We start from the raw sequence: 56,743 nt of genomic DNA, 5'->3' as shown, positions 1-56,743 counted from the left end.
CGAGATCAAAAGCTATCAGCTGACCGCCGCCGATTTTGGCCTGACGCCTTATCATCAGGAGCAGCTTGCGGGCGGGACGCCGGAAGAAAACCGTGACATTCTGACGCGCTTATTACAAGGTAAAGGTGACGCCGCGCATGAAGCCGCCGTGGCCGCCAACGTCGCCATGCTGATGCGCCTGCACGGCGAAGAAGATCTGCAGGCCAACGCCCGCAAAGTACTGGATGTGCTGCACAGCGGCGCGGCCTATGACAAAGTCACCGCACTTGCGGCAAGAGGGTAAAAGATGCAAACCGTTTTAGCGAAAATCGTCGCGGATAAGGCGATTTGGGTAGCCGCCCGCAAGGAGCAGCAACCGCTGTCCACGTTTCAAAACGCGATTGTGCCGAGCGAGCGCCGTTTTTATGACGCGCTGCGGGGCACGCGTACCGCCTTTATTCTGGAGTGTAAAAAAGCCTCCCCGTCTAAAGGTGTCATTCGCGATGACTTTGACCCGGCGCGTATCGCAGGGATCTACAAACATCATGCGTCGGCCATTTCCGTGCTGACCGACGAGAAATATTTTCAGGGCAGCTTCGACTTTCTGCCTGTGGTCAGCGCCATCGCGCCCCAGCCCATCCTGTGTAAGGACTTTATTATCGATCCTTATCAGATTTACCTGGCGCGCCATTATCAGGCGGACGCCTGCCTGCTGATGCTCTCAGTGCTTGACGATGAACAGTACCGTCAGCTCGCGGCCGTCGCCCACAGTCTGAACATGGGCGTGCTGACGGAAGTCAGTAATGAAGCGGAGCTGGAGCGGGCCATAGCCCTTGAGGCAAAAGTGGTGGGTATCAACAACCGCGACCTGCGCGATCTCTCTATTGACCTTAACCGCACCCGCCAGCTTGCCCCGCGCCTGGGCGCTGGCGTGACGGTGATCAGCGAATCCGGTATCAACACCTATGCCGATGTGCGCGAACTCAGTCATTTTGCTAACGGCTTTCTGATTGGCTCGGCCCTGATGTCCCATAGCGACCTCGACGCCGCCGTTAAGCGCGTCCTGCTGGGGGAGAACAAAGTCTGCGGGCTGACCCGCCCTGTCGACGCCAGAGCGGCGTTTGAGGCCGGGGCCATTTATGGCGGGCTGATTTTTGTCGCCTCCTCGCCACGCGCGGTCGATGTGGCGCAGGCGCAGACGGTTATGGCAGCAGCGCCGCTACGCTATGTCGGCGTCTTCCGCGACGCCCGGAAGGACGACATCGTCGCCATCACCCGCGAACTGGGTCTGGCAGCCGTTCAGCTACACGGTCGGGAAGACCAGCACTATATCGACGCTCTGCGTCAGCAGTTGCCCGCTCACGTTGAAATCTGGAAGGCGCTAAGCGTAGGCGACACCCTGCCCGCACGGGATCTGGCAAACGTCGATAAATACGTGCTGGATAACGGACAGGGCGGCACCGGCCAGCGTTTTGACTGGTCGCTGCTGGCGGGCGAGAAGCTCGACAACGTAATACTGGCAGGCGGTCTGGGCGCGGATAACTGCGTGGCGGCGGCGAAAGCTGGCTGTGCCGGACTCGATTTTAATTCAGGCGTAGAGTCTGAACCCGGAATAAAAGACGCCGAAAAAATAGCCTCGGTGTTCCGTACTTTACGCGCTTATTAAGGAAGAAGACGATGACGACTTTACTGAACCCCTATTTCGGCGAATTTGGCGGCATGTACGTTCCGCAAATCCTGATGCCCGCCCTGCGCCAGCTGGAAGAAGCGTTTGTCAGCGCGCAGAAAGATCCTGCGTTTCAGGCTCAGTTCAGCGACCTGCTGAAAAACTACGCCGGTCGCCCGACGGCCCTGACTAAGTGCCAGAACCTGACCACAGGCACCCGCACCACGCTCTATCTTAAACGTGAAGATCTGCTGCACGGCGGCGCGCATAAAACCAACCAGGTGCTTGGCCAGGCGCTGCTCGCCAAACGGATGGGCAAAACCGAAATTATCGCGGAAACCGGCGCTGGTCAGCACGGCGTAGCCTCGGCACTGGCAAGCGCCCTGCTCGGCCTGAAATGCCGCATCTATATGGGGGCGAAAGACGTTGAGCGTCAGTCCCCCAACGTCTTCCGTATGCGCTTAATGGGCGCGGAAGTGATCCCGGTTTACAGCGGCTCCGCCACCCTGAAAGATGCCTGTAACGAAGCGCTGCGCGACTGGTCCGGCAGCTACGATACCGCCCACTATATGCTCGGGACCGCCGCGGGCCCCCACCCATTCCCGACCATCGTGCGCGAGTTTCAACGCATGATTGGCGAAGAGACCAAAGCGCAAATCCTTGAGAAAGAAGGTCGTCTGCCGGATGCGGTTATTGCCTGCGTGGGCGGCGGTTCTAACGCGATTGGCATGTTCGCCGATTTTATCGAGGAGAGCGGCGTGGGGTTGATTGGCGTGGAGCCCGCCGGTCACGGTATCGAAACCGGTGAACATGGCGCGCCCCTCAAGCATGGCCGTGTCGGCATCTATTTCGGTATGAAATCGCCGATGATGCAGACCGACGACGGCCAGATTGAAGAGTCCTACTCTATCTCGGCAGGTCTCGACTTCCCCTCCGTCGGCCCGCAGCACGCGCACCTTAACAGCATCGGTCGCGCGGATTACGTGTCGATTACCGATGACGAGGCGCTGGATGCCTTTAAGGCGCTCTGTCGCAGCGAGGGCATTATTCCGGCGCTCGAATCTTCCCACGCGCTGGCCCATGCGTTAAAAATGATGCGGGAGAATCCGGAAAAAGAGCAGTTACTGGTGGTTAACTTATCGGGTCGTGGGGATAAAGACATCTTCACCGTTCACGATATTCTGAAAGCGCGAGGGGAAATCTGATGGAACGCTACGAGACACTTTTCAAACAGTTGCAGGCACGCAAGGAAGGCGCATTTGTTCCCTTTGTTACCCTGGGCGACCCGTCGCCGGAACAGTCGCTGAACATCATCGATACGCTGATCGAAGCAGGGGCGGACGCGCTGGAGTTAGGTATTCCCTTCTCCGATCCGCTGGCGGACGGCCCCACCATCCAGAACGCGACGCTGCGCGCCTTTGCCAGCGGCGTTAACCCTGAGCAGTGCTTTGAAATGCTGACGGCGATTCGCCAGAAGCACCCGACCATCCCTGTCGGCCTGCTGATGTATGCAAACCTGGTCTTTAGCGGCGGGGTAGACGCGTTCTACGCGCGCTGCGAGAAAGCCGGGGTTGACTCGGTGCTGGTCGCTGATGTGCCGGTGGAGGAGTCCGCCCCCTTCCGCCAGGCGGCAATGCGGCACAATATCGCGCCGATTTTCATCTGCCCGCCAAATGCCGACGATGACCTGCTGCGCCAGATTGCGTCTTACGGGCGTGGTTACACCTATCTGCTCTCCCGCGCGGGCGTGACCGGGGCGGAAAATCGCGCGGCCCTGCCGCTACATCATCTGGTGGAAAAGTTAACCGCTTACCATGCCGCGCCGCCGCTACAGGGGTTTGGCATCTCTGCCCCGGAACAGGTCACCGCGGCTATCGCCGCCGGGGTGGCCGGGGCGATTTCCGGTTCGGCCATCGTTAAGATCATCGAGAACAATCTTGATAAGCCCGCGGTGATGCTTGAAGAGCTGGCCGCATTCGTGCGGGCGATGAAAGCAGGCACCCGCCAGCAGTAAACTCACCCGGCACTAAAAACAGAGCCCGGTTAAGGCGTAGACGCATTAACCGGGCTGAGAACCGCGCGGTTATTCGCGATTAAAAACGATAGCCTGCCGAGAACATAAAGACCCACGGATCGAGGCGCGTGCTCACGCTCTGCTGCACTCCCCCTGCCTTAAAGCGCACATCGGTATCAATATCCATGTACCAGACCGAGGCGTTAATCAGCCAGTTACGGTTAATCAGATAGTCCACCCCAACCTGGCCTGCCGCGCCCCACGAATCTTTCAGGCTTAAATCGCTGAGCCCTGCCGCTTTGCCGGTGTCGTTGAATTTTTCATCGAAAAAGGTGGTGTAGTTGATCCCGGCGCCAATATAAGGACGGAACTTGCTGCTGGCATCATTGAAATACCACTGCGCCATTAACGTTGGCGGCAGATGGTGCACCGTGGCGATATCGCCGGTAGGACCAGTGCCTACCTTGTGGCGAAACGGCGTTGCCGCCAGCAGTTCAATACCCACATTCTCTGTCGCCATCCAGGTCATGGTCAGCCCCATCTGGGTGTTGTTATTTACGTTAAAGCCACCCAGGCTGCCCAGGACATTATCCGAGCCTTCCGTTGGTCTGACCGTTGCAGACCCGGCGCGAATGAAAAACTCACCCGCGTCATGGGCATATGTCATCCCGCTGAACGCACTCAGAATTGCTACCGCCACGGCTACTCTTTTCATATCCACTCCATGTTTGTGGTTTTATAAGCGCCGTGAATATAACTACAAATAAGTACAAAGTGATCTCACAGAGATCACATTCTGTTTCGTAATTTAACCTTTATTGATCTGGATTAATTTTACCCCTACCAATCGTCATGGGTATTTTGTTTTTTAATCAAATTTTACCGTTCTGGTGAGAGAAAAATATTCCTTTTCCCCCCTCTTGCCTGCCTTCAACGGCAGCGCTAATTTAATCCATTCACAATATGAATTGATGCGTGTGCAGGTGTGCTATGAGTGATGTTAATCCGTGCATGTCGTGCGGAGCCTGTTGTGCTTATTTTCGTGTCTCCTTTTACTGGGCCGAAGCGGATGACGCTGGCGGCCTTGTCCCGGCTGAGCTTACCGAAGCCGTCACGCCCTTTTTACGCTGTATGTCCGGTACCCGGCAGAAACCCTGCCGCTGTAGCGCGCTGGAAGGCACGCCGGGCGAAGCAACCCGCTGCACCATTTACCATCAACGCCCCTCGCCCTGCCGCGAATTTATGGCCTCCGGGGAAAACGGCGAGGCCAATGAGGCGTGCGATCGGGCAAGAGCCCACTATGGATTACCGCCGCTTTACAAAGATATGCCTTTCCATACACCCGCTGATGCTGCCACCGAGGGGTTATCCAGGGTACAATTGCGCTGATTTTTAACATTGCAGAACGCAAGGAGAGTGCATGTCTATCACGGCGAAGTCGGTTTACCGTGACGCGGGGAATTTTTTTCGTAATCAGTTCGTTACTATTTTGCTGATGGCACTTTTGTGCGCGTTTATTACCGTGTTGTTAGGCCGCGTATTTTCACCGGGCGAAGCCCAGCTCGCCATTCTGAGCGAAGGCGATAACCTGGCGGGCAGCACAGGGTTGCTGGACCTGGTTCGCAACATGACGCCGGAACAGCAGCAGGTTTTATTGCGCGCCTCCGCCGCATCGACATTTTCCGCGCTGATTGGTAGCGCTATCCTCACTGGCGGAACGCTGATGATGATTCGTCTCGTTTCAGCCGGTCAGCGCGTCAGCGCACTGCGGGCAATCGGCGCCAGCGCGCCGGTACTGCCAGCGCTGCTTATTTTGCTGCTGCTGACGATGATTATTGTGCAGTTCGGTATTATGTTTGTGGTGGTGCCTGGCGTTATCATGGCCACTCTGCTGGCCTTTGCGCCTGTGATGGTGGTTCAGGATCGGATGGGCGTCTTCACTGCCATGCGTAATAGCTTCCGTCTGAGCTGGGCCAATATGCGTTTTGTCGCGCCAGCGGTCATTGGCTGGTTTCTCGGCTGGCTGCTGGTCAAAATGGTTGTGCTGGCGTTCGCTCAGAGCATCTTTGCGTTTGCGCCGGAAATCGGCGCGGTTATCGCCAACACGGTGAGCAACATGATATCTGTAGCCTTGCTCATTTATCTGTTCCGCCTGTATATGCTGATTCGTCAGTGATATTTCTTCGTTAACGGAAATGTAGAATGAAGCAGTTTCTTGATTTTCTCCCGCTGGTCATTTTCTTTGCCTTTTATAAGCTGTATGACATCTATGCAGCGACTACCGCGCTGATTATCGCCACGGCGGTTGTGCTGATTTATAGCTGGGTACGCTACCGTAAAGTCGAAAAAATGGCGCTGATTACCTTTGTGCTGGTGGCGGTGTTCGGCGGGTTGACCATCTTCTTCCACAATGATGAGTTTATTAAGTGGAAAGTGACCGTTATTTACGCCCTCTTCGCCGGCGCGCTGCTGTTCAGCCAGTGGGTCATGAAAAAGCCGCTTATTCAGCGAATGCTCGGTAAAGAGCTGGAGCTGCCGGAGACGGTGTGGTCGCGCCTGAATCTGGCGTGGGCGGTGTTCTTTATTGTGTGCGGCCTGGCGAATATTTATATCGCCTTCTGGCTGCCGCAAAATATCTGGGTCAACTTTAAAGTCTTTGGCTTAACGGCGCTGACGCTGGCCTTTACGGTACTGAGCGGCGTCTATATCTATCGCCATATGCCCGCGCAAGATAAATCCTGATGGACTTAAAGCCAGGCACTGCCTGGCTTTACATTTAGCTCAGGCGTATTTGCCTGTTTATAAGGGACAATTATGACCACGACTCAAGACGCGCCGCAGGGCGATCTGGTGCTGCGTACGCTCGCTATGCCCGCGGATACCAACGCAAACGGTGATATTTTCGGCGGCTGGCTGATGTCACAGATGGATATGGGCGGCGCGATTCTGGCAAAAGAGATTGGCCACGGAAGGGTGGTCACGGTACGGGTGGACGGCATGACGTTTTTGCGGCCCGTGGCGGTAGGCGATGTGGTCTGCTGCTACGCCCGCTGCGTTAAGCGCGGTAACACCTCAATCACTATCAATGTCGAAGTGTGGATTAAAAAAGTGGCCTCGGAGCCGATTGGTCAACGCTATAAAGCCACCGAAGCCCTGTTTATTTATGTGGCGGTAGACGACCACGGTAAACCGCGTCCTCTTCCCGTCCAGGCATAAAAAAAGCCTCCGTTAGCGGAGGCTCTTCGCTTATTCCACCGCGGCCCCGCCATTAATGCGAAAGACGATGTTAACCACGATACCGTTACCCGGTTTACCCGGCTCGTAGCGCCATTTGCGCATCGCGGCTTTGACTTCGCGCTCAAACATATTGGCGGGCTGCGCGGAGAGGATCTGCACGTTGTCCAGACGCCCGTCCGGCATGACGTCAAATTTCACCCGTACCCGCCCTTCGATACGCAGCGCCTGCGCGCGCGCCGGGTACTGCGGCTGATTACGGCTTACCGCGCGCGGGCCGCTGGAGACGGATGGCGCAGGCTTGCTCGCCGTGGTCGGCGCGTTATTCATTAGCGGACGAGACGGCGCGGTATTGGTCAGCGGCGCGCTGGTGCGCGGCTCCACAGGTTTTACTTCACGCTTCGGCTGCTCGACTTTTTTAACCGGTTTCGGCTTTGGCTTCGGTTTCGGCTTGGGTTTCGGCTCTGGCTTATGAATCACCACCGGCGCCTCTTTCGGCGGCTCCGGTACTGGCTCCGGCTCCTGCTCCGGTTCCGGCTCTACCACAGGCTCCGGCGGCGGCTGCACGGCCGCAGGCGGTTCCAGATCGGCAGGCGAAACCATCGTAATGGCAATCGGCTGTGCCGGCGCGGGCAACTCAACAACCTTCTGTACCGACGAGTACAACACAACAGCCGCGACAACAGCGCCATGGAGGCCAATGGCCAGCAGCGTAGGCCAGGGGAAGCGGCGAGGTAAATCAAAGGTCATTGCAGTCATAATCATGCCAGTCGAAAAAACAGAACTCGATTTTAAATGCAAATAGCAATCATATTCAATAAGCCATCACTGCTAATGCTCTTTTTCCCGCTTGAACGGCGAAATTAACCGCACTCCCTCAGGGGAATTAGCGGCTGCGTTATCTTAGCGTTGCAGCTATTAAAGGATTCACTTAACGTAGTGCTTTTCTGACGAGATAGGAGCCTTACCCGTGCTTTATGTTATTTTCGCCCAGGATGTTGCCGATTCGCTTGAGAAACGCCTTTCCGTGCGCCCTGCGCACCTGGCGCGCTTGCAACTTCTTCATGATGAAGGTCGTCTGTTGACGGCAGGCCCGATGCCTGCGGTAGACAGCAACGATCCCGGCGCGGCGGGCTTTACCGGTTCCACGGTGATTGCGGAGTTTGAATCGCTGGAAGCGGCGCAGTCGTGGGCAAATGACGACCCGTATGTGGCGGCTGGCGTCTACCAGCAGGTGACGGTAAAACCCTATAAGAAGGTTTTCTGAGAGGGTGCGACAAAGGGCATAACCTGATGCCCTTTGTTCGCTCAGTGAGCGACGCTTTTCGAAAACAGGTTAATGATCACCACGCCCGCAATAATACACCCCATCCCCAGTATCGCTGGCATATCCAGCTTTTGCCCATGAACCAGCCAGCCCACCAGCCCAATCAACACGATGCCCGCGCCAGACCAGATAGCGTAAATAATGCCGGTTGGAATGGAACGCATAGGAATGGTCAGACACCAGAATGCGATACAGTAACCAATGATGCTGATTGCGGAGGGGAGCAGCCGGGTAAAACTGTCAGAGGATTTCAGCGCGGTAGTGGCAATCACTTCCATGACAATTGCGATAGCGAGAAAAATAAGGGCTTCTTTATTCATTTTACGTCCGTCTATAAAAACAGCGGGCACCTGTTACGGTGCCCTGTGGCGTGTTCAGAAATGATAAATATCGAACAGCAGCGCATTGCGGTGCCGACTCGATCCACATTTTCTGATGGCGAGAATGCGCATGTTGCGCCGGGACTGGGCCTCCAGCCAACGCGACTTGCGGCGGCTGAACTGCCGCACCATGCGCCAACGCGCCACTTCCGTTCTGCTACGTTTCATTTTTACGACTCTTACCAGACAGACAGGACATTATAGACGCAAGCCGCCCTCAGGCCAGGCTTTTCCACGCTGTTTTTATTTGCCAGATGAATCCTTATGCGTAAACTCTTGCTATCAGATTTCCAAAAGGATTTTTTATGACAACCTTCTACACGGTAGTGAGTTGGCTGGTCATTCTAGGGTACTGGCTGCTTATCGCAGGCGTGACATTGCGCATCCTGATGAAGCGCCGTGCTGTACCTTCTGCCATGGCATGGCTGTTGATCATCTATATCCTGCCGCTTGTGGGCATTATCGCCTATCTGTCGGTCGGCGAGCTGCATCTTGGCAAACGGCGGGCGGAACGAGCGCGGGCCATGTGGCCTTCGACCGCGAAATGGTTAAACGACCTTAAAGCGTACCGCCATATCTTCGCCAACGAAAACAGCAGCGTCGCCTCCGCACTGTTTAAACTGTGCGAGCGCCGCCAGGGGATCGCTGGCGTGAAAGGTAATCAGCTACAGCTCCTGACCTCGTCGGAAGATGTTATGCAGGCGCTGATCCGCGACATTCAGCTGGCACGGCACAATATCGAGATGGTGTTCTATATCTGGCAGCCGGGCGGCATGGCCGATCAGGTGGCGGAGTCGCTCATGGCGGCGGCCCGGCGCGGGGTGCACTGCCGGTTGATGCTGGACTCGGCAGGTAGCGTCACCTTTTTCCGCAGCCCGTGGGCGGCGATGATGCGCAACTCCGGCATCGAGGTGGTGGAAGCGTTAAAAGTCAACTTAATGCGTGTGTTTCTTCGCCGCATGGACCTGCGCCAGCATCGTAAAATTGTCCTGATTGATAACTATATTGCCTACACCGGCAGTATGAACATGGTCGACCCGCGCTTCTTCAAGCAGGATGCCGGTGTTGGCCAGTGGGTAGACCTGATGGCCCGAATGGAAGGCCCGGTGGCGACCGCGATGGGCATTGTCTACTCCTGCGACTGGGAAATTGAAACCGGCAAGCGCATTTTGCCGCCGCCGCCGGACGGCAACATCATGCCCTTTGAACAGGCCAGTGGCCACACGATTCATACCATTGCCTCCGGCCCCGGCTTCCCTGAGGACTTAATCCACCAGGCGCTGCTGACCGCGGTATACGCATCGCGCGAATACCTGATCATGACCACCCCCTACTTCGTACCAAGCGACGATCTGCTGCACGCCATCTGTACCGCCGCCCAGCGCGGCGTGGATGTCAGTATTATCCTGCCGCGCCATAACGATTCCGTGCTGGTGCGCTGGGCCAGCCGGGCCTTCTTTACCGAATTGCTGGCCGCCGGTGTGAAAATTTACCAGTTTGAAGGCGGCCTGTTGCACACCAAGAGCGTGCTGGTCGACGGCGAATTGAGTCTGGTTGGGACGGTAAATCTGGATATGCGCAGCCTGTGGCTTAATTTTGAAATCACGCTGGTGATTGATGACACAGGATTTGGCAGCGATCTCGCTGCCGTTCAGGATGATTATATCTCCCGTTCTCGCCTGCTGGATGCGCGTCTGTGGGTGAAACGTCCGTTCTGGCACCGAATAGCAGAACGACTGTTTTACTTCTTTAGCCCATTGCTGTAAAACGTGCCCAATTGCTATTAAACAGGTAGTCATTATGGAAATGGATCTGAACAACCGCCTGAGCGAAGACGAGACGCTTGAGCAGGCTTACGATATTTTTCTCGAACTTGCGGCGGACAATCTCGACCCGGCAGATATCATTCTTTTTAATCTGCAGTTCGAAGAGCGCGGCGGCGCAGAGCTGTTCGATCCGAGCGAAGACTGGCAGGAACATGTCGATTACGATCTTAACCCGGACTTTTTCGCCGAAGTGGTGATTGGGCTGGCGGATACGGACGGCGGCGAAATCAACGACGTTTTTGCCCGCGTGCTGCTCTGCCGCGAAAAAGACCACAAGCTGTGCCATATTCTCTGGCGCGAGTAAGAAACGCTTTTTGTTATTGCCGGGCCGTATTCGGCCCGGACAACTGAGCGTTATAGCGGGTCAACCTTCAGGCAGGAGACCGCGTGACGGAAACTGCCTTCCAGTACCGGGCGGGTTTTTGCGCACTCAGGGCCCGCTATCGGGCAGCGGGTACGGAACACGCAGCCTGACGGTGGGTTAATGGGCGACGGCAGCTCCCCTTCCAGCAGTTGGATAGTTTTATTCTTTTCCAGGTCCGGGTCAGGAATCGGTACCGCAGACATCAGCGCTCTGGTGTAAGGGTGCTGCGGGTTATGATAGACCTCATCATACGTACCCAGCTCTACCGCATGGCCCAGATACATCACCAGTACGCGATCGGAGATATGTTTAACCACCGCCAGATCGTGGGCGATAAAGATCAGCGACAGCCCCATTTCCCGCTGCAGCTTTTGCAGCAGGTTCACCACCTGCGCCTGGATTGAAACGTCCAGCGCCGATACCGGCTCATCACAAATAATCAGCTTGGGTTCGAGGATCAGCGCGCGGGCGATGCCGATACGCTGGCACTGCCCACCGGAAAACTCGTGGGGATAGCGGTTCACCAGGTTCGGCAGCAGCCCTACCTTCATCATCATCGCCTTCACCCGATCGCGCACTTCCTGGCGCGACATTTTAGGGTGATAGGTCCGCAGCGGCTCGGCGATAATCTCGCCGATGGTCATGCGGGGATTCAGTGAGGCCAGCGGGTCCTGAAAGATCATCTGGATATCGCTGCGTACTTCGCGCCACTCCTCGGGCTTCATGCCCAGCAGATCTTTACCCAGCCAGGCAACCTTCCCGTCCGTGGCTTTAACCAGACCGATAATGGCGCGGGCAAAGGTTGATTTACCGCAGCCGGATTCGCCCACCACGCCCAGGGTTTCACCCTCATAGAGACGCAGCGTGACGCCATCCACCGCTTTTAAGGTTTTCGACGGCTGCCAGAACCACTGCTTGCCGTCTTTAATATCGAAGTGCACTTTCAAATCGGCGATTTCGAGCAGTACTTTTCTCTCTTCGGCAATGGCGTTCATACCAGCTCCTCCACCGGTTTAAAGCAGGCGCGCAGCCGGCCTGGAGCAAACTCCTCCAGCGGCGGCGCGTTATTACAAATTTCCATGGCGTGAGGGCAACGCGGCTGGAACGGGCAGCCTTTCGGCAGGCGCAGCAGGTTTGGCGGGTTGCCGGGGATAGTTAACAGCGCTTCCCCTTCCGCATCCAGCCGGGGCACCGCGTTCAGCAGGCCAATCGAGTAAGGGTGCGCGGGCTGATAGAAAACATCGCGCGCCTGACCATACTCCATGGTTCGCCCGGCATACATCACCAGCACTTTGTCGCAAATGCCCGCCACCACGCCCAGGTCGTGGGTAATCATGATGATGGCCGTGTTAAACTCGCGCTTAAGATCGTTGAGTAACGTCATAATCTGCGCCTGCACCGTCACATCCAGCGCAGTAGTGGGTTCATCGGCGATCAACAGTTTTGGCCGACACAGCAGCGCCATGGCGATCATCACGCGCTGACGCATCCCGCCGGAAAACTCGTGGGGATACATGCGCATACGCTTACGGGCTTCCGGCATTTTCACTGCATCAAGCATTTTTACCGACTCTTCAAACGCTTCGGCTTTGCTCATGCTTTTATGCAGCATCAGCACTTCCATCAGCTGTTCGCCGACCCGCATATAGGGGTTAAGCGAGGTCATCGGGTCCTGAAAAATCATCGAAATTTGCTCGGCGCGCAGCTTGTTAAGCGCGCTTTCCGGCAGGTTGAGGATCTCTTTGCCGTTAAACTTCGCCGAGCCGCCAATCTGACCGTTCGCCGCCAGCAGGCCCATCAGGGCAAACGCCGTTTGCGACTTGCCGGAACCGGATTCGCCGACAATTCCCAGCGTCTCGCCGGCACGCAGGCTGAAATTGAGATCGTTGACCGCCGTGACGTCGCCGTCAGGGGTTTTAAACGTTACGCGTAGATCGTTCACATCCAGAAGCAGATTTGACTGCTGCTGCGTCTGCGACGCCAATGAGATTTCATGCATGCTCATAACAGCACTCCTTAACGATCTTTCGGGTCGAGGGCATCACGCAGACCATCGCCGATAAAGTTGAAGCAAAACAGGGTTACCACCAGAAACGCCGCCGGAAACATCAGCAGCCAGGGGGAAACTTCCATCGAGTTGGCGCCGTCGCTTAATAACGCGCCCCAACTGCTCAGTGGCTCTTGCGTCCCCAGCCCCAGGAAGCTCAGGAAGGACTCAAACAGGATCATGCTCGGCACCAGCAGCGACGCATAGACCACCACCACCCCCAGAACATTGGGCACGATGTGGCGAACCACGATATTGCCTGTCGAGACGCCGCCGACCTGCGCCGCTTCGATAAACTCCTTACGTTTCAGGCTCAGCGTCTGGCCACGCACGATACGCGCCATATCCAGCCAGGAAACCATGCCGATCGCCACGAAAATGAGCAGGATGTTTTGCCCAAAAAAGGTCACCAGCAGAATAACGAAGAACATGAACGGGAAGGAGTTGAGAATTTCCAACAGGCGCATCATCACCGAGTCGACTTTGCCGCCAAGATAGCCGGAGAGCGCCCCATAGAGCGTACCGAGGATCACCGCCACCAGCGCGGCGGCAATGCCCACCATCAGGGAGATACGACCGCCAATCGCCACGCGCACCAGCAGGTCGCGGCCTGAAGAGTCGGTGCCAAACCAGTGTCCGGACTCGGTATCCGGCGGGCTGGACATCATCGCCCAGTCGGTATCGAAATAGGCGAACTGCGACAGCATCGGCGCCAGGGTAACGAACAGCGCGATTAGCACCAGTACGATTAAACTGGCTACCGCCGCACGGTTATGCATAAAGCGACGGCGAGCGTCCTGCCATAAACTGCGCCCTTCTACTTCCAGTTGCTCACTGAAGTTTTCCAGCGCCTCGCTGTTTTTCTTACTTAACATCATGGCGTACTCCAGCGTTAATAACGGATTTTCGGATCGATAACGGCATAAAGCACATCAACGATCGCGTTAAAAAGAATGGTGAGCGCACCGACCAGAATGGTCAGGCTTAATACCAGCGAGTAGTCACGGTTAAGCGCGCCATTGACGAACAGCTGACCAATGCCCGGCAGACCGTAAATCGTCTCGATCACCATTGAACCCGTAATAATGCCGACAAACGCAGGCCCCATATAGGAGAGCACCGGCAGCAGCGCAGGCTTAAGGGCGTGACGGAAAATAATCCGTTTCATCGGTAGCCCTTTCGCACGGGCGGTGCGAATAAAGTTGGAGTGCAGCACTTCTATCATCGAACCGCGGGTAATACGCGCGATACTGGCGATATAGGCGAGAGAAAGCGCTACCATCGGCAAAATCATATATTTCGGCGCGCCGCCGTTCCAGCCTCCGGCAGGCAGCCACTGCAGCGTTATCGCGAATATCATCACCAGCAATGGCGCGACAACGAAGCTTGGAATAACCACCCCGGTCATCGCAAACCCCATCACCGTAAAATCCCATTTGGTATTCTGCTTGAGCGCGGCGATAACCCCTGCGCTAACGCCGAATATTATCGCCAGCAAAAATGCCGCGGCCCCCAATTTGGCGGAAACGGGAAAGCTGGCCGCGACCAGGTCATTCACCGAATAATCTTTATATTTAAACGACGGGCCAAAATCACCGTGCGCCAGCTGCTTAAGGTAGCTGCCATATTGTGTCAGGAGCGGATCGTTTAAATGGTATTTAGCTTCAATATTCGCCATAACCTCTGGCGGCAGCGTTCTCTCACCGGTGAAAGGGCTTCCCGGCGCAAGGCGCATCATAAAGAAGGAGATCGTAATAAGAATAAAAAGCGTTGGAATCGCTTCAAGACAGCGACGTAGGATAAATTTCAACATTGCCCGTACCTTCTGGCGTGTGCCTTTGTAGTGCGATGAAATAAGACACTGTGGGGCAGAATAACCCTGCCCCACTCATTGCCATTAATGCTTGATAATATACAGATTCTTAACGTAAATATTATCCAACGGGTCTTTACCGGTATAACCACCCACCCACGGTTTCACCAGGCGAGCGTTCACATAGTAATAAACCGGCACAATGGCAGAGTCTTTATCGAGCTGCTGTTCAGCTTTGGTATAAAGCTCGGCGCGTTGCGCGTCATCCGTCACTTTCAGGGTATCGCCAATCAGCTTATCGAACGCCTCGCTCTTATAGTGCGCGGTGTTGTTGGAGCTGTCGGAGAGCATGGTATTCAGGAACGAGGTTGGCTCGTTATAGTCCGCACACCAGCCAGCACGCGCCACATCAAAGGTGCCCTGATGACGGCTGTCGAGGAAGGTTTTCCACTCCTGGTTTTCCAGCTTCACGTTCACGCCGAGGTTTTTCTTCCAGATGGAGGAGACGGCGATCGCCAGTTTTTTATGCAGATCGGAGGTGTTATAGAGCAGGTTAAAGGTCAGCGGCTTGTCAGCGGTGTACCCAGCCTCGGCCAGCAGTTTTTTGGCCTCTTCGTTGCGTTTTTCCTGCGACCAGTGGAACCACTCCGGCTCAACCAGTTTTGCGCCGTCAGTATATGGCGGGGTGTAGCTGTAAGCAGGCAGGTCGCCCTGGTTCTTCACTTTATTAACGATGATGTCACGGTCGAGCGCCAGCTTCAGGGCGGTACGCACGCGCACATCGGTGAAAGGCGCTTTCTGGTTGTTGATTTCGTAGTAGTAGGTGCACAGGTACGGATCGACACGAACTTCTTTCGGGATCTCTTTTTTCAGTTTCTGGAACAGTTCAATCGGCATGTTGTTATAGGTCATGTCGATTTCGCCGCTGCGGTAGCGGTTTACATCAGTCACCTCAGAGGAGATCGGCAGATAGGTCACCTGATTGATAACCGTTTTCGCGTTGTCCCAGTAATTGGTATTACGCTCAAGTACGATGCGCTCGTTAACCACCCAATCTTTCAGTTTATAAGCGCCGTTGGTGACGATATTGGCAGGCTGGGTCCATTTGTCGCCGAATTTCTCAACCGCAGCTTTAGGAACCGGGGAAACAGAGGGGTGAACCAGCAGCTTATAGAAATAGGGAACGGGTTCGCTCAGGGTCACTTCGAAAGTATTGTCATCGATCGCTTTTACGCCCAGCTCTGAGGTCGGTTTTTACCTTCGATGATTTCATCAATATTGGCGATATGACCATATTGCAGATAGCTTGCATAAGGAGAGGCGGTTTTCGGATCTGCCAGACGCTGCCAGCTATAGACAAAGTCGTGGGCCGTTACCGGGGAGCCATCTGACCATTTCGCATCTTTACGCAGATGGAATGTCCAGACTTTGAAATCTTTATTTTCCCACTTCTCCGCGACGCCCGCCGTTGGGTGGCCTTCAACGTCAGAAATTAGCAGGCCTTCAAACAGGTCGCGGTTTACGTTTGATTCCGGCACGCCTTCAATTTTGTGTGGGTCGAGGGATTGCACCTCAGAACCGTTATTGCGCACCAGCGTTTGCTTCTCTGCCAGTTGCACACCCGCAGGCACATCTGCCGCCATGGCTACGTTACCTGCGATTAGCGCAGAGAGAACCCCTGCGGCTACCAGACTTTTTTTTGTGATGATGGACATTGTGTTGATACTCCACTCATTATAATTACCGACATAACTGTCAGCCTGTTTCTTCCCCTGCCGGGGGCCTGAACAGCGCAGGAGCTTTTGACGGCTGCCAGGCATCTTTTCACTGCTTGCTATCACCGACTTATTTATTACGAGGCGCTCGAACGGCGCTCTTACGTCGATTTTGACGCGTCTCCCCTGTCGAGACGCGATGATTCTTGCAGTGAGAGTTATAAGTGCAAATAATTCTCATCTGCATTAATTTTTTCACAAATAGAGGGCCGGAAAGTACCAAATGCCTATATTTCCCGCCAATACAATTTGCAAATTTGTTAACTAATTCTCTTTTATTCGCTATGTTAGCGGCGCTTAAAAATCGCCATTGCTTGCCTTGCAGCGTAATTCTCCCTAAGAATCAACGTGTAAGGCTCACAGTCCGTTTGCCGACATTTTGTCGCTCGCCTTTTTCGACGTTTGCACAAAAAATCAACATTTCCCGTTAATGCAGCACATTTGTCTGCTTGTAACAAGAATTAACTAATATCATTTCAATTATCTCACAGCAAGCCTCAGAGTATCGTGTGAGTAAAATAACAGAACCGACGGCGAAAATTGCCGCCGATTTTTTAATCAACTTTTCGTAACATAATGAAAAATAGAGTTTTATTTTAAGCAGTGCGATTTATTATATTTAGGATTCTTTCCACCTTTATATATACGATTTGCTGATAACACCGACCGCCTGATTTTGCCGTTTGTCATTTTTTTAACAATATGTGCGTTAATGTAACAGACCCGGAAAAATGGCTTTCACCCCCGCGACGATGAATTCAATACCGAGAGCCATAAGTAGAAGCCCCATGATACGAGTAATAACGTTAATGCCTGTCTGGCCGAGCAGGCGAACCAGCCACGGCGCGATACGAAACAATCCCCATGAGCAGAGCGCAAATAGCGCGATAGCGACAGAAAAGCCAATGAGATACTGCGCGCTATGAAACCGGGTGCCCCAGACAATGGTTGAACTAATAGCCCCCGGCCCCGCCATCAACGGCAGCGCCAGGGGCACAACGCCAATGCTTTCGCGTACCGCGGTCTCCGACTTTTCCTGCTTGTTCTGCTTATCCTCCCCAAGCTTGCCGCTGATCATCGACATCGCGATGGTGACCACCAGAATGCCGCCGGCGATGCGGAAAGAGTCTATTGAGATACCGAAGAGTTGCAGTATGGCGTCGCCAAGAAAGAGAGAGGTCCAGAGAATAATGGCTACGGTGAGGTTGGCGGTCAGGTTCGTTTTATTGCGTGCCGCCGCCGTCTGGTAGCTGGTCATGCTGATGAAAACAGGAATGATGCCGATGGGGTTTACCAGCGCAAAAAGCCCGATAAAAAACTTAAACCAGGTAGGAAAATCAAACAGTGTTTGAATCACGAGCCACTCCGCGTATAGCAAGGCAAAAAAGAGAGTATAGAAGCCAAATAAACCCTGCTAAATATACGACTATTTCTCCTTTATCACAGCAAAATTCCCATACTGAACCTTACATTCAGATATGTTATATATTTGTTCTAATTATGATAATGTGGACCCGCATCGTACTTTTATCATTAACAATTGATACGAATGCCCAAAAAGGGCCTGCTGAAAGGTGTCAGCTTTGCCGAAACTTGATTTAGATCACGTAATCGGTACTCAGAAGTGAGTACTCTTGAAGACGTTATCAATGAGTAAGACATATCAGTTTAAATGATGTTTCGTTTAGGCTCTTTCAGTAAATCAGTACGGTGAAAACGGCGTTAACCCATTGTTTTTCTGTGATTTACACAACCTGAAGCTCGCCTGTCTATACTGTCGTATCGGAGAGCTGGTTTACTAAAAGAGTTTAACATTATCAGGAGAGCATTATGGCTGTTACTAATGTCGCTGAACTTAACGCACTCGTAGAACGCGTGAAAAAAGCCCAGCGTGAATATGCCAACTTTACTCAAGAGCAAGTTGACAAAATCTTCCGCGCCGCCGCTCTGGCCGCTGCCGATGCCCGTATCCCTCTCGCTAAAATGGCCGTTGCCGAATCCGGCATGGGTATTATCGAAGATAAAGTGATTAAAAACCATTTTGCTTCTGAATATATCTATAACGCCTATAAAGATGAGAAGACCTGTGGCGTCCTCGAAGAAGACGACACCTTCGGTACTATCACTATCGCCGAACCTATCGGTATCATTTGCGGTATCGTCCCGACCACCAACCCCACTTCTACCGCAATCTTTAAATCGCTGATCAGCCTGAAAACCCGTAACGCCATTATCTTCTCTCCGCATCCGCGTGCGAAAGAAGCCACCAACAAAGCGGCTGATATCGTGCTGCAGGCAGCTATCGCCGCTGGCGCGCCGAAAGATCTGATCGGCTGGATCGACCAACCTTCCGTTGAGCTGTCTAACGCCCTGATGCACCACCCGGATATTAACCTGATCCTCGCGACAGGCGGCCCGGGCATGGTGAAAGCGGCATACAGCTCCGGTAAACCGGCAATCGGCGTAGGCGCGGGTAACACCCCGGTAGTCATCGATGAAACCGCTGATATCAAACGCGCTGTTGCTTCCGTTCTGATGTCCAAAACCTTCGACAACGGCGTTATCTGTGCCTCTGAACAGTCTGTGGTTGTGGTTGACTCCGTTTACGACGCCGTTCGCGAGCGTTTCGCCAGCCATGGCGGCTACCTGCTGCAGGGCCAGGAACTGAAAGCTGTTCAGAACGTCATTCTGAAAAATGGCGCCCTGAACGCGGCTATCGTTGGTCAGCCAGCGTATAAAATCGCTGAACTGGCAGGCTTCACCGTACCGGCTAGCACTAAAATTCTGATTGGCGAAGTGACCGTGGTCGACGAGAGCGAGCCGTTTGCTCATGAGAAACTCTCTCCGACGCTGGCCATGTACCGCGCGAAAGATTTCGAAGATGCGGTAGACAAGGCGGAAAAACTGGTTGCAATGGGCGGTATCGGCCACACCTCCTGCCTGTACACCGACCAGGATAACCAGCAGGATCGCGTGAACTACTTCGGTCAGATGATGAAGACCGCACGTATTCTGATTAACACCCCGGCTTCTCAGGGTGGTATCGGCGACCTGTACAACTTTAAACTCGCACCGTCCCTGACGCTGGGTTGTGGTTCATGGGGTGGTAACTCCATCTCTGAAAACGTTGGTCCGAAACACCTGATCAACAAGAAAACCGTTGCTAAGCGAGCTGAAAACATGTTGTGGCACAAACTTCCGAAATCTATCTACTTCCGCCGTGGCTCCCTGCCTATCGCGCTGGATGAAGTGATTACTGATGGCCACAAACGTGCGCTCATCGTGACCGACCGTTTCCTGTTCAACAACGGCTATGCAGACCAGATCACCTCTGTGCTGAAAGCGGCCGGCGTTGAAACAGAAGTCTTCTTTGAAGTTGAAGCTGACCCGACCCTGACCATTGTTCGCAAAGGCGCAGAGCTGGCAAACTCCTTCAAACCAGACGTTATCATCGCGCTGGGCGGCGGTTCCCCGATGGACGCAGCCAAAATCATGTGGGTCATGTACGAACACCCGGAAACCCACTTCGAAGAACTGGCGCTGCGCTTTATGGATATCCGTAAACGTATCTACAAGTTCCCGAAAATGGGCGTGAAAGCGAAAATGGTCGCCATCACCACCACTTCCGGTACCGGTTCAGAAGTTACCCCGTTCGCGGTTGTAACCGATGACGCCACCGGTCAGAAATACCCGCTGGCCGACTATGCCCTGACTCCGGATATGGCGGTTGTTGACGCTAACCTGGTCATGGATATGCCGAAATCCTTGTGTGCTTTCGGTGGTCTGGATGCGGTAACTCACGCCCTGGAAGCCTATGTTTCCGTACTGGCGTCTGAGTTCTCCGATGGTCAGGCTCTGCAGGCGCTGAAACTGCTGAAAGAGAACCTGCCGGCCTCTTACCACGAGGGTTCTAAAAACCCGGTAGCGCGTGAGCGTGTACACAGTGCAGCAACCATCGCCGGTATCGCGTTTGCCAACGCCTTCCTCGGCGTGTGCCACTCTATGGCGCACAAACTGGGTTCTCAGTTCCATATCCCGCACGGCCTGGCGAACGCCCTGCTGATCGGTAACGTCATTCGTTATAACGCGAACGACAACCCAACCAAGCAGACCGCATTCAGCCAGTACGACCGTCCGCAGGCTCGTCGTCGCTACGCGGAAATCGCCGATCACCTGGGCCTGAGCGCACCGGGCGACCGTACCGCAGCGAAAATCGAAAAACTGCTGGGTTGGCTGGACAGCCTGAAAGCGGAGCTGGGTATTCCGAAATCCATCCGTGAAGCTGGTGTTCAGGAAGCTGACTTCCTTGCTCACGTCGACAAGCTGTCTGAAGATGCTTTCGATGACCAGTGCACCGGCGCTAACCCGCGCTACCCGCTGATCTCCGAGCTGAAACAGATTCTGCTGGATACCTACTACGGTCGCGAATTCAAAGAAGGCGTAGCCGCAGACGTTAAAGCAGACGTTGTGAAAGTGGAAAAAGCTGACAAGAAAGCGAAGAAAACCGCTTAATTGCCATCGCTAACAAAAACCCGCCTCTAAGGCGGGTTTTTTTATGCCTGTAAAGCGCAGCAAACGCTTTTCAGCTGATTACTGGTGAAAGAGGTATTACCCCCTAACCCGGTTTTGAATGGTTGCCAGAGAGCCTTCTGTCAGCGCCTCTTTATAATGTTTGCGACACACCGACACATAGCGTTCATTGCCGCCGATAACAACCTGCTCCCCCTCGTTATAAGGTCGCCCCTCCTGGTCAAGGCGAAGCACCATGCTGGCTTTGCGGCCACAAAAGCAGATTGTTTTAAGCTCAACCAGCTTATCAGACCATGCCAGAAGATACTGACTCCCGGTAAACAGTTCGCCGCGAAAATCCGTTCTTAAACCATAACAGAGTACTGGAATATCCAGTTCATCTACCACGTCTGACAATGCGTATACCTGCTCGCGCGTCAGAAACTGGCTTTCATCCACCAGCACGCAGTGAATCGGCTCACGCTGATGCTCATTATTAATTTCGTCCTTAAGGGACGTGTGCTGATTAAAAAGCCGTGCTGGTGAAGACAGTCCGATACGAGAGCTCACCTTCCCCGCGCCAAAGCGGTCATCAATTTCTGCGGTATAGACTATCGTGCGCATGCCTCTTTCCTGGTAATTGTAGGAAGACTGCAGCAACGCAGTAGACTTACCGGCATTCATCGCGGAGTAGTAAAAATAAAGTTGCGCCATTGCTCGCAAAACCCCAGGCTAAGTGTGATATTCCGCCGCGGATTGTATCATATTTTGACGGCATCCCTGAATGTCTCAGGGCAGACATAAGGGGCCTTAAATCGCGGCGGAATCAGAATAACGACGCTATTTACTGCGCTGGTTGTGTCGCTGCCAAAGAAACGGTCAATAAGCGAGGCAGGTATCCGCAATGCTTAAAAGCGCCTGCAGGTTTATCGCCAGGTTTCAGAAATTATTAATGTTTTAGCTACGTTAGCCACTGCCAGCCTCTAATAAAAAAGGTTGATATTTATCCATTGAACCTTTAATCCGTATAAGATAAATCAGCATGTCTGCCTGATAAAAACAGAGGTGCGGCCAGCAGGTGCACGCGCTTTGTATATGGTTTTTTTGTGCGGTTGTTCAAGAAAAATTTAAGTTAGCGGTATTTCCGGGTGACGTTAATAAAGAGGAAATTTGAATTCCTTACATTCCTGGCTATTGCACTACTCAAATTAACGCTCTATTATTAGCTCAACAAACCACCCCAATATAAGTTTGAGATTACTACAATGAGCGAAGCACTTAAAATTCTGAACAACATCCGTACTCTTCGTGCACAGGCTAGAGAATGCACCCTGGAAACGCTCGAAGAAATGCTGGAAAAATTACAAGTTGTTGTTACTGAGCGTCGTGAAGAAGAGAGCGCTGCAGCAGCAGAAATCGAAGAACGTACTCGTAAATTGCAGCAATATCGTGAAATGCTGATTGCTGACGGTATTGATCCGAATGAACTGCTGAACAGCATGGTTGCCGCTAAAACCGGTACTAAAGCTAAACGCGCAGCACGTCCGGCTAAATATAGCTACGTTGACGAAAACGGCGAAACGAAAACCTGGACTGGCCAGGGTCGTACTCCGGCAGTAATCAAAAAAGCAATGGACGAGCAAGGTAAACAGCTGGATGACTTCCTGATTCAGGAATAATTCCGAAAGATTGCTAAAATCCCGCCTTCGGCGGGATTTTTTTATCTATATAGTCAGGCTGGAAGGTTAACTTCTGGCTAAACATATTCATGACAGGGCATAGCGCTTTTGCAAATCTTGCCATTTAGCCGACCGTGGGCATAAAAAAAGCCGACGCAGAGTTTATGCGTCGGCTTTATTACCCCTGATGGCAGAGGGTTATGCTTTAGCGACCCCTACGGCCTGCTCCAGCCAGGTTTTAAACTCTTCACCCAGCGTGTTATGGCGAATACCGTATTCTACGAACGCCTGCATATAACCGAGTTTGTTACCGCAGTCGTGGCTCTTACCCTTCATGTGGTAAGCCTCAACGGTTTCTTTCTCAATCAGCATATCAATGGCGTCGGTCAGCTGGATTTCGTCACCGGCTCCTGGAGGCGTTTTAGCCAGCAGCGGCCAAATCTCTGCACTGAGGACATAGCGGCCTACTACAGCCAGATTAGAGGGCGCTACGTCCGCTTTTGGCTTCTCTACCACACCCACCATCGGCACGCTGTCGCCGGGTTCAAGGTTGGCGCCTTTGCAGTCCACCACGCCATACGCAGTGACGTCAGCAACCGGTTCAACCATAATCTGGCTGGCGCCGGTCTCGTCAAAACGCTTAATCATATCTGCCAGATTATCCTGAGAGAGATCGGATTCATATTCATCCAGAATCACGTCAGGCAGAATAACCGCAACGGGCTCGTCGCCCACAACCGGATGCGCGCAAAGTACTGCATGCCCCAGCCCTTTCGCCAGACCCTGACGAACCTGCATAATGGTGACATGCGGCGGGCAAATAGACTGAACTTCATCCAGCAGCTGGCGCTTAACGCGTTTTTCCAGCATGGCTTCCAGCTCAAAGCTGGTATCAAAGTGGTTTTCAATTGAATTCTTGGATGAGTGTGTCACCAGAACAATTTCAGTAATTCCCGCCGCGATGCATTCATTTACGACGTACTGAATTAATGGCTTATCGACCAGTGGTAACATCTCTTTAGGAATAGCCTTGGTCGCTGGCAGCATCCTCGTTCCCAATCCCGCAACCGGGATAACTGCTTTAGTCACTTTCGAATTTACGGCAGCCATTGAAAATCTCCTGGTCTGTTCACGCTTTAAGCATGCTCATGAATTATCTCGCGTCTGAGTATATCAGTACCTCCGCAGTGACCGGTCTGAAAACGACGCGCTGACGTTTAATTAGGATTAATACGCAAAAACTAAGGCGATAGTACCACTCGTTGAAACCGGGAGGTAAAGCTATCTGCTTAATACGCTGCGTTTGTTCATTCCGCAGACAGCATTAAACGCAAACGGCCACCGGCTCCCCAAACCTGGCATTGCCACTCGTCGCAATGCTGACTGATTTGATTCAGGTAAGTATTCCCCAGCGTTCCTAACGGGACACCGCTACTGATCTGTATTTGCTGATCGTGAGTATTTAATGTCGCGTTAAGGCCCGCTGACACCAAAATAAGGTTTTTTAATTCGCTGTGATAATAACCAACCAGCAGCGGGAACTGACCCGGCAAATTCGCCTGGCGAAGCAGCTGATTAACCTGTTTCAGCAAACTCCCCATTTCCGGTAGCTTTTGGCGCTGATGTGACAGTTGTTCCTGTAACAAACCATTGAACAGCGCCCGCAGTAATAATGCCGCCAGCACGCCGTTATTACCGGCGCGGGTAACATCAAGGCAATAAAAAGCGAGATCGCGCGATGAGAGCGGCGCGATATCAAGCACCAGTCCCGGTTTGTCCGCAGAGACAAGCTGCCGGTAGTTGACTTTACATCCCGACATTTGCTGCTGCACCGGCGGCTGTAATTCCTGCAACAATTTTGCGGCGGCCTGCGGATTGTCGACCAGCGCATCCCAGTCCTGAAACAGCCGTTCTTCTTCTTCAACCCGCGAATTAAACATATTGGGATACAGGCAGGCGAAGACGGTCTCTTTCAGCCGGTTGAGATCCTGGACGGGTTTAAGCAATACATCCTGGACGCCGAGTCGAAGCGCCCGGGCGATATCCGCCATGTTATCGGTGGCTGAAATGACCAGCACGGGCATTTGATTGCCGCTGTTACGTAAATGCTCTACCAGCTTGAGGCCATTCATGCGCGGCATAGCAATATCGCAAATCATAAGATCGGGCGATGTGCTCTTGAGATGCTCAAGTGCGACAATACCATCATCCGCAAGCAGCGTTTCCGCTCCCAGTGACGAGAGCCAGGAATCTAACAGCGAGCGGAAGACGGCCTCGTCTTCAACGATCAGTATCTGTTTTCCTGCCAACGGCTGCGTCATCTTCTCTCCCCTGCCCGACGATAATTAAATAGTGGCATGTTCTATCGCGAATCGCCTGTCAGATTTCACTGAACTCGAATAAAAAAGTCATATTCAGGCTATGAGCCTCACTAACGGCAACAGCTCGTCGATTTTTTTCTCTACGGCCAGTTGGCCTGCGGCGATCGCAGACTCAGCGCGATGAAAATCGAGTGTTGAAATTTGCGGGCATAGCGGTTGTAACAATATATCCGGCGGGTCACCCGCCATACGGTTACGTTTTAGCCGGTTCTCCAGCACCTGAATAGATGTGGTCATAATCTCCAGCGCGGTCGGCGCGGCAACGGCTTTCTTCGCCGTCATTTTCGCCAGCCGATCCCGCAGGCGCTCATGCCAGCGTAACGTGCTGGCCTTTTCGCCTTCGCTGTCACCCTCCACGGGGCTAATCGATAGCAGATCCTGCTGCATTAAATGCGCGTCATGCTGGAGGTCGACGGCAATGACGATATCGGCCCCCATTGCCCGCGCCAGCGAGACAGGAACCGGGTTTACCACGCCGCCGTCCACCAGCCAGTAGCCATTCCAGGCGATGGGCGACATCAACCCCGGTATGCTGCACGAGGCGCGCACCGCCAGATGTAAATCGCCTTCGGTAAACCATAACTCACGACCGGTGCTGAGGTTGGTCGCGACGGCGCCGAATTTCATCTGACAATCCGTGAAACGCGTGGCAGGCAAAACTTGTCGAAAGTGGTTAAAGACGCGTTCGCCACGCAATAATCCGCCGCGACGCCAGGAGAGATCCATCAGTTTGAGCACGTCCCAGTAGCTAAAGGAGCGCACCCATTGCTCAAGCTCACCCAGTTTGCCGCACGCATACGCCGCGCCAACCAGTGAGCCAATAGAGCATCCCGCGACGACATCAATCTGGATGCCGGCGCGCTGTAAAGCGTTTATCACACCGATGTGCGACCAGCCTCTGGCAGCGCCAGATCCCAAAGCCAGTCCAATTTTTATCGTTCTCATTACCTGGATTTTTGTCCCCCGGAACGACTGACGTAGCCACAGGGCTACAGCTCAGTTAACATAGCGCTACCCTGGCTTATAGGGCCGTTATTTTTATACAGGAAGAGAAATGTCATCACTCTGTCCCTGCGGTAGCGCTGTCGAGTATAGCCTATGTTGCCAGCCTTATCTCACTGGCGCTAAGGTTGCGCCAAATCCATCACATCTTATGCGTTCGCGTTATACCGCTTTTGTTGTAAAACAGGCAGATTATCTTATTCGTACCTGGCACCCCTCCTGCCATGCTGCGGCGTTTCGCGCCGACATCGAAGCCGGTTTCGCCAGTACGCAGTGGCTCGGCCTGACCGTCTATGAACAGTCTATGGAAAAAACGGGTACAGAAGGGTACGTCAGTTTTGTGGCTCGTTTCAATGAGAATGGCAAATCTGGCGCGATTATCGAACGTTCGAGATTCTTAAAAGAAGACGGCCAGTGGTACTATATCGACGGCACACGGCCACAATTTGGCCGCAACGATCCCTGCCCTTGCGGGTCAGGAAAGAAATTTAAAAAGTGCTGCGGGCAATAGCCCGACAGCGCCTAATGCAAACATCAACAGGATTCACCCGGCAATGCATTCATTACAACGTAAAGTTCTGCGCACTATCTGCCCTGACCAGAAAGGTCTCATCGCGCGTATCACCAATATTTGTTACAAGCACGAACTCAACATCGTGCAGAATAATGAGTTTGTCGATCATCGTACCGGGCGCTTTTTTATGCGTACCGAACTGGAAGGCATTTTCAACGACGCCACCTTGCTTGCCGACCTGGATAGCGCCCTGCCGGAAGGTTCCATTCGTGAACTTAACCCCGCAGGGCAGCGGCGTGTGGTGATCCTCGTCACAAAAGAGGCGCACTGTCTGGGCGATCTGCTGATGAAGGCCAACTACGGCGGCCTGGATGTCGAAATCGCCGCGGTGATCGGTAATCACGATACTCTGCGCACGCTGGTGGAGCGTTTTGATATTCCTTTTGAGCTGGTCAGCCATGAAGGCTTAACGCGTGAAGAGCATGATGAAAAGATGGCGCAGGCTATCGAAGCCCATCAGCCGGATTACGTTGTGCTAGCAAAGTATATGCGCGTTCTGACGCCTGGCTTTGTCGCCCGCTTCCCGAATAAGATTATTAATATTCACCACTCCTTCCTGCCAGCCTTTATTGGCGCGCGCCCTTATCATCAGGCGTATGAACGCGGAGTGAAGATCATCGGCGCCACGGCGCACTATGTGAATGATAATCTGGATGAGGGTCCGATCATTATGCAGGACGTTATCCATGTGGATCACACTTACACAGCTGAAGATATGATGCGCGCAGGCCGTGACGTAGAAAAAAATGTGCTCAGCCGCGCACTGTATCAGGTGCTGGCGCAGCGCGTGTTTGTATACGGCAACCGGACGATTATTCTTTAATCGCCAATAATATGAATTGATTAGCTTTAATCCGTTACGGATGAAAAGTACGCAACCAGTTCATTTTCCGTAAAGGAAGACTTTACAGCGGCGCGTCATTTGATATGATGCGCCCCGCTTCCCGCGAGGAAGCAGGCCAGTATAGTATTACCCCGTGGTGGGATTCCCGAGCGATCATAAGGGAGCTGACTGCAAATCTGCTGTCATCGACTTCGAAGGTTCGACTCGAGCGATAGTGAGAGAACGTTGCCGCAGGCAACGGCCCGAAGGGCGAGGCGCAACGCGCCGAGTAATCCTTCCTTATTATCGAATACGTATATGAAAGCATTACCCCGTGGTGGGGTTCCCGAGCGGCCAAAGGGAGCAGACTGTAAATCTGCCGTCATCGACTTCGAAGGTTCGAATCCTTCCCCCACCACCATTATTCACTACAGCAATGTAGTAACACCGGCAGGTAATCGTGATGTTTGCGCTGTCGGGAAGGGTAAGAACCTTCGATTAAGGTTCGAGTCGAGCGCAAGCGAGACAACGTTGCCCCAGGCAACGGCCCGAAGGGTGAGGAGCGAAGCGACGAATAATCCTTCCCCCACCACCATCTTCACGCTGTACCTCAAAATATGAATTACCCCTGGTGGGGTTCCCGAGCGGCCAAAGGGAGCAGACTGTAAATCTGCCGTCATCGACTTCGAAGGTTCGAATCCTTCCCCCACCACCATCTTCTTTTGAAAGCACTTCTTGCACGCAATGCACTCTTTATATTCCTCTCAGATCAAGAAAGGATGAGCTATGGCTTTAGCCTGTAGCGACGAAAAATCCTTCCCCTTTCACCTCTCTGTCATTTCCCGGCGCGTTTCTTCAACGTATATTCGGAAGGAAGCCTCCCGAATGCGGCTGTGCCTTATCCGGGCTACGAGTCAGGTAGCCCGGATAAGCGCAGCGCATCCGGGGTGTTTAGGGTGACTAGCGACGGGCCCGTACCAGCTGATAACGACGGGTTAAATACTCTACCGGCGCGCTCCAGATGTGTACCAGGCGCGAGAACGGGAACAGCACAAACAGCGTCATCCCCAGCACCAGATGGACCCGGAAGATAAAAGCGACCCCGTCAAGATGCTGAGAAGCGCCGCCGTGGAACGTCACCACTGACTGTGCCCATCCCACCAGTTTCATCATTTCACTGCCGTCCATATGCTGAGCAGAGAACGGAATCGTCAGCAGCCCCAGCGTACATTGCACCATCAGCAGCGTCAGGATGAGGATATCCGCGCCGGTAGTGGTGGCGCGCACGCGGGGGCTGAACAGACGGCGTTTTAGCAGCAACAGGCCCCCCACCAGCGTCATCAAACCGCAGGCGCCGCCGGCGACCATCGCCAGCTTTTGCTTCACATCGATAGGCAAAAACGACTCATACATCCAGTGCGGCGTCAGCATCCCGACCAGATGCCCGGCAAAAATCCCCAGAATGCCGATATGGAACAGGTTCGACGCCAGGTTCATCCCTTTGCGATCGAGCATCTGGCTGGAGCCAGCACGCCAGGTGTACTGGCCGTAGTCATAGCGTAACCAGCTGCCGACAAGAAATATCGTACCCGCGATATAGGGATAGATATCAAAGAAGAACATATTCAGGAAGTGCATTATTGCTGTCCTCCGGTGGTGATATTCAGATATTGCGGCGCGACGGCCCCTGCGAAACGGCGCTGGTGTGCGGTGATATCGGACTCGCCACACCCCCGATCGGCGAAAAATTTCACCTGCTCCTCTTCCCAGACCGCATCAAGGGCCTGCGGCGTATCGTCCCGCGCTTCGTCGGCGATTTTTTCCACTACCTTTTGCTTGTCGATAGCGGCGTTCGCCAGCGCCAGTAACAGGTCAAACAGCACCGCGTAGCGGCTTTCACGCTGCTGCAGGCGCGCGCCAAGCAGGGCAAGAATTGGCGCGATGTCCTGCAGGCCGCCCAGCGCCTCCGCGGGCGGCAGCTGCGCCAGATACTCCAGATAGAGCGGCAGATGGTCCGGCAGTTCGCGGCTATCCAGCACTAAACCCTGCTGCTCATACTGCGCCAGCAGATCCACCATCGCCTGCCCCCGGTCGCGGGATTCGCCATGAACATGCTCGAACAGCAATAATGACGTGGCGCGACCGCGATCGAACAGCTCGCTGTAGCTGGCCTGCGCATCCAGCGGCTCCTGCGCAATCAGCTGGCGCACGAATGACGCCAGCGCCTGCGTCTGTTCAGCCGTCAAATGCTGAGCGTCGGCCAGCGCATCCATAAGCTCCTGCTGATGCTGCCAGAGGGCAGCATCCGGATACTCAAGCAGACGGGAGACGATCAGGAGTTCAATCATGAGCGCGTCTCCGTTTTGGTGGTGACATCAATGGCGTCAATACGGCGGCTGTTGAACAGGTTGAACTTGCTGTCGGAACCGTGGCAGCCGTCGCCGAAGGTAAAGCCGCAGCCGCTCTTCTCCGGGAAGGCGTCGCGGGCCAGTTCGCGGTGGCTGCTCGGCACCACAAAACGATCTTCATAGTTGGCGATGGCCAGATAGCGATACATCTCCTGAGCCTGCGCTTCGCTTAAGCCCACCTCTTCCAGCGCGCGGGTATCCGCTTTACCGTCCACGGTCTCCGCACGTTTGTAGTGGCGCATCGCCAGCATCCGTTTCAGCGCCAGCAGCACCGGCTGGGTGTCGCCCGCCGTCAGCAGGTTTGCCAGGTACTGAACCGGAATACGCAGGCTGTCCACGTCCGGCAGAATGCCGTTGCTGCCCAGCTCGCCCGCATCGGCGGCGGACTGAATCGGCGACAGCGGCGGCACGTACCAGACCATCGGCAGGGTGCGGTATTCCGGGTGCAACGGCAGCGCCAGTTTCCAGTCCATCGCCATTTTGTACACCGGCGACATTTGCGCCGCGTCAATCACGCTTTGCGGCACGCCGTCTTTCAGCGCCTGCGCAATCACCGCCGGGTCGTTCGGATCGAGGAACACGTCCAGCTGGCGCTGATACAGGTCTTTCTCGTTTTCGGTGCTGGCGGCATTTTCAATTGCATCGGCGTCATAGAGCAGCACGCCGAGGTAGCGGATGCGGCCGACGCAGGTTTCGGAGCAGACGGTCGGCTGACCGGCTTCGATACGCGGGTAGCAGAAGATGCATTTCTCGGATTTACCGCTCTTCCAGTTGAAGTAGATTTTTTTGTACGGGCAGCCGGTGATGCACATCCGCCAGCCGCGGCATTTGTCCTGGTCGATCAGCACGATGCCGTCTTCTTCACGCTTGTAAATCGCGCCGCTCGGACAGGTCGCCACGCACGCCGGGTTCAGACAGTGCTCGCACAGGCGCGGCAGGTACATCATGAAGGTGTTTTCGAACTGGCCGTACATCGCCTTCTGCATGTTGTCGAAGTTCTTATCTCTGGCGCGTTTTTCAAACTCGCCGCCGAGGATCTCCTCCCAGTTCGGGCCGCTGGTGATTTTGTCCAGACGCTGGCCGGTGATCAGCGAGCGCGGACGGGCGATCGGCTGGTGCTTGCTTTCCGGCGCGGTGTGCAGGTTCTGGTAGTCGTAGTCAAACGGCTCGTAGTAATCATCGATACCCGGCAGATGCGGGTTAGCGAAAATTTTACCCAGCAGCATTGGACGGTTGCCCATGCGCGGTTGCAGCTTGCCGTTAACTTTGCGGATCCAGCCGCCCTTCCATTTGTCCTGGTTTTCCCACTCGTTGGGGAAGCCGACGCCCGGCTTGCTTTCCACGTTGTTGAACCACGCGTACTCCATGCCTTCGCGGCTGGTCCAGACGTTTTTACAGGTGACTGAGCAGGTGTGGCAGCCGATGCATTTATCAAGGTTCAGCACCATGCCGACTTGTGAACGAATTTTCATTTTACGCTCTCCTGTACCTGGTCGTTGCCTTCGCCGTCTAACCAGTTAATGTTCTTCATCTTGCGCACCACTACGAACTCATCACGGTTCGAGCCGACGGTGCCGTAGTAGTTAAAGCCGTAGGCCAGCTGCGCGTAGCCGCCAATCATGTGCGTCGGCTTAAGGCTGATACGGGTCACCGAGTTATGAATACCGCCGCGCTGGCCGGTAATTTCTGAGCCCGGCAGGTTCACGATGCGCTCCTGTGCGTGGTACATCATGGTCATTCCGGCTGGCACACGCTGGCTCACCACCGCGCGGGCGGTCAGCGCGCCGTTGCTGTTAAACACTTCAATCCAGTCGTTATCTTCAATACCTAACTCTTTGGCATCGGCTTCGCTCATCCAGACAATCGGCCCGCCGCGTGACAGCGTCAGCATCAGCAGGTTGTCGCTGTAGGTGGAGTGGATACCCCACTTCTGGTGCGGCGTCAGAAAGTTCAGCGCTTTCTCCGGGTTGCCGTTGGACTTCTCGCCCATCACCGCCTTCACGGAGCGGGTGTCGATGGGCGGACGGTACACCAGCAGGCTCTCGCCGAAATCACGCATCCACTGATGATCCTGATACAGCTGCTGGCGACCAGTAAGGGTGCGCCATGGGATAAGCTCATGCACGTTGGTGTAACCGGCGTTATAGGAGACGTGCTCGTCTTCCAGGCCTGACCAGGTCGGGCTGGAGATGATCTTACGCGGCTGCGCCTGGATATCGCGGAAGCGGATTTTCTCCTCTTCTTTATTGGTCGCCAGATGGGTATGGTCGCGGCCGGTAAACTCGCTCAGCGCCGCCCAGGCTTTTACCGCTACCTGACCGTTGGTCTCCGGTGCCAGCGTCAGGATCATTTCCGCCGCGTCAATCGCCGTGTTGAGCATCGGCTGACCTTTCGCCGGGCCGTCGGCCTTGGTGTAGTTGAGCTTGCGCAGCAGGTCCATTTCGCTCTGGGTGTTCCAGGCGATGCCTTTGCCGCCGTTGCCGATTTTCTCCATCAGCGGGCCGATGGAGGTAAAGCGTTCATACGTTGCCGGGTAGTCACGTTCAACGGTCATGATGTGCGGCGCGGTCACGCCTGGGATCAGGTCGCACTCGCCTTTTTTCCAGTCCTTCACGTCCAGCGGCTGCGCCAGTTCGGCGCTTGAGTCGTGCTGAATCGGCAGCGTCACCACGTCGGTTTCTTTGCCTAAGTGGCCGACGCACACTTCGGAGAATTTCTTCGCGATACCTTTGTAGATTTCCCAGTCGCTTTTCGATTCCCACGCCGGATCGACGGCCGCAGACAGCGGATGAATAAACGGATGCATATCCGAGGTATTCATATCGTCTTTTTCATACCAGGTAGCGGTTGGCAGCACGATGTCAGAGTAGAGACAGGTGCTCGACAGACGGAAGTCCAGCGTCACCACCAGATCCAGCTTGCCGTCGAGGCCGTTATCGACCCACTCCACCTCTTCTGGCTTCACCGCCCCCTGCTGACCGAGATCTTTGCCCTGGATACCGTTTTCAGTACCGAGCAGATATTTCAGCATGTACTCGTGGCCCTTCCCGGATGAACCCAGCAGGTTAGAACGCCAGACAAACAGGTTACGCGGGTGGTTTTTACCGTTATCAGGCTGTTCAGCCGCAAAACGCAGAGTGCCTTCTTTCAGCGATTTAACGGTGTAATCGACCGGCGTCATGCCCGCTTTTTTTGCCGCTTCGGCGATAGTCAGCGGGTTGGTGCCCAGCTGCGGCGCGGACGGCAGCCAGCCCATGCGTTCAGCGCGCACGTTAAAGTCGATAAGGCTGCCGCTGTAGCGAGATTTATCCGCCAGCGGCGAGAGCAGCTCCTGCGCCGTCAGGGTTTCATAGCGCCACTGCCCGGAGTGGTTATAAAAGTACGATGTGCTGTTCATGTGGCGCGGCGGACGCTGCCAGTCAAGAGCAAACGCCAGCGGCTGCCAGCCGGTCTGCGGACGCAGTTTTTCCTGGCCGACATAGTGCGCCCAGCCGCCGCCGCTCTGGCCGATACAGCCGCAGAACACCAGCATATTGATCAGGCCGCGGTAGTTCATGTCCATATGGAACCAGTGGTTCATGCCCGCGCCGACGATAATCATCGAACGGCCATGGGTTTTATCGGCGTTATCCGCAAATTCCCTGGCGGTGCGGATGATATGCGCGCGAGACACGCCGGTAATTTGCTCCGCCCAGGCCGGCGTGTAGGCTTTAATATCGTTATAGCTGCTGGCGCAGTTCTCATCATTCAGACCACGATCCAGCCCGTAGTTCGCCATCGTCAGGTCGTAAACGGTGGTGACCAGCGCGCTGCTGCCATCCGCCAGCTGCAGGCGTTTTACCGGCAGTTTATGCAGCAGGACATTGTCCAGCTCAACCTTGTTGAAATGGGCCGACGCTTCGCCGCCAAAGTAGGGGAAGCCGACGCTTGCAATCTCATCGTGGCTGCCGAGCAGGCTCAGCTGCAGTTCTGTTTCCGCGCCGCTCGCGCCGTCGCGCTGCTCAAGATTCCATTTCCCTTTTTCACCCCAGCGGAAGCCGATAGAGCCGTTTGGCGCGGTCAGCTCGCCGCTGGCGTTAACGGCGACGGTTTTCCATTCCGGGTTATTTTGCTGGCCCAGCGCATCCACCAGGTCGGCGGCGCGCAGCATCCGCCCTGCGGCGAAATACCCCTCACGCTCCTCCAGCATGACCAGCATCGGCATGTCGGTGTAACGACGCACGTAATCGCTAAAGTACTGGCTCGGTTTATCGAGGTGGAACTCGCGCAGCATCACATGGCCCATCGCCATAGCAAGCGCGGAGTCGGTGCCCTGCTTCGGCGCCAGCCACAGATCGCACAGCTTGGCGATCTCCGCATAGTCAGGGGTAATTGCCACGGTCTTGGTCCCCTTGTAGCGCACTTCGGTAAAGAAGTGGGCGTCCGGGGTACGGGTCTGCGGCACGTTGGAGCCCCAGGCGATGATATAGCTGGAGTTGTACCAGTCGGCGGATTCCGGTACGTCGGTTTGCTCGCCCCAGGTCTGCGGAGACGCGGGCGGCAGATCGCAGTACCAGTCGTAGAAGCTCAGGCAGGTGCCGCCAATCAGCGAGAGATAACGCGCCCCGGAAGCATAAGAGACCATCGACATCGCCGGGATCGGCGAGAAGCCCGCTACGCGGTCCGGACCGTAGGTTTTGACGGTATAAACGTTCGAGGCGGCGATCAGCTCGTTAACTTCCTGCCAGGAGGAACGCACGAAGCCGCCGCGTCCGCGCGCCTGCTTGAAGCTTTTGGCCTTGTCAGCGTCTTCGATAATGGACGCCCAGGCCGTGACCGGATCGCTGTGCTGCGCTTTTGCTTCACGCCACATCTTCATCAGGCGTTTACGCATTAACGGGTATTTCAGCCGGTTGGCGCTGTAGAGATACCAGGAGTAGCTCGCGCCGCGTGGACAGCCGCGCGGCTCGTGGTTCGGCATATCAGGACGGGTACGCGGGTAGTCGGTCTGCTGGGTTTCCCAGGTCACGAGACCGTTTTTGACATAAATTTTCCAGCTGCAGGAGCCGGTGCAGTTCACCCCGTGGGTAGAACGCACGATTTTATCGTGCTGCCAGCGGCTTCTGTATCCATCCTCCCAGTCCCGATTGGTTTCGAGAAGCTGGCCGTGCCCATCGGCAAAGGTTTCGCCCTTCTGCTTGAAGTAGCGAAACCGGTCCAGGAATTTACTCATCTGGGTTCTCCTGTATGGAGCCTGACGGCTCTCTGATAAATCGACATTGCTCAAGTCGGCTGAACTGCATCTGCGGCGAAATTAACGCTCTGAAAGGTGACGAGAATTGATGGCGATCAAGACGCACCGCGGTGAGAAAAAGCGGCAATCCGTTAACTACCCCTAAAGGGGAATAAAGCCTTAATTTCTAGTGAATTGATAAATAAGCTATTTTTACAAATACGTACTATTATTGCGGGTAAAGGCATCCGGCGTGGGTATTAAGGGGTAGGTCCCTTTGCTCAGCCGGCATCCGGCGCTGATGCAGACAACACACCCTTTTAGTATGTTGTAACTAAGTGCGAAATAAAAAAAGCGCGGGTTGCCCCGCGCAATGGATAATCAAACGTTACTTTTTATTGGAATGTCGGCCATAGATAGCCCATGTGATCACCACACAGGCGATGTAGAAGACAAGGAACACTTTCATTGCCCCGGCGGGCGAACCGGTCAGCGCCAGCGACGTGCCAAACGCTTTGGGGATAAAGAAGCCGCCAATCGCGCCGATGGCGGAGATAAAGCCTAACGCAGCCGCAGTCTCCGTCGCCGCTTCACGCATTGCGATCTCTTCGCTCCCCCCCTGGCTTTTCACCCGCTCCAGCGTCAGCTTGCGAAAAATCACCGAAATCATCTGGAAGGTGGAGCCACTGCCCAGCCCGGCGGTAAGAAAGAGCATCAGGAATACGGCAAAGAAAGCCATAAAGTTGCCGTCTGCGCCCTGGGAAGGCAGGGTCAGGAACAGCAGCGCGCTGAACACGGCCATCAGCACAAAGTTCACCAGCGTGACGCGCGTACCGCCCAGCCGGTCCGAGATCGCGCCGCCAGCGGAACGTGCAAGCGCCCCCACTAGCGGCCCGCAGAAGGCGAAGTGCAGAATGTTCACCTCAGGAAACTGGGCCTTTGAGAGCATCGCAAACCCGGCAGAGAAGCCGATAAACGAGCCGAAGGTCGCCAGATAAAGGAAGCTCATGATCCACAGATGTTTGCGCTTAAGTACCGGCAGTTGGGCGCGTAATGACGCTTTCGAGGTCGCCAGTTCGTTCATACCAAACCAGGCGGCCAGGGTGAACACCGCAAGGAACGGTACCCACACCCAGGCGGCATTCGCCAGGTAGATAACGGTGCCATCCGCCTGCGTTACCCCCGTCGCGCCAAAGACCGCGAACATAGAGACGGAAATCGCCAGCGGCGCGAACAGCTGCATAACGCTGACGCCGAGATTGCCCAGGCCGCCATTAATGCCCAGCGCCCCGCCCTGCTTCTGCTTGGGAAAGAAGAAGCTGATATTTGCCATGCTGGAAGCAAAGTTCGCCCCGGCAAAACCGCACAGCAAGGCAATAACCATAAACGTGCTAAAAGGGGTAGAGGTATCCTCAACGGCAAACCCCAGCCAGACGCAGGGGATAATCAAGATGCCCGTGCTGAGCGCGGTCCAGCGGCGACCGCCGAACACCGGCACCATAAACGAGTAAGGCACGCGCAGCAGCGCGCCGGAGACGGACGGCAACGCCGTCAGCATAAACAGCTGATCGGTAGAAAACTGAAAGCCCACCTTATTGAGATTTACCGCAACGGCGCTAAACAACATCCAGACGCAAAATGCCAGCAACAGGCAGGGGACGGAAATCCACAGGTTACGGCTGGCGACGCCGTGGCCTGACTGCTGCCAGAAAAGGGGATCTTCGGGACGCCAGTCGGTTATTACCCGGCTGGCAACCTTCTGGGGGGTTGTAGAGTGGCTCATAGACACCTCTGATTATCAATTCGACGCCTGCCACATTAGTTTTTACGCCGCTTTCTAAGTTGATATAAATCAATGGAAAAGTGGGTCGTTGAGTGCGCAAAAAAACAGCATGCTCATTAATGAGTAGGTGTTATTGCCAAAAAAAGTGTGGTTTTTCACGGGGCTGTGCGAAGCGGAAAAAGCCCTTCTTACGTCATGGGTATACGCAACGATAAAGGAGTACTCCGTTTTAGGTATGGGTATACCCCAGGGGATGGCGGACAATACCGCACATCCTTTGTTGACGCCGCCGGGAGCCTTGCCAGTTATGCTAAAACGCCTGTTCACCCCGCTTTCGCTGGTTAACCAGATCGCGCTTATGATGCTGCTTTCCACCGTCATCGGCATTGGGGGAATGGCCATTTCCGGCTGGCTGGTGCAAGGCATTCAGGGCAGCGCGCATGCCATTAACAAAGCGGGCTCCATGCGGATGCAGAGTTACCGTCTGCTGGCCGCCGTTCCTTTGCAAACCGCGGACGAAAAGTTATTGCAGGAAATGGAGCGTACCGCCTTTAGCGCTGAACTTACCGAGGCCGCCGCGCGCGACGGCCAGCAGGCACGGCTTGAGGCATTGCAAAGCGACTGGCGGCGCGAACTGGCCCCTGCGCTGCGAAGCGCAACGTCGCCGCAGCCGGTTGCTCAGCAGGTTAACGCCTGGGTCGGGCGGATCGACGCCCTGGTCACCGCCTTCGATCACAACACTGAGCAGCGGGTCGCCAGAGTGGTTATCGTCCACCGCGTGATGGCGATTCTGATGGGGCTGCTGCTGATTTTTACCGTCCTCTGGCTGCGTGCCCGCCTGTTCCAGCCCTGGGAGCAACTGCTGAAAATGGCTCAGGCAGTGAGCCAGCGCAATTTTACCCGCCGGGCGCAAATCAGCGGACGCAACGAAATGGCCACCCTTGGCGACGCGCTGAATAATATGTCAGCGGAACTGGCGGAAAGCTACGCTGTACTGGAACAGCGCGTGCAGGAGAAAACCGCCGGCCTTGAGCAAAAAAACGCGATCCTCTCTTTTTTGTGGCAGGCCAACCATCGGCTGCATTCGCGCATCCCGCTCTGCGAGCGGCTTTCGCCGGTGCTCAATGGTCTACAAAAGCTCACCTTACTGCACGATATCGAACTGCGCGTCTACGACATGGAAGATGAGCAGAATCATCAGGATTTTACCTGCCAGTCCACCGCCAGCTGCGACGACCGGGGCTGTAACCTGTGTCCACGCGGCCTTCCTGCCGCGCCCCCCGGCGCGTCTACGCTGAAATGGCGACTGGCGGATGCCCATACCCAGTATGGCCTGCTGCTGGCGCAGCTTCCTGCCGGTAAACATCTCAGCCACGATCAGCAGCAGCTGGTGGACACGCTGGTGGAGCAACTCACCGCGACGCTGGCGCTGGATCGTCACCAGGAGCATCAACAGCAGTTAATGGTGATGGAGGAGCGCGCCACTATTGCCCGCGAGCTGCACGACTCCATCGCCCAGTCCCTCTCCTGTATGAAGATGCAGGTCAGCTGCCTGCAGATGCAGGGAGGGAGCCTGCCCGAGAGCAGCCAGCAGCTTCTGGGGCAGATTCGTAACGAGCTCAACACCTCCTGGGCGCAGCTGCGTGAACTGCTGACCACCTTCCGCCTGCAGCTTACCGAGCCCGGCCTGCGTCCGGCGCTGGAAAGTAGCTGCCTTGAGTTCAGCGCCCGCTTTGGTTTCCAGGTGGTTTTTGATTATCAGCTGCCGCCGCGGCTGGTGCCGACCCACCAGGCCATTCACCTGTTACAGATAGCCCGCGAGGCCCTGAGCAATGCGCTTAAACACTCCGGCGCCAGCGAGGTGACCGTTACGGTGAGCCAGCAGGATAAGCGGGTGATGCTGCGCGTCAGGGATAACGGCTGCGGCGTGCCGGAAAACGCTGAAAGGACAAACCATTACGGATTGATTATTATGCGCGACCGTGCGCAAAGTTTACGTGGCGATTGTCAGGTGCGGCGACGCGAGTCCGGCGGCACCGATGTTATTGTTACGTTTATTCCCGAAAATCTTCTCTCACCCGTGCAAGGAGATAACCATGACTAATCAGGAAGCGGCCACCATTCTGCTTATCGACGACCATCCGATGCTGCGTACCGGGGTAAAACAGCTTATCAGCATGTCGCCGGAAATTACCGTTGTCGGCGAAGCCAGTAATGGCGAACAGGGCATTGAACTGGCGGAGGCGCTGGACCCGGACCTGATTCTTCTCGATCTGAATATGCCGGGGATGAACGGCCTTGAGACGCTGGATAAGCTGCGTGAGAAGAGCCTCTCCGGGCGGGTTGTGGTGTTCAGCGTCTCCAACCACGAAGAAGATGTCGTCACCGCCTTAAAACGGGGAGCGGATGGCTATCTGCTCAAGGACATGGAGCCGGAAGATCTGCTTAAGGCGCTGCAACAGGCCGCCGCGGGGGAAATGGTGCTGAGCGAAGCGCTGACGCCGGTACTGGCTGCCAGCCTGCGTGCCAACCGCTCCACCTCCGAGCGTGATATCAACCAGTTGACGCCCCGCGAGCGCGACATCCTCAAGCTGATCGCCCAGGGACTGCCCAATAAAATGATCGCCCGCCGGCTGGATATCACCGAAAGCACGGTAAAAGTCCACGTTAAGCATATGCTGAAAAAGATGCGCCTCAAATCCCGCGTTGAGGCAGCGGTGTGGGTGCATCAGGAACGCATTTTTTAACGCTCAGGGCGCGGCGATTTCCCAGCCCGGCGCCGCATCCGGCGTCGCGGTGACCGGCGGCGTCAGCCTGAGCACGATTTCATTAGAGGAGACGTGCTGGCCTTTTTCATCCTCGACCACCACCGATAGCCGCCACTGGTTTGTGGCCCCGTCGCTCTCATCCCAACGCGGCATGATAATGGTCCAGCCGTCGGCGCTGGCCAGGCTTGCCGGCGGCGTCAGACTGAGCGCCTGCGTATCGCCCTGCCAGTTGAGTTCGCGGACGCCATGCGTGCTGTGAATTTGCAGTTTAAGCGCCACCGTCTCGCCGGGCTGCAGATCCCAGGGCGGCGTGGCGAGAAAGACCGACAGCGTTTTGCGCTGGCGGTACTCAAAGACCGGGGCTGAGTTGCGCGCCGGGCTGTCATAGCGGGTGCCGCGCAGCGAGGTCACATTGTCCAGCTCACTGGCGGAGAGTTGTTTCCACAGCGGCACGCCGAAACGGTAATTCAGCTTGAGGCCCAGATCGTTCTGGCTCTCGCCGCTCTCCCCCTGTTTATGGTGCGCGGAGAGCGTGACCAGAGGCACCGGGGTATAATTGACCCCCACTTTCACCGCCACCGGGTTATGGTAGCCGGTGCCGGAATCAAACAGATCCACGTTCTCGCCAAAATACTGTTCGACGCTGAGGCTGGTATCGATCTGCCGCCAGAAGGGCAGCCGCGCCTGGGCCGTAATATCGTACCCCCGCGCCATGCGCTGCTGCTGCGTGGCGGTGCTGTAATCCCAGCCGGACAGCGGCTGATAATAGTTGGCGGAAAAACGCAGCGACTCGCCCCATACCTCGCCGCCGAGACCGGCACGCGACAGATTGTCGTCAATCAGGTTGTCGTAAAAAGTGTTATAGCCCAGAAGCCAGCCACCGGCCCGCCAGCGCTGGCCGACCCCGACATTACCCACCAGCCCGTCATCCTGCTGCGTCAGGCCAAGCTGGCTCCAGCTCAGATAGCGATTGTTATCCTGCAACGGCACAAACCAGTCGCCGTGGCTGCCGGTAAAGCCCCCTTCGTCATCCACTTTCACATCGACCGTCGCGTTGCCCCACGGCGAGAGCCACGATTCTAGATGCTGGTTAACTTCGTCGCTAACGACATCGCGCAGCTGGCCGAACGCGAACTGCCGCGCCTGCGCGCCCGCATCAAGCCCGTTATCGGTCATGCTGGCCTCGCCAAAGGCTTTTGCCATCTCGGCCAGATGTTTTTCCGCGCTGCCGTTTTCCGGCGCCATGCCAAGATCCGGCAGACTATCGCCGTTGTTATCGAAGGGGTTTTGCGCCTGCTTTACGTAGTCGTGCGGCGTATCGCTGACCGGCGCATCAAGGGCGCTTCCCGCCAGCGGCAAGAATAACAAGAGTAAAAAAGAGGGTGAAAACCAACGCATCACGTTTTTTGCGGTCGCTCCGGGCTGAGGGTAAAGGCATCGCCAGTCGTTCAGGGTAGCTTTTTCAGGCTCTAATTTCAGCCCCGGGGGAAATTTCAGGAAAATCCTTAACCTTCCCGCTTCGTCGGGGCTACAGTTATATGACCGCTGACGAGTGAGATACCATCATGATGAAAACCGTGAAATGGGCGTTGTGCTGTGCGCTTTTTAGCTACGGCACGGCGGCCAGCGCCAACGATATTTTCCAGCTGCAGTCCCCCGCTTTTGGGGATAACGCGCTTATGGAGAAAAAGTTTGCCGGCAATGCTGACAACAACCCCAACTGTACGGGTGAGAATATATCGCCTGCGCTGGTGTGGAACAATCCTCCGGTCAATACCAAAAGTTTCGCGCTGGTGGTCCATGACCCGGAAGGCGCGAAAGGGCTGGGCGTCACGCATCTGGTAGCCTATAACATCTCGCCGTCCGCTACCGGCTTTGCCGAAAATGACCTGCGCGACGGCAAAGGCTATACCGGCGGCAAAAACACCCCTGGCAATCTGCGCTGGCATGGCCCCTGCCCGCCTCCGGGTAGCGGCGCGCACCATTACACCTTCACGCTGATAGCCACCAGTCTCGCCCCTGACCTTCCCGAAGGGCTGGATCGCGACGCGCTTTTCGGCAAGCTTAAGGGCCATACCCTGGCAGCGGCCGGGCTGATTGGCCGCTTCGGCCAGTAAAGCGGACCACGGAGAGACAACGGCGCTTACCCGTCAGCCCCGTTAAGGTGGCATAATGCATAGCGGGTAAAGTGTCGGCCCGTTTACTATCGAAGGAGTGAAGATGCAAAAAATTGTGATTATCGCCAACGGCGCGGCCTATGGCAGTGAATCCCTGTTTAACAGCCTGCGTCTGGCCATTGCGCTGCGCGAACAGGAAGCGGATCTCGAACTCAAACTGTTTCTGATGTCGGACGCGGTCACCGCCGGGTTGCGCGGGCAAAAACCCGCCGAAGGCTATAACATTCAGCAGATGCTGGAGATCCTGACCGCGCAGAACGTGCCGGTCTTACTGTGCAAAACCTGCACCGACGGGCGCGGTATCACCTCCCTGCCGTTAATTGATGGGGTGGCGATTGGCACGCTGCCGGAACTGGCGCAGTGGACGCTGGCGGCGGATAAAGTCCTTACGTTCTAATAATCACCCAGGTTTAATACTTTTTTCTTATGCCAGCCGCTGGGGCATCAAGTTTGCCTGCTGTGTTGCCGATAGCCATTACAAACAACACAGCAGGTAATGATTATGTTCAGGTCAATTCGCGCACGCATTATTGCAGCGACGGCGGGCTGTCTCGCTATTGCGCTGCTTCTTAACACCGTTATCAACTACCAGGTTTCTCGCCAGCACAACCAGCAAGCCCAACAGGATATTCTCGACAGCACCAGCGCCAGCCACGGCCTGGCCATCGGCGACTGGGTTAAAACCAAAATGACCGCCATTGCCTCGTTGCAGCGCGTCGCCCTCACCGACGATCCGGTGCCGGTCTTTACCCAGCTGGCGCAGGCGGGCGGCTTTATCAATGTCTATGTCGGCTACGCCAGCAAAACGGCAAAATTTTCCAACCCGGAAGGCGTGCCGGCGGATTACGACCCGACAATCCGCCCGTGGTATCAGCAGGTGGTGAAGGCCGATGCCCCCGTTGTTACCACCCCTTACGTGGATGCCGGTAGCGGCAAGCTGGTCGTCACTTTTGCCGTGCCGGTGAAAGAGAATGGCGCGTTGAAAGCGGTGGTCGCGGGCGATGTCTCGATGGAGAGCGTGGTGGCTAACGTTCAGGGCATCAAGCCGACGCCCCACAGCAGCGGCCTGCTGCTCGACGGTCAGGGCGCGGTGATTGCCGCCAGTGATGCGAAGTTAACCCTTAAGCCGTTCAGCAACGCGATAAGCGGCGTCGATTTCTCCGCCCTGCAGAGCGGAGAACGGCTTACCGGGGAACTGAATGGCGAGCAGAAACTGTTCTACGCTACCCGCCTGCCCGACACCGGTTGGCTGCTGGTGGTGGCGCTGGACAGCGCTGATTCCACGGCGGGCCTGCTTGCGCAGTTGAAAGCCTCCGCGGTCTCGCTGGTGGTGCTGGTACTGATCGCGGGCGCGCTGATGCACTGGATTGTGGCGACGCTGCTCAAACGTCTGCTGACCATCCGCGACGCGATGAACGCCATCAGCAACGGGACGGACGATCTTTCCCAGCGCCTGCCGGAAACCGGGCAGGATGAAGTGGCGCAGATAGCCCATGCCTTCAACCAGTTCAGCGATAAGCTCTCCGTGGTGATGGTCAAACTGCGCGACTCCAGTAACTCGGTCCAGCAGGCGGCGCAGGAGATCGCTGCTGGCAACCAGGATCTGTCGGGTCGAACGGAACAGGCGGCCTCCAGCCTGCGCGAAACGGCAAGCGCGGTAGAACAGATTACCGCCTCGGTGGCGCAGTCTACCGAGTCGGCGGCGCAGGCAAATAGCCAGGCGCACGCCGCCTCGCAGGCGGCGTCCCGCGGCGGCGAGGTGGTGTCGCAGGCTATTTCAACCATGCAATCCATTGAGGTGGCTTCGGCAAAAATCGGCGATATTACCAGCGTGATTGACGGTATCGCCTTCCAGACCAATATTCTGGCGCTCAACGCCTCGGTCGAAGCGGCCCGCGCTGGCGAGCAGGGGCGTGGTTTTGCGGTCGTCGCCGGAGAGGTACGCAACCTGGCAAGCCGCAGCGCCCAGGCAGCGAAGGAGATCAAATCGCTTATCGACTCCACCACCGACAGCGTCGCCACCGGCTCGCGCTTTGTCCGCCTGGCGGGCGAGAGCATGGGCGACATTGTTTCCAGCATCGATAGCGTCTCGCTTATCATGCGCGACATCAGCGTCGCCACCAACGAACAGATGAAAGGTATTCAGGAGATTAACCACGCGGTCATTAACCTGGACCGGATGGTGCAGCAGAATGCAGAGCTGGTCATTGAGTCGGCGGCGGCGGCGGAGGCGCTCCGATCCCAGGCAGGCGAGCTGGCTGAAACCGCCGGGCATTTCCGCATATAATTTTTCCCCGGCGCGTTTTTCGCCTGTTTTTAACGCGCCGGGCCTGGCATCAGCGGCATAATGTCATTTTTGTTTAATCGTTACGCCATTTTTTGATCAAAATCAGCATCCCTTCCCTCCCCATTTGGTGTTATGCCACGAGTGAAGTGTGAACAACATCACGCACGGGATTTGCCGCAGGGAGTGCGTTGTTTATCTAAACGGGGTTGAAAATGGCGTTGGTTAAAACAAGTCTTAAATTATTTGGTGGGGATACGGTCGTCGTCCGCTGCTCGGAAAACTGTCATATCCATCTGATGAGCGAAAAAAACCATGCGGCGCATGCGCAAACAGATGTGCTGAGCGTTGAAGGCAGCACCAGCGCGTATCTGGCAGTGCCGTACAGCGGCATCTGGAACGTGCTTATTGATAGCCACAGCCAGTCGCTGGAACACTCCATCAGCTACGTTCCAGCGTAAGCGTAATACCTTCTCAGGCAAAACCAGGCTGCATTTCAGGGCCTGGTTTTTCATTTCCCAACAGGGTGCGCACTTTTTCCACCAGCTCGTTCAGGCAGTCGTCCTGCATACCCAGCTTCACCAGTTCCTGCTCCAGCGAGAAAAGATACTGCGCGTTAGTGCCGAGCGGGCCGCTGGCGGCGGCGATAAGCGGCGCGATAACCTGGGCGCGGGTATCCGCTTCATACAGCGGATGGCGGGGGTCCATAATAAACACCAGCGCGTTAACCGTGCGGCCATCGTCAAGCTGCAGTTTATGCCAGCTCGGCAGGTAACAGCCGGTGATCATTTCGCGCTTCCACAGCAGCGTAAGCTCCTGCTCCAGCATCGCCTCCGGTAGACGATAGGCCACGCCGGTGGTGCGTCCGCCCTCTTTTAGTGCAAGCATCCGCCCTGGCTGGCAGGCGGTACCGCGACCGGCGGTCAGCTTTAAACAGAAGGCGCGATGCCAGCCGGGCAGCGTGCCGGTACAGGATTCGACAAATTCCAGCGCCGGGTTCCACATCAGGGAGCCGTAGCCGAAGATCCAGACCGGGCCGTCATCCGGGCGGCAGGCCAGCGTCGCGGCCAGCGATGCCGCCCGCTGTTCCGCCGACCACAACAGCGATTCCTCAATATCGCCAAACGCTGTTTTACAATCTGCTTTTATTAAGAAATCACGCGTTAACACTTTCTACCTCCGCCACTGCGCGTATCCCTACGATGACTATGCTGCTGCCTTCCTGGCATATTGCAATGACGATATGCAATTCACGGGCCGTTGACAAGAGAGCCCGACGCGGAATATCTCTTAACGCAACCGTTCGTGGCGATATTAAAAAAAGCTAAACCGGCGCTGCTACGCTAATTATTTCTTTTTATGCCATTTATCGTCATCGCCCTTTTCGTAATCATTTTTCACCGCCGCCCAGGCAACTTTGTGCGCCGTCTCTTCCCGGCTGTCGTCGCCGCGGCGATCGTCCTTATCTTTGTACTGATCCCAGGCGCTGTTAAAGGCTTCTTTGTAGATATCCTGGGCGTGCGCAGGCAGAACATGTTTGACGCTTTCGGGCAGGTCAGATTTGTTTTTGTACGGCATCATTCATCTCCTTAAGTAAAAACTTAAGTCTGGTAGATACTGCTTTGCTTTGCCACCGGCCTGTCAATAATTAGGATTTAGCCACGCTATCTTGCTGGTAGCTAAATGGAAATTAAACCAAAGTGTAATAAAGAAAGGCTGAGAGGCGAAATTTCACCGTAGCCGTAAATAAAAGTAAAAATCCCGCGGTACTTCTGCATATTTTGCTATTTTACATCTGGAAATATTTTATTTTACACCTGCAAACTGGAGAAATAATGACAGCAATACACGAGGCGGTGAAAACCCGTCATAAGGAGACTTCGCTCATTTTCCCGGTGCTGGCGCTGGCAGTGCTGCTGTTCTGGGGGAACAGCCAGTCGCTGCCAGTGGTTATCGGCATGAATTTACTGGCGCTGGTGGGGATATTATCCAGCGCGTTTAGCGTTGTTCGACATGCCGACGTGCTGGCGCACCGGCTTGGCGAACCTTACGGCTCGTTAATTTTGAGCCTTTCCGTTGTCATTCTTGAAGTCAGCCTGATTTCCGCGCTTATGGCGACCGGCGACGCCGCGCCGACTCTGATGCGTGACACGCTCTACTCCATAATCATGATTGTCACCGGCGGTCTGGTGGGCTTTTCACTGCTGCTGGGCGGGCGCAAATTCGCCACCCAGTATATGAACCTGTTCGGCATTAAACAGTATCTCATCGCCCTCTTCCCGCTGGCGGTCATTGTGCTGGTCTTCCCGATGGCGTTGCCGGGCGGCAACTTCTCCATCGGCCAGTCACTGCTGGTGGCGCTTATCTCGGCCGCGATGTATGGCGTGTTTCTGCTCATTCAGACCAAAACGCACCAGAGCCTGTTCGTGTATGAGCATGAAGATGAGAGCGACGACGACGACCCGCACCACGGTAAGCCGTCGGCGCACAGCAGCCTGTGGCACGCTATTTGGCTGATCGTGCATCTGATTGCGGTTATCGCCGTCACCAAGGTTAACGCCAACCCGCTTGAGGCGCTGCTGACGCAGATGAACGCCCCGGTGGCCTTTACCGGTTTCCTTGTGGCGCTGTTAATTCTCTCACCGGAAGGGTTAGGGGCGCTGAAAGCGGTACTCAATAATCAGGTGCAGCGGGCGATGAATCTTTTCTTTGGCTCGGTGCTGGCGACGATCTCACTGACCGTACCGGTGGTGACGCTGATTGCCTGGCTGACCGGCAATGATTTGATGTTTGCGCTGGGCGCGCCGGAACTGGTGGTGATGCTGGCCTCTTTACTGCTGTGCCAGATCTCGTTTTCGACGGGGCGAACGAATGTGCTGAACGGTGCAGCGCATCTGGCGCTGTTTATTGCTTATCTGATGACCATATTTGCTTAACGCGGAGGGGGGCGACCTGCCCCCCTCACCCGCCCCTCCCCAGTGGAGAGTGGCGCGGTCTGGTATCAGCGAATCTTACTTGCTGGTATCCAGCTCTTCGAAGCTCTTCACCAGATCGTCAATCGCTTTGATCTGTTTCAGGAAAGGTTCCAGTTTAGCCAGCGGCAGCGCGGACGGGCCGTCGCATTTCGCATTTTCCGGATCCGGGTGGGCTTCGATAAACAGCCCGGCCAGACCGGTCGCCATGCCTGCGCGCGCCAGTTCAGTCACCTGAGCGCGACGGCCGCCGGAAGCGGCGCCGAACGGGTCGCGGCACTGCAGAGCGTGGGTCACGTCAAAAATCACCGGAGAGTTGCCGGAGACGCTCTTCATTACGCTAAAGCCCAGCATATCGACAACCAGGTTGTCATAGCCGAAGTTGCTGCCGCGATCGCAAAGAATCACTTTATCGTTGCCGCCTTCCGCGAATTTATCAACGATGTTACCCATCTGGCCCGGGCTTACGAACTGCGGTTTTTTCACGTTGATGACCGCGCCGGTTTTCGCCATCGCTTCCACCAGGTCGGTCTGACGCGCGAGGAACGCCGGCAGCTGGATAACGTCAACCACGTCAGCCACAGGCTGCGCCTGGCTGGCTTCGTGCACGTCGGTGATCACTTTAACGCCGAAGGTCTGTTTCAGCTCCTGGAAAATTTTCATCCCTTCTTCCAGGCCCGGTCCACGGTACGACTTGATGGAGGAACGGTTGGCTTTATCAAAAGAGGCTTTGAACACGTAAGGAATACCCAGCTTCTGGGTAACGGTGACATAGTGCTCACAAATGCGCATTGCGAGGTCACGAGATTCCAGTACGTTCATACCGCCGAACAGGACAAACGGCAGATCGTTGGCAACCTTGATATCGCCGATGCTCACCACTTTTTGTTTCATACAATTCCCTTATCAAATTAAGTCGATTAATTCACATTTAGTGCAGTGTAATGTGCTTATGCGAAATGGTGTTGATTTGCGCACGGATCATTTCACTAATAGGATCTTCCGGACACTGCTCGACAAAGTAACTTAAGTCATGCAGCGCAACGTGGTCGCACTCCAGCTGAGCGTATATCAGACCACGGTCGCGGATCTCATAGGGATCTTCCGGGTTAAACTGCAATAACGCTTCGCTCGCGCGCAGCGCCAGTTCCATCTGCTGCTCTTCCATCAACGCCGATTTCAGCGTATCCAGCAGTTTGCGGATGACCTCGGCGTTGTCCGCCTCATCGAGATCTTCGTTAAACAGCTCGGCAACCGGGCTGATATTGCCCTTTAACCACACTTCCAGCGTATGCTCATCAAGCGTATCGCCGTTAAAGGGATTAATGAGCCACATCTCGCCGTCCAGCCACTCCGCGCGCAAAATCAGCTGCGTCGGAAAAATGACCGGCATCAGGGGGATATCAAGATGCCCGGCGACCCACAATAAGATGGCCCCCAGCGACACCGCGCTACCCTGACGGTTTTTTAATACTTTGTCCAGCCACAGCGCATCCGATAACCGGTATACGCCGCGCGTGTCCTGAAAGCCCCATTCGCCATAAAACAGTTCAAGCAGCTTTTCTAACTGCCAGTCCTGCGGCTGGGCCTCGGAAATCTCTTCCCGCGCCAGCCTGACCAGGCGCTCCAGTTCGTCATGCACAAACTGCGAGGGGAAGTCGTCACGTATCAGCTCCGATACGAGAATCATTCCTTCGCACAATGGCGCTCTATTAAATTCGAAATCGGCTAACGACCGCATGTATTACCCCAATATCGGTGTCTTTGTGGCGGCAAGTTTATGATGATGTAAAGCACCACCAGCACCAGCAACAATGCGATTAACCGCGTTTGCTGGCTGCGCGGACGCTATTGCGCCTGCGCAGTGAAACCCAAAACGATGTAGATGATAACGCCAAACCGCTTCTTCGTCAGCCATACGCCGTCGAGAGGAGCGCGCCGGGCTCATGAACCCGCCCCGGCGGGCCAGCAGGCCAGCGTTAAACGTTCGTTATCGCCATAATCACGGCAGGTTTCCGTCTGCCGGTATCCCGCCTGGTCGAACAGCGCGCGTACCGCCTCGCCCTGCCGCCAGCCATGTTCAATCATCAGCCAGCCGCCGGGACGCAAAAAGCGCCTTGATTGTGCGATTATCCAGCCGATATCCGCAAGCCCCTCCTGCGCCGCGACCAGCGCCGAGCGCGGCTCAAAACGCACGTCGCCCTGGGCGAGATGCGGATCGTCGGCATCAATATAGGGCGGGTTGCTGACAATCAATTCAAACTGCCGCCCTTCCACCGCGCTAAACCAGTGGCTGAGCAGCACCGTAACGTTAGCCAGCCCCAGCCGCTCTGCGTTACGGCGGGCTAATGTTACCGCATCGGGGACGACATCAACCGCGGCGACATCGCAATCCGGCCTTTCGCTGGCCAGCGCCAGCGCAATCGCCCCGGTGCCGGTGCCTAAATCCAGAATCTGGCAGGGCTGCGGCGGCAGACGCGCCAGCGCCTGCTCGACCAGACATTCGGTGTCCGGGCGGGGAATCAGGGTGGCCGACGAGACAAACAGCGGCAGCGACCAGAACTCCCTCTCGCCGGTCAGATACGCAACGGGCTCGCCACGGGCGCGACGCTCCAGCAGCGCTTCCAGCCGCTCGCATTCATCCCCGGTCAACGGCGTCTCGCCAAAAGCCAGAATGAAGGTGCGCGTTTTCCCCGTCACAAAGCCCAGCAGAATTTCAGCGTCCCGGCGCGGGCTTTCACCGTGCGCGAGCTGGCCTGTCGCTCGCTGTAGCCACTGCTGATAGTCCATCACTCCTGCCCGGCAAGCGCCGCCAGCAGGTCGGCCTGGTGTTCCTGAACAATAGGCTCGATGAGCATGTCCAGTTTGCCTTCCATGACTTCGTCAAGGCGGTAGAGAGTAAGGTTGATGCGGTGGTCGGTGACCCGGCCCTGCGGGAAGTTATAGGTGCGGTTGCGATCGCTGCGATCGCCGCTGCCCAGCAGGTTGCGACGGGTTGAGGCTTCTGCCTGCTGGCGTTTCGCCACTTCCGCGGCATGAATACGCGCCCCCAGCACGGCGAGCGCCTTCGCTTTGTTCTTATGCTGGGAACGTTCGTCCTGGCACTCCACGACAATACCGGTTGGCAGGTGGGTGATACGAATGGCCGAGTCGGTGGTGTTAACGTGCTGGCCGCCCGCGCCGGAAGAACGGAAGGTGTCGATACGCAGATCCGCCGGGTTGATATCCGGCAGTTCCGCTTCCGGCAGTTCCGGCATCACCGCAACCGTACAGGCGGAGGTGTGGATACGCCCCTGCGACTCGGTCGCCGGCACGCGCTGAACGCGGTGGCCGCCGGACTCAAATTTCAGTCGGCCATACACCCCGTCGCCGCTGATTTTCGCGATAACTTCTTTATAACCGCCATGTTCGCCTTCGTTAGCGCTCATGATCTCAACGCGCCAGCGGCGCGCCTCGGCGTAACGGCTGTACATGCGGAACAGGTCGCCGGCAAACAGCGCCGCTTCATCACCGCCCGTTCCGGCGCGCACTTCGAGGAAGGCGCTGCGCTCATCATCAGGATCTTTAGGCAGCAGCAAGATTTGCAGCTGCTGCTCCAGCGCTTCGCTTTTTTCCTTTGCGCTGACCATCTCTTCCTGCGCCATATCGCGCATTTCCGGATCGTCGAGCATCATCCGGGCGGTTTCCATATCTTCCTGAACCTGTTGCCAGTCAGTAAAACAACGCGATACGTCGCTTAATTGCGCATATTCTCTGGACAGGGCGCGAAAACGCTCCTGATCGGCAATAGTTTGCGCGTCGCCGAGTAAGGCCTGAACTTCTTCATGGCGCTCGTACAAGGCTTCCAGTTTGGCAACGATAGAAGGCTTCATAGGCGTAAATGCACCCTGTAATAAGAAAAATGTTGTGCTACTCCAGCCCGAGGCTGTTGCGCAGAATATGCAGGCGCTCATCATCCCCGTCACGGGCGGCCTGCTGAAGTGATTTTGTTGGCGCGTGGATCAGGCGGTTGGTCAGTTTCCAGGCCAGATCCTGCAATATGGCTTGTGCGTCGCCGCCCTGTTCAAGGGAGGCAAGCGCTTTCGCCGTCAGTTCGTCGCGGATCTGCTCGGACTGACTGCGGTATTCACGAATGGTTTCGCTGGCGCTCTGGGCGCGCAGCCAGGCCATAAACTCGCTGGTTTCCTGCTCGACAATGCTTTCAGCCTGCACCGCCGCCGCTTTGCGCTGCGCCAGGTTATGCTGAATGATGCTCTGTAAATCATCGACGCTGTATAAATAGGCGTTGGCCACCTTGCCGACTTCCGGCTCGACGTCGCGCGGCACGGCGATATCCACCAGCAGCACCGGCTGGTTGCGGCGGGCTTTCATCGCCCGTTCCACCATGCCTTTACCGATAATCGGCAGCGGGCTGGCGGTAGAGCTGATGACGATATCGGCATCTTTCAGGCGCGAATCGATATCACTCAGGGAGATGACCTCCGCGCCTACTTCATCCGCCAGCGCCTGCGCCCGTTCGCGGGTGCGGTTGGCGATAATCATCTTCTGCACTTTATGTTCGCGCAGATGACGGGCCACCAGCTCAATCGTCTCCCCGGCGCCGACCAGCATCACCGTCACCGTTGAGAGCGATTCAAAGATCTGCCGCGCCAGAGTACAGGCCGCGAAGGCGACCGACACCGCGCTGGCGCCGATATCCGTCTCCGTGCGCACACGCTTGGCGACGGAGAAGGACTTCTGGAACATGCGTTCGAGTTCGCTGGCGTTAAGATGGCCGCGGCTGGAGTCGGCAAAGGCTTTTTTTACCTGGCCGAGAATTTGCGGCTCGCCCAGCACCAGCGAATCCAGCCCGCTCGCCACCCGCATCAGATGGCTGACCGCGTCATTATCATGGTGCCAGTAGAGGCTGTTACGCAGCTCCTCTTCGCTGATGTTGTGATAATCACACAGCCAGCGAATCAGGGATTCGTGCAGGTTGTCCCGCTCCTCTACGCTCAGGTAGAGCTCGGTACGGTTACAGGTCGACAGTACCACCCCGCCCTGCACCATTGGCTGCGCCAGCAGGCTTTCCAGCGCCTTGTCGAGCGTGTCCGGCGAAAACGTAATGCGTTCTCGCAGCGAAACAGGAGCCGTTTTGTGGTTGATGCCGAGCGCTAAAAGGGTCATGGGTGCGGGAATAGTACCAACGTTGATAAGGTTAGACTGTGCGCATCATACAGGATGCGCGAGGTCAATAAAAGAGAGCGCCCTCTTTTGGAGTAATTGGTAATTTCATGATTTAAGACAACTTGAACGTAGACGCTCTGCGCCCCCGGCGCTAGCATTAAGAGTATTAACTGCAACGCATATCAAGGATTTGCCCCCATTATGACACTGCCGGAATTTCGCCTTATTCGCCTGCTGCCGCTGGCAAGCCTCGTTCTGACCGCCTGTACGCTTACCGCGCCGAAAGGGCCAGGCAAAAGCCCGGACGCGCCACAGTGGCGGGCGCATCAGCAGGAGGTGCGCAATCTTAATCAGTTCCAGACGCGCGGCGCCTTCGCCTTTCTATCCGATCAGCAAAAAGTCTACGCCCGCTTTTTCTGGCAGCAAACCAGCCAGGATCGTTACCGCCTGCTGCTGACTAACCCGCTGGGCAGTACTGAACTGGAGCTGAACGCGCAGCCGGGCAGCGTGCAGCTGGTGGATAACAAAGGCCAGCGCTACAACGCCGAAGATGCCGAAGAGATGATTGGCAAACTCACCGGCATGCCTATTCCTCTGAACAGCCTGCGCCAGTGGATTGTCGGCCTGCCTGGCGACGCCACCGACTACAAGCTGGATAGCCAGTATCGCCTGAGCGAACTGAATTACACCCAGAATGGGAAAACCTGGAAGGTGGTCTATAACGGCTATGACAGTAAAACGCAGCCCGCGCTCCCCTCGAATCTGGAGCTCAACAACGGCGACCAGCGTATCAAGCTGAAAATGGATAACTGGATCGTTAAATGATGCGTTTTCCTGCTCCGGCAAAACTGAATCTTTTTTTGTACATTACCGGCCAGCGCGCCGATGGCTATCACACGTTGCAGACGCTGTTTCAGTTTCTTGACTATGGCGACACGCTGACCATCGAACCCCGGACGGACGGCGCGCTGCGGCTGCTTACGCCAGTTAAAGGCGTCCCCGACGAAGAGAACCTGATCGTGCGGGCGGCGCGGCTGCTGATGCAGTATGCCGACCAGCAGGGGCGTCTTCCGGCTGGCAGCGGCGCCGATATCAGCATTGACAAGCGCCTGCCGATGGGCGGCGGGCTGGGGGGCGGTTCCTCCAACGCCGCGACGGTGCTGGTCGCCCTCAATCATCTGTGGGGCTGCGGCCTGAGCGTCGAGGAACTGGCCGGGCTGGGCCTGCGTCTCGGCGCGGACGTACCGGTGTTTATTCGCGGCCATGCGGCGTTTGCCGAAGGCGTCGGCGAGGTGCTCACTCCGGTCGATCCGCCGGAGAAATGGTATCTGGTGGCCCACCCCGGTGTCAGCATCCCCACCCCGGAAATCTTTCGTGACCCGGACCTGCCCAGAAACACCCCGGTGAGGCCGCTGGAAACGTTATTAAATTGTGAATTCAGCAATGATTGCGAGGTTATCGCAAGAAAACGTTTTCGTAAGGTTGATGAGGCGCTTACCTGGCTGTTAGAATACGCGCCGTCGCGCCTGACTGGCACAGGTGCCTGTGTTTTTGCTGAATTTGACACAGAGCCTGCTGCGCGTCAGGTGCTTGAGCAAGCCCCGGCATGGCTCAATGCATTTGTGGCGAAAGGCGTTAACCTCTCCCCTCTGCATGCCGCCCTTGCCGGGCAAGCTGAGTTTCGGTGACAACGTCACCTTGTTCCAGACGTTGCATCGCGCTCTTTAAATACACCGCATGGATAGTATGATGTCTGAACCCGCACATTTACGACCTCTTCTATCCACCACTGGACGCATGCCTGAGGTTCTTCTCGTGCCTGATATGAAGCTTTTTGCTGGTAACGCTACCCCGGAACTAGCACAACGTATTGCCAACCGCCTGTACACTTCTCTCGGCGACGCCGCTGTAGGTCGCTTTAGCGACGGCGAAGTCAGCGTACAAATTAATGAAAATGTACGCGGTGGTGATATTTTCATCATCCAGTCCACTTGTGCCCCAACGAACGACAATCTGATGGAGCTGGTTGTCATGGTTGATGCCCTGCGCCGTGCTTCCGCAGGTCGTATCACCGCCGTTATCCCCTATTTTGGCTATGCTCGTCAGGACCGCCGTGTGCGTTCCGCGCGTGTTCCCATCACCGCTAAAGTTGTCGCGGATTTTCTCTCCAGCGTAGGCGTTGACCGCGTCCTCACCGTTGACCTGCATGCTGAGCAGATCCAGGGCTTCTTCGACGTGCCGGTGGATAACGTATTCGGTAGCCCTATCCTGCTGGAAGATATGCTGCAAAAAGACCTCGATAATCCGATTGTTGTCTCCCCGGATATCGGCGGCGTCGTTCGCGCTCGCGCTATCGCTAAGCTGCTCAACGATACCGACATGGCTATCATTGATAAACGTCGCCCGCGTGCGAACGTTTCTCAGGTTATGCATATCATCGGCGACGTCGCTGACCGCGACTGCGTTATGGTTGATGACATGATCGATACCGGCGGTACGCTGTGTAAAGCGGCTGAAGCGCTGAAAGAACGCGGTGCCAAACGCGTCTTCGCCTATGCGACTCACCCGATCTTCTCAGGCAATGCTATCCAGAACATCAAAAACTCGGTCATCGACGAATTCATCGTTTGCGATACCATTCCGCTGACGCCGGAAATCAAGGCGCTGGAAAAAGTACGCACGCTGACACTGTCTGGCATGCTGGCCGAAGCGATTCGTCGTATCAGCAACGAAGAATCCATCTCCGCCATGTTCGAACATTAATCAGCATCGGCAAAGAAACCCGCTCCGGCGGGTTTTTTTATCGCTGTAATTCATTTGTATGATTTATTAAATTTCGGTATACGTTTTGTGTAACCCATGTTCATTTCAGGGATGAACCACCGTGAAAAGAGTATTTTCTGCCCATATCATGCCATTTAGCGCCATTATTGAAGCCTGCTGGCGAGACCGTTACAGCGTTCCACGGTTTACCCGCGATATCATTGCTGGCATCACCGTCGGCATTATCGCCATTCCGCTGGCGATGGCGCTGGCTATCGGTAGCGGCGTCGCGCCGCAGTATGGCCTTTACACTTCCGCCGTCGCCGGTATCGTTATCGCCCTGACCGGGGGCTCGCGCTACAGCGTTTCCGGCCCGACCGCCGCTTTCGTCGTAATCCTCTACCCGGTGTCACAGCAGTTCGGCCTTGCCGGCCTGCTGGTGGCGACCCTGATGTCAGGGGTTTTCTTAATCCTGTTTGGGCTGGCCCGTTTTGGCCGCCTGATCGAATACATCCCGATTTCCGTTACGCTGGGCTTCACCTCCGGTATCGGTATCACGATCGGCACCATGCAGATTAAAGATTTTCTGGGTCTGCAGGTTGCGCATATGCCGGAACACTATTTGCAGAAGCTGGCGGCGCTGGCGATGGCGCTGCCGACAGTTAATGTCGGCGATGCCGCCATCGCTGTTGTCACCCTGGGCACGCTGATCCTCTGGCCCCGGCTGAGAATCCCCCTACCCGGGCATCTCCCCGCGCTGCTCGCGGGCTGCGCCGTTATGGGGCTGGTCAACCTGGCGGGCGGCGATGTGGCTACCATTGGTTCGCAGTTCCACTATGTGCTGGCTGACGGCAGCCAGGGAAACGGTATACCGCAGCTTTTACCGCAGCTGGTGCTGCCGTGGGATTTACCGGGCGGCGCGTTTACCCTCAGTTGGGACTCCCTGCGCGCCCTTCTCCCGGCGGCCTTCTCGATGGCGATGCTGGGGGCGATTGAGTCGCTGCTCTGCGCCGTTGTGCTGGATGGCATGACCGGCACACGACACAAAGCCAACAGCGAGTTGATAGGGCAAGGGCTGGGCAATATTGTCGCGCCCTTTTTCGGCGGCATTACGGCGACGGCGGCCATTGCCCGCTCCGCCGCTAACGTCCGTGCCGGCGCCACCTCCCCGGTCTCGGCCATCATCCATGCCCTGCTGGTGATTATGGCGCTGCTGGTGCTCGCCCCGCTGCTCTCCTGGCTGCCGCTCTCTGCCATGGCGGCGCTGCTGCTGATGGTGGCCTGGAATATGAGCGAAGCGCATAAAGTGGTGAACCTGCTTCGCCGCGCGCCGAAAGATGACATTATCGTGATGCTTATCTGCATGTCGCTGACGGTGCTGTTCGATATGGTTATCGCCATCAGCGTGGGCATTGTGCTCGCCTCGCTGCTGTTTATGCGCCGTATCGCGCGAATGACGCGTCTGGCCCCGGTTAACGCCGACGTGCCGGAAGATGTGCTGGTGTTGCGCGTTATCGGCCCCCTGTTCTTCGCCGCGGCGGAAGGTCTGTTCAGCGAGCTGGATGGTCGCCTGGCGGGCAAACGGATCGTGGTGTTGAAATGGGATGCGGTGCCGCTGCTGGATGCAGGCGGGCTTGATGCCTTCCAGCGTTTCGTTAACCGCCTGCCGGAAGGCGTTGAGCTGAGAGTGAGCAACCTGGAATTTCAGCCGTTGCGCACCATGGCGCGGGCGGGCGTGAAGCCCATCCCCGGTCGCCTGACCTTCTGGCCTGACCGCGATGCGGCGCTGGCGGATATCTGACGAATCCGGGAGTGAT

Annotated in this window: 52 protein-coding genes, 2 tRNA genes, 2 other RNA genes and 2 pseudogenes (1 of these 58 running past the window's edge); 30 read left to right on the top strand and 28 right to left on the bottom strand. The window is 55.8% G+C overall.

All coding sequences use genetic code 11. The features are described 5' to 3' along the window. The 4 genes in view from trpD to trpA are tightly spaced (at most 11 nt apart) and all read left to right on the top strand, a layout consistent with a single transcriptional unit that may run on beyond the window. A protein-coding gene (gene trpD, locus ENTHG_RS04970; RefSeq protein WP_044175004.1) for a bifunctional anthranilate synthase glutamate amidotransferase component TrpG/anthranilate phosphoribosyltransferase TrpD crosses the window boundary here: on the top strand, positions 1–283 show its 3' end. The gene continues 1,313 nt to the left of window position 1, outside the view; 283 of the gene's 1,596 nt are visible here — the last part of the coding sequence; the start codon falls outside the window, past its left edge; the stop codon is at positions 281–283. Between the two features lie 3 nt (positions 284–286). Beyond that, positions 287–1,645, top strand: a complete 1,359-nt coding sequence (gene trpCF / locus ENTHG_RS04965) for a bifunctional indole-3-glycerol-phosphate synthase TrpC/phosphoribosylanthranilate isomerase TrpF (protein ID WP_044174994.1) — start codon at positions 287–289, stop codon at positions 1,643–1,645. 11 nt (positions 1,646–1,656) lie between these two features. Beyond that, positions 1,657–2,850, top strand: a complete 1,194-nt coding sequence (trpB, locus tag ENTHG_RS04960; protein ID WP_044174980.1) for a tryptophan synthase subunit beta — start codon at positions 1,657–1,659, stop codon at positions 2,848–2,850. Next, positions 2,850–3,659, top strand: a complete 810-nt coding sequence (gene trpA / locus ENTHG_RS04955) for a tryptophan synthase subunit alpha (protein ID WP_044174971.1) — start codon at positions 2,850–2,852, stop codon at positions 3,657–3,659. Before trpB ends, trpA begins: the two co-directional genes overlap by 1 nt. 79 nt (positions 3,660–3,738) lie before the next feature. Here trpA and ompW read toward each other — a convergent pair whose 3' ends face one another. Then, positions 3,739–4,374: an outer membrane protein OmpW gene (gene ompW / locus ENTHG_RS04950; RefSeq protein ID WP_044174969.1), complete on the bottom strand. Its 636-nt coding sequence runs from the start codon at positions 4,372–4,374 to the stop codon at positions 3,739–3,741. Between the two features lie 275 nt (positions 4,375–4,649). Here ompW and ENTHG_RS04945 point away from each other — a divergent pair, with 275 nt between their 5' ends. The 4 genes from ENTHG_RS04945 (at position 4,650) to yciA (ending at position 6,875) form a co-directional block, all read left to right on the top strand. Next, a complete protein-coding gene (locus tag ENTHG_RS04945; protein WP_044174967.1) occupies positions 4,650–5,048 on the top strand; it encodes a YkgJ family cysteine cluster protein in 399 nt (132 codons plus the stop codon). A gap of 31 nt (positions 5,049–5,079) precedes the next feature. After that, the gene (locus ENTHG_RS04940) at positions 5,080–5,835 is read left to right on the top strand and encodes a YciC family protein (protein WP_044174964.1); all 756 of its coding nucleotides are present in this window, start codon (positions 5,080–5,082) and stop codon (positions 5,833–5,835) included. A gap of 26 nt (positions 5,836–5,861) precedes the next feature. After that, positions 5,862–6,401: a septation protein A gene (locus ENTHG_RS04935; RefSeq protein WP_044174961.1), complete on the top strand. Its 540-nt coding sequence runs from the start codon at positions 5,862–5,864 to the stop codon at positions 6,399–6,401. 72 nt (positions 6,402–6,473) lie between these two features. Then, positions 6,474–6,875, top strand: coding sequence for an acyl-CoA thioester hydrolase YciA (gene yciA, locus ENTHG_RS04930; protein WP_044174959.1), 402 nt, complete (start codon positions 6,474–6,476; stop codon positions 6,873–6,875). Between the two features lie 30 nt (positions 6,876–6,905). Here the strand turns inward: yciA and tonB are convergent, their stop codons facing one another. Then, a complete protein-coding gene (tonB, locus tag ENTHG_RS04925; protein WP_202595302.1) occupies positions 6,906–7,643 on the bottom strand; it encodes a TonB system transport protein TonB in 738 nt (245 codons plus the stop codon). A gap of 220 nt (positions 7,644–7,863) precedes the next feature. Between tonB and ENTHG_RS04920 the strand changes: the two genes are divergently transcribed. Further along, positions 7,864–8,160, top strand: coding sequence for a YciI family protein (locus ENTHG_RS04920; RefSeq protein ID WP_044174951.1), 297 nt, complete (start codon positions 7,864–7,866; stop codon positions 8,158–8,160). Positions 8,161–8,201: 41 nt separating this feature from the next. Here the strand turns inward: ENTHG_RS04920 and ENTHG_RS04915 are convergent, their stop codons facing one another. Both ENTHG_RS04915 and ENTHG_RS25285 read right to left on the bottom strand, forming a co-directional pair. Further along, positions 8,202–8,540, bottom strand: coding sequence for an SMR family transporter (locus tag ENTHG_RS04915; protein ID WP_044174948.1), 339 nt, complete (start codon positions 8,538–8,540; stop codon positions 8,202–8,204). Between the two features lie 54 nt (positions 8,541–8,594). Continuing rightward, on the bottom strand, positions 8,595–8,768 hold the full coding sequence (locus ENTHG_RS25285; protein WP_122959168.1) for a YciY family protein: 174 nt from the start codon (positions 8,766–8,768) through the stop codon (positions 8,595–8,597). Between the two features lie 137 nt (positions 8,769–8,905). Here ENTHG_RS25285 and cls point away from each other — a divergent pair, with 137 nt between their 5' ends. Then, positions 8,906–10,366 (top strand): cardiolipin synthase, encoded by a 1,461-nt coding sequence (cls, locus tag ENTHG_RS04910; protein WP_044174945.1) that lies wholly within the window; start codon positions 8,906–8,908, stop codon positions 10,364–10,366. 34 nt (positions 10,367–10,400) lie between these two features. Continuing rightward, a complete protein-coding gene (locus tag ENTHG_RS04905; protein ID WP_044174943.1) occupies positions 10,401–10,730 on the top strand; it encodes an HI1450 family dsDNA-mimic protein in 330 nt (109 codons plus the stop codon). 50 nt (positions 10,731–10,780) lie between these two features. Here ENTHG_RS04905 and oppF read toward each other — a convergent pair whose 3' ends face one another. The 6 genes and pseudogenes from oppF to ENTHG_RS04875 all read right to left on the bottom strand — a co-directional run bounded on the left by oppF (position 10,781) and on the right by ENTHG_RS04875 (position 17,782). After that, complete coding sequence (gene oppF, locus ENTHG_RS04900) at positions 10,781–11,785, bottom strand: murein tripeptide/oligopeptide ABC transporter ATP-binding protein OppF (RefSeq protein WP_044174940.1); 1,005 nt, start codon at positions 11,783–11,785, stop codon at positions 10,781–10,783. Beyond that, positions 11,782–12,795: an ABC transporter ATP-binding protein gene (locus ENTHG_RS04895; RefSeq protein WP_044174937.1), complete on the bottom strand. Its 1,014-nt coding sequence runs from the start codon at positions 12,793–12,795 to the stop codon at positions 11,782–11,784. The genes oppF and ENTHG_RS04895 overlap by 4 nt, the downstream gene beginning before the upstream one ends. 11 nt (positions 12,796–12,806) lie before the next feature. Beyond that, complete coding sequence (gene oppC, locus ENTHG_RS04890; protein ID WP_044174931.1) at positions 12,807–13,715, bottom strand: oligopeptide ABC transporter permease OppC; 909 nt, start codon at positions 13,713–13,715, stop codon at positions 12,807–12,809. Positions 13,716–13,729: 14 nt separating this feature from the next. Then, a complete protein-coding gene (oppB, locus tag ENTHG_RS04885; RefSeq protein ID WP_044174928.1) occupies positions 13,730–14,650 on the bottom strand; it encodes an oligopeptide ABC transporter permease OppB in 921 nt (306 codons plus the stop codon). 84 nt (positions 14,651–14,734) lie between these two features. Beyond that, a pseudogene (oppA, locus tag ENTHG_RS04880) lies at positions 14,735–16,365 on the bottom strand (oligopeptide ABC transporter substrate-binding protein OppA). Between the two features lie 769 nt (positions 16,366–17,134). Then, the gene (locus ENTHG_RS04875; RefSeq protein ID WP_044174916.1) at positions 17,135–17,782 is read right to left on the bottom strand and encodes a YchE family NAAT transporter; all 648 of its coding nucleotides are present in this window, start codon (positions 17,780–17,782) and stop codon (positions 17,135–17,137) included. A 473-nt stretch (positions 17,783–18,255) separates the two neighbouring features. Here ENTHG_RS04875 and adhE point away from each other — a divergent pair, with 473 nt between their 5' ends. Continuing rightward, positions 18,256–20,937, top strand: coding sequence for a bifunctional acetaldehyde-CoA/alcohol dehydrogenase (adhE, locus tag ENTHG_RS04870; protein WP_044174907.1), 2,682 nt, complete (start codon positions 18,256–18,258; stop codon positions 20,935–20,937). A 96-nt stretch (positions 20,938–21,033) separates the two neighbouring features. Here the strand turns inward: adhE and tdk are convergent, their stop codons facing one another. Beyond that, complete coding sequence (gene tdk, locus ENTHG_RS04865; protein ID WP_044174897.1) at positions 21,034–21,648, bottom strand: thymidine kinase; 615 nt, start codon at positions 21,646–21,648, stop codon at positions 21,034–21,036. Between the two features lie 551 nt (positions 21,649–22,199). Here tdk and hns point away from each other — a divergent pair. After that, positions 22,200–22,613 (top strand): histone-like nucleoid-structuring protein H-NS, encoded by a 414-nt coding sequence (gene hns, locus ENTHG_RS04860; protein ID WP_044174885.1) that lies wholly within the window; start codon positions 22,200–22,202, stop codon positions 22,611–22,613. A gap of 198 nt (positions 22,614–22,811) precedes the next feature. Here the strand turns inward: hns and galU are convergent, their stop codons facing one another. The 3 genes from galU to rssA all read right to left on the bottom strand — a co-directional run bounded on the left by galU (position 22,812) and on the right by rssA (position 25,939). Continuing rightward, positions 22,812–23,723 carry a UTP--glucose-1-phosphate uridylyltransferase GalU gene (galU, locus tag ENTHG_RS04855; protein ID WP_044174876.1) on the bottom strand — a complete coding sequence of 304 codons (912 nt, stop codon included), beginning with the start codon at positions 23,721–23,723 and terminating at the stop codon, positions 22,812–22,814. Between the two features lie 197 nt (positions 23,724–23,920). Continuing rightward, positions 23,921–24,934: a two-component system response regulator RssB gene (gene rssB / locus ENTHG_RS04850; protein ID WP_044174864.1), complete on the bottom strand. Its 1,014-nt coding sequence runs from the start codon at positions 24,932–24,934 to the stop codon at positions 23,921–23,923. A 93-nt stretch (positions 24,935–25,027) separates the two neighbouring features. After that, positions 25,028–25,939 (bottom strand): patatin-like phospholipase RssA, encoded by a 912-nt coding sequence (rssA, locus tag ENTHG_RS04845; RefSeq protein ID WP_044174853.1) that lies wholly within the window; start codon positions 25,937–25,939, stop codon positions 25,028–25,030. A 109-nt stretch (positions 25,940–26,048) separates the two neighbouring features. Here rssA and ENTHG_RS04840 point away from each other — a divergent pair, with 109 nt between their 5' ends. The 6 genes from ENTHG_RS04840 (at position 26,049) to ENTHG_RS04825 (ending at position 28,108) form a co-directional block, all read left to right on the top strand. Beyond that, positions 26,049–26,507, top strand: a complete 459-nt coding sequence (locus tag ENTHG_RS04840) for a YchJ family protein (RefSeq protein WP_071825804.1) — start codon at positions 26,049–26,051, stop codon at positions 26,505–26,507. 43 nt (positions 26,508–26,550) lie between these two features. Continuing rightward, positions 26,551–27,393, top strand: a complete 843-nt coding sequence (gene purU, locus ENTHG_RS04835) for a formyltetrahydrofolate deformylase (protein WP_044174847.1) — start codon at positions 26,551–26,553, stop codon at positions 27,391–27,393. 165 nt (positions 27,394–27,558) lie between these two features. Then, a non-coding RNA gene (locus ENTHG_RS24025) (RtT sRNA) lies at positions 27,559–27,703 on the top strand. A 26-nt stretch (positions 27,704–27,729) separates the two neighbouring features. Next, positions 27,730–27,814, top strand: a tRNA-Tyr gene (locus tag ENTHG_RS04830). Positions 27,815–27,856: 42 nt separating this feature from the next. After that, a non-coding RNA gene (locus ENTHG_RS24020) (RtT sRNA) lies at positions 27,857–27,988 on the top strand. A 35-nt stretch (positions 27,989–28,023) separates the two neighbouring features. After that, positions 28,024–28,108: transfer RNA gene (locus ENTHG_RS04825), tRNA-Tyr, on the top strand. 245 nt (positions 28,109–28,353) lie between these two features. On the opposite strand, the gene narI is transcribed toward ENTHG_RS04825, so the two are convergent. From narI to ENTHG_RS04800, 5 genes are all read right to left on the bottom strand, one after another. After that, positions 28,354–29,031 (bottom strand): respiratory nitrate reductase subunit gamma, encoded by a 678-nt coding sequence (gene narI, locus ENTHG_RS04820; protein WP_044174844.1) that lies wholly within the window; start codon positions 29,029–29,031, stop codon positions 28,354–28,356. Further along, positions 29,031–29,741, bottom strand: coding sequence for a nitrate reductase molybdenum cofactor assembly chaperone (gene narJ / locus ENTHG_RS04815; RefSeq protein ID WP_044174841.1), 711 nt, complete (start codon positions 29,739–29,741; stop codon positions 29,031–29,033). Before narJ ends, narI begins: the two co-directional genes overlap by 1 nt. Next, entirely contained in the window at positions 29,738–31,273 is a 1,536-nt protein-coding gene (narH, locus tag ENTHG_RS04810) for a nitrate reductase subunit beta (RefSeq protein ID WP_044174834.1), read from the bottom strand. Before narH ends, narJ begins: the two co-directional genes overlap by 4 nt. Then, entirely contained in the window at positions 31,270–35,013 is a 3,744-nt protein-coding gene (locus tag ENTHG_RS04805) for a nitrate reductase subunit alpha (protein ID WP_044174831.1), read from the bottom strand. The genes narH and ENTHG_RS04805 overlap by 4 nt, the downstream gene beginning before the upstream one ends. A 388-nt stretch (positions 35,014–35,401) precedes the next feature. Next, positions 35,402–36,796: a NarK family nitrate/nitrite MFS transporter gene (locus ENTHG_RS04800; RefSeq protein WP_044174828.1), complete on the bottom strand. Its 1,395-nt coding sequence runs from the start codon at positions 36,794–36,796 to the stop codon at positions 35,402–35,404. 307 nt (positions 36,797–37,103) lie between these two features. Between ENTHG_RS04800 and narX the strand changes: the two genes are divergently transcribed. Both narX and narL read left to right on the top strand, forming a co-directional pair. Beyond that, entirely contained in the window at positions 37,104–38,900 is a 1,797-nt protein-coding gene (gene narX, locus ENTHG_RS04795; protein WP_044174825.1) for a nitrate/nitrite two-component system sensor histidine kinase NarX, read from the top strand. Beyond that, on the top strand, positions 38,893–39,543 hold the full coding sequence (gene narL, locus ENTHG_RS04790) for a two-component system response regulator NarL (protein ID WP_044174811.1): 651 nt from the start codon (positions 38,893–38,895) through the stop codon (positions 39,541–39,543). Before narX ends, narL begins: the two co-directional genes overlap by 8 nt. A gap of 3 nt (positions 39,544–39,546) precedes the next feature. On the opposite strand, the gene ENTHG_RS04785 is transcribed toward narL, so the two are convergent. Continuing rightward, positions 39,547–40,962, bottom strand: a complete 1,416-nt coding sequence (locus ENTHG_RS04785; RefSeq protein WP_044174798.1) for a YchO/YchP family invasin — start codon at positions 40,960–40,962, stop codon at positions 39,547–39,549. Positions 40,963–41,129: 167 nt separating this feature from the next. Between ENTHG_RS04785 and ENTHG_RS04780 the strand changes: the two genes are divergently transcribed. The 4 genes from ENTHG_RS04780 (at position 41,130) to ENTHG_RS04765 (ending at position 44,486) form a co-directional block, all read left to right on the top strand. Then, positions 41,130–41,681, top strand: a complete 552-nt coding sequence (locus ENTHG_RS04780) for a YbhB/YbcL family Raf kinase inhibitor-like protein (RefSeq protein ID WP_187371630.1) — start codon at positions 41,130–41,132, stop codon at positions 41,679–41,681. A 103-nt stretch (positions 41,682–41,784) separates the two neighbouring features. Continuing rightward, positions 41,785–42,138, top strand: coding sequence for a DsrE/DsrF/TusD sulfur relay family protein (locus ENTHG_RS04775; RefSeq protein ID WP_044174786.1), 354 nt, complete (start codon positions 41,785–41,787; stop codon positions 42,136–42,138). A 105-nt stretch (positions 42,139–42,243) separates the two neighbouring features. Further along, entirely contained in the window at positions 42,244–44,028 is a 1,785-nt protein-coding gene (locus ENTHG_RS04770; RefSeq protein ID WP_044174774.1) for a methyl-accepting chemotaxis protein, read from the top strand. Positions 44,029–44,240: 212 nt separating this feature from the next. Continuing rightward, entirely contained in the window at positions 44,241–44,486 is a 246-nt protein-coding gene (locus ENTHG_RS04765) for a DUF1883 domain-containing protein (RefSeq protein WP_044174761.1), read from the top strand. A gap of 13 nt (positions 44,487–44,499) precedes the next feature. Here ENTHG_RS04765 and ENTHG_RS04760 read toward each other — a convergent pair whose 3' ends face one another. Continuing rightward, positions 44,500–45,195 carry a gamma-glutamylcyclotransferase gene (locus tag ENTHG_RS04760; protein WP_044174748.1) on the bottom strand — a complete coding sequence of 232 codons (696 nt, stop codon included), beginning with the start codon at positions 45,193–45,195 and terminating at the stop codon, positions 44,500–44,502. Positions 45,196–45,372: 177 nt separating this feature from the next. After that, positions 45,373–45,603: a putative cation transport regulator ChaB gene (gene chaB / locus ENTHG_RS04755; RefSeq protein ID WP_044174736.1), complete on the bottom strand. Its 231-nt coding sequence runs from the start codon at positions 45,601–45,603 to the stop codon at positions 45,373–45,375. 257 nt (positions 45,604–45,860) lie between these two features. Here chaB and chaA point away from each other — a divergent pair, with 257 nt between their 5' ends. After that, the gene (chaA, locus tag ENTHG_RS04750) at positions 45,861–46,961 is read left to right on the top strand and encodes a sodium-potassium/proton antiporter ChaA (RefSeq protein WP_044174723.1); all 1,101 of its coding nucleotides are present in this window, start codon (positions 45,861–45,863) and stop codon (positions 46,959–46,961) included. A gap of 75 nt (positions 46,962–47,036) precedes the next feature. On the opposite strand, the gene kdsA is transcribed toward chaA, so the two are convergent. The 6 genes and pseudogenes from kdsA to hemA form a co-directional block, all read right to left on the bottom strand. Further along, positions 47,037–47,891: a 3-deoxy-8-phosphooctulonate synthase gene (gene kdsA / locus ENTHG_RS04745; protein ID WP_044174713.1), complete on the bottom strand. Its 855-nt coding sequence runs from the start codon at positions 47,889–47,891 to the stop codon at positions 47,037–47,039. Positions 47,892–47,928: 37 nt separating this feature from the next. Further along, complete coding sequence (gene sirB1, locus ENTHG_RS04740; protein WP_044174703.1) at positions 47,929–48,738, bottom strand: invasion regulator SirB1; 810 nt, start codon at positions 48,736–48,738, stop codon at positions 47,929–47,931. A 3-nt stretch (positions 48,739–48,741) separates the two neighbouring features. After that, positions 48,742–48,920 (bottom strand): annotated as a pseudogene (locus ENTHG_RS25970) (SirB2 family protein); the annotation flags it as partial. Between the two features lie 21 nt (positions 48,921–48,941). Beyond that, positions 48,942–49,787, bottom strand: coding sequence for a peptide chain release factor N(5)-glutamine methyltransferase (gene prmC / locus ENTHG_RS04735; protein WP_044174695.1), 846 nt, complete (start codon positions 49,785–49,787; stop codon positions 48,942–48,944). After that, positions 49,787–50,869 (bottom strand): peptide chain release factor 1, encoded by a 1,083-nt coding sequence (gene prfA, locus ENTHG_RS04730; RefSeq protein ID WP_044174688.1) that lies wholly within the window; start codon positions 50,867–50,869, stop codon positions 49,787–49,789. Before prfA ends, prmC begins: the two co-directional genes overlap by 1 nt. A gap of 37 nt (positions 50,870–50,906) precedes the next feature. Continuing rightward, positions 50,907–52,163 carry a glutamyl-tRNA reductase gene (gene hemA / locus ENTHG_RS04725; protein ID WP_044174677.1) on the bottom strand — a complete coding sequence of 419 codons (1,257 nt, stop codon included), beginning with the start codon at positions 52,161–52,163 and terminating at the stop codon, positions 50,907–50,909. Between the two features lie 201 nt (positions 52,164–52,364). On the opposite strand from hemA, the gene lolB reads away from it, so the two are divergent. The 4 genes from lolB (at position 52,365) to dauA (ending at position 56,727) form a co-directional block, all read left to right on the top strand. Further along, positions 52,365–52,988 carry a lipoprotein insertase outer membrane protein LolB gene (gene lolB / locus ENTHG_RS04720; RefSeq protein WP_044174668.1) on the top strand — a complete coding sequence of 208 codons (624 nt, stop codon included), beginning with the start codon at positions 52,365–52,367 and terminating at the stop codon, positions 52,986–52,988. Beyond that, complete coding sequence (ispE, locus tag ENTHG_RS04715; protein WP_044174658.1) at positions 52,985–53,851, top strand: 4-(cytidine 5'-diphospho)-2-C-methyl-D-erythritol kinase; 867 nt, start codon at positions 52,985–52,987, stop codon at positions 53,849–53,851. The genes lolB and ispE overlap by 4 nt, the downstream gene beginning before the upstream one ends. Positions 53,852–53,978: 127 nt before the next feature. After that, the gene (prs, locus tag ENTHG_RS04710) at positions 53,979–54,926 is read left to right on the top strand and encodes a ribose-phosphate diphosphokinase (protein WP_044178989.1); all 948 of its coding nucleotides are present in this window, start codon (positions 53,979–53,981) and stop codon (positions 54,924–54,926) included. Between the two features lie 121 nt (positions 54,927–55,047). Next, on the top strand, positions 55,048–56,727 hold the full coding sequence (gene dauA / locus ENTHG_RS04705) for a C4-dicarboxylic acid transporter DauA (RefSeq protein ID WP_044174654.1): 1,680 nt from the start codon (positions 55,048–55,050) through the stop codon (positions 56,725–56,727). Positions 56,728–56,743: the final 16 nt, after the last annotated feature.

Source organism: Phytobacter massiliensis JC163 (genome assembly GCF_000321045.1).
Taxonomy (GTDB): Bacteria; Pseudomonadota; Gammaproteobacteria; order Enterobacterales; family Enterobacteriaceae; genus Phytobacter_A; species Phytobacter_A massiliensis.
This window is presented reverse-complemented; position numbering and strand designations above follow the sequence as displayed.

Excerpts from the sequence above, each read along its gene's own strand:
- trpCF (WP_044174994.1), top strand. The coding sequence starts at position 287 with ATGCAAACCGTTTTAGCGAAAATCGTCGCGGATAAGGCGATTTGGGTA.
- trpB (WP_044174980.1), top strand. The coding sequence starts at position 1,657 with ATGACGACTTTACTGAACCCCTATTTCGGCGAATTTGGCGGCATGTAC.
- trpA (WP_044174971.1), top strand. The coding sequence starts at position 2,850 with ATGGAACGCTACGAGACACTTTTCAAACAGTTGCAGGCACGCAAGGAA.
- ompW (WP_044174969.1), bottom strand. The coding sequence starts at position 4,374 with ATGAAAAGAGTAGCCGTGGCGGTAGCAATTCTGAGTGCGTTCAGCGGG.
- ENTHG_RS04945 (WP_044174967.1), top strand. The coding sequence starts at position 4,650 with ATGAGTGATGTTAATCCGTGCATGTCGTGCGGAGCCTGTTGTGCTTAT.
- ENTHG_RS04940 (WP_044174964.1), top strand. The coding sequence starts at position 5,080 with ATGTCTATCACGGCGAAGTCGGTTTACCGTGACGCGGGGAATTTTTTT.
- ENTHG_RS04935 (WP_044174961.1), top strand. The coding sequence starts at position 5,862 with ATGAAGCAGTTTCTTGATTTTCTCCCGCTGGTCATTTTCTTTGCCTTT.
- yciA (WP_044174959.1), top strand. The coding sequence starts at position 6,474 with ATGACCACGACTCAAGACGCGCCGCAGGGCGATCTGGTGCTGCGTACG.
- tonB (WP_202595302.1), bottom strand. The coding sequence starts at position 7,643 with ATGACCTTTGATTTACCTCGCCGCTTCCCCTGGCCTACGCTGCTGGCC.
- ENTHG_RS04915 (WP_044174948.1), bottom strand. The coding sequence starts at position 8,540 with ATGAATAAAGAAGCCCTTATTTTTCTCGCTATCGCAATTGTCATGGAA.
- ENTHG_RS25285 (WP_122959168.1), bottom strand. The coding sequence starts at position 8,768 with ATGAAACGTAGCAGAACGGAAGTGGCGCGTTGGCGCATGGTGCGGCAG.
- cls (WP_044174945.1), top strand. The coding sequence starts at position 8,906 with ATGACAACCTTCTACACGGTAGTGAGTTGGCTGGTCATTCTAGGGTAC.
- ENTHG_RS04905 (WP_044174943.1), top strand. The coding sequence starts at position 10,401 with ATGGAAATGGATCTGAACAACCGCCTGAGCGAAGACGAGACGCTTGAG.
- oppF (WP_044174940.1), bottom strand. The coding sequence starts at position 11,785 with ATGAACGCCATTGCCGAAGAGAGAAAAGTACTGCTCGAAATCGCCGAT.
- ENTHG_RS04895 (WP_044174937.1), bottom strand. The coding sequence starts at position 12,795 with ATGAGCATGCATGAAATCTCATTGGCGTCGCAGACGCAGCAGCAGTCA.
- oppC (WP_044174931.1), bottom strand. The coding sequence starts at position 13,715 with ATGATGTTAAGTAAGAAAAACAGCGAGGCGCTGGAAAACTTCAGTGAG.
- oppB (WP_044174928.1), bottom strand. The coding sequence starts at position 14,650 with ATGTTGAAATTTATCCTACGTCGCTGTCTTGAAGCGATTCCAACGCTT.
- adhE (WP_044174907.1), top strand. The coding sequence starts at position 18,256 with ATGGCTGTTACTAATGTCGCTGAACTTAACGCACTCGTAGAACGCGTG.
- tdk (WP_044174897.1), bottom strand. The coding sequence starts at position 21,648 with ATGGCGCAACTTTATTTTTACTACTCCGCGATGAATGCCGGTAAGTCT.
- hns (WP_044174885.1), top strand. The coding sequence starts at position 22,200 with ATGAGCGAAGCACTTAAAATTCTGAACAACATCCGTACTCTTCGTGCA.
- galU (WP_044174876.1), bottom strand. The coding sequence starts at position 23,723 with ATGGCTGCCGTAAATTCGAAAGTGACTAAAGCAGTTATCCCGGTTGCG.
- rssB (WP_044174864.1), bottom strand. The coding sequence starts at position 24,934 with ATGACGCAGCCGTTGGCAGGAAAACAGATACTGATCGTTGAAGACGAG.
- rssA (WP_044174853.1), bottom strand. The coding sequence starts at position 25,939 with ATGAGAACGATAAAAATTGGACTGGCTTTGGGATCTGGCGCTGCCAGA.
- ENTHG_RS04840 (WP_071825804.1), top strand. The coding sequence starts at position 26,049 with ATGTCATCACTCTGTCCCTGCGGTAGCGCTGTCGAGTATAGCCTATGT.
- purU (WP_044174847.1), top strand. The coding sequence starts at position 26,551 with ATGCATTCATTACAACGTAAAGTTCTGCGCACTATCTGCCCTGACCAG.
- narI (WP_044174844.1), bottom strand. The coding sequence starts at position 29,031 with ATGCACTTCCTGAATATGTTCTTCTTTGATATCTATCCCTATATCGCG.
- narJ (WP_044174841.1), bottom strand. The coding sequence starts at position 29,741 with ATGATTGAACTCCTGATCGTCTCCCGTCTGCTTGAGTATCCGGATGCT.
- narH (WP_044174834.1), bottom strand. The coding sequence starts at position 31,273 with ATGAAAATTCGTTCACAAGTCGGCATGGTGCTGAACCTTGATAAATGC.
- ENTHG_RS04805 (WP_044174831.1), bottom strand. The coding sequence starts at position 35,013 with ATGAGTAAATTCCTGGACCGGTTTCGCTACTTCAAGCAGAAGGGCGAA.
- ENTHG_RS04800 (WP_044174828.1), bottom strand. The coding sequence starts at position 36,796 with ATGAGCCACTCTACAACCCCCCAGAAGGTTGCCAGCCGGGTAATAACC.
- narX (WP_044174825.1), top strand. The coding sequence starts at position 37,104 with ATGCTAAAACGCCTGTTCACCCCGCTTTCGCTGGTTAACCAGATCGCG.
- narL (WP_044174811.1), top strand. The coding sequence starts at position 38,893 with ATGACTAATCAGGAAGCGGCCACCATTCTGCTTATCGACGACCATCCG.
- ENTHG_RS04785 (WP_044174798.1), bottom strand. The coding sequence starts at position 40,962 with ATGCGTTGGTTTTCACCCTCTTTTTTACTCTTGTTATTCTTGCCGCTG.
- ENTHG_RS04780 (WP_187371630.1), top strand. The coding sequence starts at position 41,130 with ATGATGAAAACCGTGAAATGGGCGTTGTGCTGTGCGCTTTTTAGCTAC.
- ENTHG_RS04775 (WP_044174786.1), top strand. The coding sequence starts at position 41,785 with ATGCAAAAAATTGTGATTATCGCCAACGGCGCGGCCTATGGCAGTGAA.
- ENTHG_RS04770 (WP_044174774.1), top strand. The coding sequence starts at position 42,244 with ATGTTCAGGTCAATTCGCGCACGCATTATTGCAGCGACGGCGGGCTGT.
- ENTHG_RS04765 (WP_044174761.1), top strand. The coding sequence starts at position 44,241 with ATGGCGTTGGTTAAAACAAGTCTTAAATTATTTGGTGGGGATACGGTC.
- chaB (WP_044174736.1), bottom strand. The coding sequence starts at position 45,603 with ATGCCGTACAAAAACAAATCTGACCTGCCCGAAAGCGTCAAACATGTT.
- chaA (WP_044174723.1), top strand. The coding sequence starts at position 45,861 with ATGACAGCAATACACGAGGCGGTGAAAACCCGTCATAAGGAGACTTCG.
- kdsA (WP_044174713.1), bottom strand. The coding sequence starts at position 47,891 with ATGAAACAAAAAGTGGTGAGCATCGGCGATATCAAGGTTGCCAACGAT.
- sirB1 (WP_044174703.1), bottom strand. The coding sequence starts at position 48,738 with ATGCGGTCGTTAGCCGATTTCGAATTTAATAGAGCGCCATTGTGCGAA.
- prmC (WP_044174695.1), bottom strand. The coding sequence starts at position 49,787 with ATGGACTATCAGCAGTGGCTACAGCGAGCGACAGGCCAGCTCGCGCAC.
- prfA (WP_044174688.1), bottom strand. The coding sequence starts at position 50,869 with ATGAAGCCTTCTATCGTTGCCAAACTGGAAGCCTTGTACGAGCGCCAT.
- hemA (WP_044174677.1), bottom strand. The coding sequence starts at position 52,163 with ATGACCCTTTTAGCGCTCGGCATCAACCACAAAACGGCTCCTGTTTCG.
- lolB (WP_044174668.1), top strand. The coding sequence starts at position 52,365 with ATGACACTGCCGGAATTTCGCCTTATTCGCCTGCTGCCGCTGGCAAGC.
- ispE (WP_044174658.1), top strand. The coding sequence starts at position 52,985 with ATGATGCGTTTTCCTGCTCCGGCAAAACTGAATCTTTTTTTGTACATT.